Source organism: Chromatiales bacterium (assembly GCA_020445605.1).
Taxonomy (GTDB): Bacteria; Pseudomonadota; Gammaproteobacteria; order JAGRGH01; family JAGRGH01; genus JAGRGH01.
In genome coordinates this window covers 55,776-106,166 of sequence record JAGRGH010000050.1, presented here as the reverse complement: position 1 = coordinate 106,166, position 50,391 = coordinate 55,776, and the positions used below count along the sequence as shown (strand labels likewise).

Annotated in this window: 44 protein-coding genes and 3 tRNA genes (1 of these 47 cut by a window edge); 29 read left to right on the top strand and 18 right to left on the bottom strand. The window is 66.5% G+C overall.

The genetic code is table 11. The features are described 5' to 3' along the window. Positions 1–45: 45 nt before the first annotated feature. Positions 46–309, bottom strand: a complete 264-nt coding sequence (locus KDG50_12440; GenBank protein MCB1866224.1) for a BrnT family toxin — start codon at positions 307–309, stop codon at positions 46–48. Between the two features lie 473 nt (positions 310–782). Here KDG50_12440 and KDG50_12435 point away from each other — a divergent pair, with 473 nt between their 5' ends. The 6 genes from KDG50_12435 (at position 783) to KDG50_12410 (ending at position 5,665) form a co-directional block, all read left to right on the top strand. After that, complete coding sequence (locus KDG50_12435) at positions 783–1,949, top strand: arsenic efflux protein (GenBank protein MCB1866223.1); 1,167 nt, start codon at positions 783–785, stop codon at positions 1,947–1,949. Positions 1,950–2,046: 97 nt separating this feature from the next. Continuing rightward, a complete protein-coding gene (locus KDG50_12430) occupies positions 2,047–2,622 on the top strand; it encodes an arylesterase (protein MCB1866222.1) in 576 nt (191 codons plus the stop codon). A gap of 9 nt (positions 2,623–2,631) precedes the next feature. Next, on the top strand, positions 2,632–3,210 hold the full coding sequence (locus tag KDG50_12425) for a DUF2799 domain-containing protein (protein ID MCB1866221.1): 579 nt from the start codon (positions 2,632–2,634) through the stop codon (positions 3,208–3,210). 59 nt (positions 3,211–3,269) lie between these two features. Next, positions 3,270–3,878, top strand: a complete 609-nt coding sequence (locus KDG50_12420; GenBank protein MCB1866220.1) for a hypothetical protein — start codon at positions 3,270–3,272, stop codon at positions 3,876–3,878. 38 nt (positions 3,879–3,916) lie between these two features. After that, positions 3,917–5,209, top strand: a complete 1,293-nt coding sequence (locus KDG50_12415; protein ID MCB1866219.1) for an ankyrin repeat domain-containing protein — start codon at positions 3,917–3,919, stop codon at positions 5,207–5,209. 18 nt (positions 5,210–5,227) lie between these two features. Beyond that, on the top strand, positions 5,228–5,665 hold the full coding sequence (locus KDG50_12410) for an NUDIX hydrolase (protein MCB1866218.1): 438 nt from the start codon (positions 5,228–5,230) through the stop codon (positions 5,663–5,665). A gap of 18 nt (positions 5,666–5,683) precedes the next feature. Here KDG50_12410 and KDG50_12405 read toward each other — a convergent pair whose 3' ends face one another. After that, entirely contained in the window at positions 5,684–6,772 is a 1,089-nt protein-coding gene (locus KDG50_12405) for a hypothetical protein (GenBank protein ID MCB1866217.1), read from the bottom strand. An 87-nt stretch (positions 6,773–6,859) separates the two neighbouring features. On the opposite strand from KDG50_12405, the gene mrcB reads away from it, so the two are divergent. Together mrcB and KDG50_12395 are read left to right on the top strand one after the other, a co-directional pair. Beyond that, positions 6,860–9,253 (top strand): penicillin-binding protein 1B, encoded by a 2,394-nt coding sequence (gene mrcB, locus KDG50_12400; protein ID MCB1866216.1) that lies wholly within the window; start codon positions 6,860–6,862, stop codon positions 9,251–9,253. Further along, a complete protein-coding gene (locus tag KDG50_12395) occupies positions 9,250–9,732 on the top strand; it encodes a tetratricopeptide repeat protein (GenBank protein MCB1866215.1) in 483 nt (160 codons plus the stop codon). The genes mrcB and KDG50_12395 overlap by 4 nt, the downstream gene beginning before the upstream one ends. 13 nt (positions 9,733–9,745) lie before the next feature. Here KDG50_12395 and KDG50_12390 read toward each other — a convergent pair whose 3' ends face one another. After that, complete coding sequence (locus tag KDG50_12390) at positions 9,746–15,505, bottom strand: amino acid adenylation domain-containing protein (GenBank protein ID MCB1866214.1); 5,760 nt, start codon at positions 15,503–15,505, stop codon at positions 9,746–9,748. A 115-nt stretch (positions 15,506–15,620) separates the two neighbouring features. Here KDG50_12390 and uvrC point away from each other — a divergent pair, with 115 nt between their 5' ends. The 5 genes from uvrC to KDG50_12365 all read left to right on the top strand — a co-directional run bounded on the left by uvrC (position 15,621) and on the right by KDG50_12365 (position 19,106). Next, positions 15,621–17,429, top strand: coding sequence for an excinuclease ABC subunit UvrC (gene uvrC, locus KDG50_12385; GenBank protein ID MCB1866213.1), 1,809 nt, complete (start codon positions 15,621–15,623; stop codon positions 17,427–17,429). A 69-nt stretch (positions 17,430–17,498) separates the two neighbouring features. After that, positions 17,499–18,119 carry a CDP-diacylglycerol--glycerol-3-phosphate 3-phosphatidyltransferase gene (gene pgsA / locus KDG50_12380; GenBank protein ID MCB1866212.1) on the top strand — a complete coding sequence of 207 codons (621 nt, stop codon included), beginning with the start codon at positions 17,499–17,501 and terminating at the stop codon, positions 18,117–18,119. Further along, positions 18,110–18,185 (top strand) — tRNA-Gly (locus KDG50_12375). The genes pgsA and KDG50_12375 overlap by 10 nt, the downstream gene beginning before the upstream one ends. Positions 18,186–18,296: 111 nt before the next feature. After that, positions 18,297–18,370 (top strand) — tRNA-Cys (locus tag KDG50_12370). Positions 18,371–18,413: 43 nt separating this feature from the next. After that, the gene (locus KDG50_12365) at positions 18,414–19,106 is read left to right on the top strand and encodes a sulfotransferase family 2 domain-containing protein (GenBank protein MCB1866211.1); all 693 of its coding nucleotides are present in this window, start codon (positions 18,414–18,416) and stop codon (positions 19,104–19,106) included. Between the two features lie 18 nt (positions 19,107–19,124). On the opposite strand, the gene KDG50_12360 is transcribed toward KDG50_12365, so the two are convergent. From KDG50_12360 to KDG50_12340, 5 genes are all read right to left on the bottom strand, one after another. Continuing rightward, the gene (locus tag KDG50_12360) at positions 19,125–19,295 is read right to left on the bottom strand and encodes a hypothetical protein (GenBank protein MCB1866210.1); all 171 of its coding nucleotides are present in this window, start codon (positions 19,293–19,295) and stop codon (positions 19,125–19,127) included. Positions 19,296–19,380: 85 nt separating this feature from the next. Beyond that, entirely contained in the window at positions 19,381–20,460 is a 1,080-nt protein-coding gene (locus tag KDG50_12355) for a mitochondrial fission ELM1 family protein (GenBank protein ID MCB1866209.1), read from the bottom strand. Then, on the bottom strand, positions 20,457–21,506 hold the full coding sequence (locus KDG50_12350) for a mitochondrial fission ELM1 family protein (GenBank protein MCB1866208.1): 1,050 nt from the start codon (positions 21,504–21,506) through the stop codon (positions 20,457–20,459). Before KDG50_12350 ends, KDG50_12355 begins: the two co-directional genes overlap by 4 nt. Next, a complete protein-coding gene (locus KDG50_12345) occupies positions 21,479–22,153 on the bottom strand; it encodes a 2OG-Fe(II) oxygenase (protein MCB1866207.1) in 675 nt (224 codons plus the stop codon). Before KDG50_12345 ends, KDG50_12350 begins: the two co-directional genes overlap by 28 nt. A gap of 1 nt (position 22,154) precedes the next feature. Beyond that, complete coding sequence (locus tag KDG50_12340; protein ID MCB1866206.1) at positions 22,155–22,784, bottom strand: 2OG-Fe(II) oxygenase; 630 nt, start codon at positions 22,782–22,784, stop codon at positions 22,155–22,157. A 257-nt stretch (positions 22,785–23,041) separates the two neighbouring features. On the opposite strand from KDG50_12340, the gene KDG50_12335 reads away from it, so the two are divergent. Then, complete coding sequence (locus KDG50_12335; protein MCB1866205.1) at positions 23,042–24,334, top strand: O-antigen ligase family protein; 1,293 nt, start codon at positions 23,042–23,044, stop codon at positions 24,332–24,334. A gap of 22 nt (positions 24,335–24,356) precedes the next feature. Here the strand turns inward: KDG50_12335 and KDG50_12330 are convergent, their stop codons facing one another. Beyond that, positions 24,357–25,535, bottom strand: coding sequence for a glycosyltransferase family 4 protein (locus tag KDG50_12330; protein ID MCB1866204.1), 1,179 nt, complete (start codon positions 25,533–25,535; stop codon positions 24,357–24,359). A gap of 32 nt (positions 25,536–25,567) precedes the next feature. On the opposite strand from KDG50_12330, the gene KDG50_12325 reads away from it, so the two are divergent. Then, complete coding sequence (locus KDG50_12325; protein ID MCB1866203.1) at positions 25,568–26,452, top strand: sulfotransferase; 885 nt, start codon at positions 25,568–25,570, stop codon at positions 26,450–26,452. Between the two features lie 310 nt (positions 26,453–26,762). Continuing rightward, positions 26,763–27,044 (top strand): hypothetical protein, encoded by a 282-nt coding sequence (locus KDG50_12320; protein ID MCB1866202.1) that lies wholly within the window; start codon positions 26,763–26,765, stop codon positions 27,042–27,044. Between the two features lie 214 nt (positions 27,045–27,258). On the opposite strand, the gene KDG50_12315 is transcribed toward KDG50_12320, so the two are convergent. After that, positions 27,259–28,893, bottom strand: a complete 1,635-nt coding sequence (locus KDG50_12315) for a SulP family inorganic anion transporter (GenBank protein MCB1866201.1) — start codon at positions 28,891–28,893, stop codon at positions 27,259–27,261. Positions 28,894–29,222: 329 nt separating this feature from the next. On the opposite strand from KDG50_12315, the gene KDG50_12310 reads away from it, so the two are divergent. The 3 genes from KDG50_12310 to KDG50_12300 all read left to right on the top strand — a co-directional run bounded on the left by KDG50_12310 (position 29,223) and on the right by KDG50_12300 (position 30,707). Continuing rightward, positions 29,223–29,309, top strand: a tRNA-Leu gene (locus KDG50_12310). Positions 29,310–29,360: 51 nt separating this feature from the next. Then, on the top strand, positions 29,361–29,891 hold the full coding sequence (locus tag KDG50_12305; protein ID MCB1866200.1) for a sigma-70 family RNA polymerase sigma factor: 531 nt from the start codon (positions 29,361–29,363) through the stop codon (positions 29,889–29,891). Positions 29,892–29,894: 3 nt separating this feature from the next. Next, complete coding sequence (locus KDG50_12300; protein MCB1866199.1) at positions 29,895–30,707, top strand: DUF3379 family protein; 813 nt, start codon at positions 29,895–29,897, stop codon at positions 30,705–30,707. Positions 30,708–30,733: 26 nt separating this feature from the next. Here the strand turns inward: KDG50_12300 and KDG50_12295 are convergent, their stop codons facing one another. Genes KDG50_12295 through KDG50_12285 form a run of 3 tightly spaced genes read right to left on the bottom strand, consistent with a single transcriptional unit; the run spans position 30,734 to position 36,259 of the window. Continuing rightward, positions 30,734–33,382: a response regulator gene (locus KDG50_12295; protein MCB1866198.1), complete on the bottom strand. Its 2,649-nt coding sequence runs from the start codon at positions 33,380–33,382 to the stop codon at positions 30,734–30,736. After that, the gene (locus KDG50_12290; protein MCB1866197.1) at positions 33,379–34,293 is read right to left on the bottom strand and encodes a hypothetical protein; all 915 of its coding nucleotides are present in this window, start codon (positions 34,291–34,293) and stop codon (positions 33,379–33,381) included. The genes KDG50_12295 and KDG50_12290 overlap by 4 nt, the downstream gene beginning before the upstream one ends. Positions 34,294–34,324: 31 nt before the next feature. Next, positions 34,325–36,259 (bottom strand): TonB-dependent receptor, encoded by a 1,935-nt coding sequence (locus KDG50_12285; GenBank protein ID MCB1866196.1) that lies wholly within the window; start codon positions 36,257–36,259, stop codon positions 34,325–34,327. Positions 36,260–36,443: 184 nt separating this feature from the next. Here KDG50_12285 and KDG50_12280 point away from each other — a divergent pair, with 184 nt between their 5' ends. Beyond that, entirely contained in the window at positions 36,444–37,634 is a 1,191-nt protein-coding gene (locus KDG50_12280) for an O-succinylhomoserine sulfhydrylase (protein ID MCB1866195.1), read from the top strand. Positions 37,635–37,638: 4 nt separating this feature from the next. Here KDG50_12280 and KDG50_12275 read toward each other — a convergent pair whose 3' ends face one another. From KDG50_12275 to KDG50_12265, 3 genes are read right to left on the bottom strand one after another with little or no spacing between them, the layout of a single operon-like run. Beyond that, on the bottom strand, positions 37,639–38,721 hold the full coding sequence (locus KDG50_12275) for a glycosyltransferase family 2 protein (protein ID MCB1866194.1): 1,083 nt from the start codon (positions 38,719–38,721) through the stop codon (positions 37,639–37,641). Position 38,722: 1 nt separating this feature from the next. Further along, complete coding sequence (locus tag KDG50_12270; GenBank protein ID MCB1866193.1) at positions 38,723–39,703, bottom strand: hypothetical protein; 981 nt, start codon at positions 39,701–39,703, stop codon at positions 38,723–38,725. After that, the gene (locus KDG50_12265; protein MCB1866192.1) at positions 39,700–40,629 is read right to left on the bottom strand and encodes a hypothetical protein; all 930 of its coding nucleotides are present in this window, start codon (positions 40,627–40,629) and stop codon (positions 39,700–39,702) included. The genes KDG50_12270 and KDG50_12265 overlap by 4 nt, the downstream gene beginning before the upstream one ends. Positions 40,630–40,676: 47 nt before the next feature. Between KDG50_12265 and KDG50_12260 the strand changes: the two genes are divergently transcribed. Genes KDG50_12260 through KDG50_12230 form a run of 7 tightly spaced genes read left to right on the top strand, consistent with a single transcriptional unit; the run spans position 40,677 to position 45,438 of the window. Continuing rightward, entirely contained in the window at positions 40,677–41,897 is a 1,221-nt protein-coding gene (locus KDG50_12260) for a DUF4147 domain-containing protein (GenBank protein ID MCB1866191.1), read from the top strand. After that, positions 41,894–42,697 carry a ferritin-like domain-containing protein gene (locus KDG50_12255; GenBank protein MCB1866190.1) on the top strand — a complete coding sequence of 268 codons (804 nt, stop codon included), beginning with the start codon at positions 41,894–41,896 and terminating at the stop codon, positions 42,695–42,697. Before KDG50_12260 ends, KDG50_12255 begins: the two co-directional genes overlap by 4 nt. Further along, complete coding sequence (locus tag KDG50_12250; protein MCB1866189.1) at positions 42,676–43,368, top strand: hypothetical protein; 693 nt, start codon at positions 42,676–42,678, stop codon at positions 43,366–43,368. Before KDG50_12255 ends, KDG50_12250 begins: the two co-directional genes overlap by 22 nt. 12 nt (positions 43,369–43,380) lie before the next feature. Beyond that, the gene (locus KDG50_12245; GenBank protein MCB1866188.1) at positions 43,381–43,899 is read left to right on the top strand and encodes a protein disulfide oxidoreductase; all 519 of its coding nucleotides are present in this window, start codon (positions 43,381–43,383) and stop codon (positions 43,897–43,899) included. Further along, positions 43,899–44,141, top strand: coding sequence for a hypothetical protein (locus tag KDG50_12240; protein MCB1866187.1), 243 nt, complete (start codon positions 43,899–43,901; stop codon positions 44,139–44,141). The genes KDG50_12245 and KDG50_12240 overlap by 1 nt, the downstream gene beginning before the upstream one ends. Then, the gene (locus KDG50_12235) at positions 44,126–44,761 is read left to right on the top strand and encodes a CoA pyrophosphatase (GenBank protein ID MCB1866186.1); all 636 of its coding nucleotides are present in this window, start codon (positions 44,126–44,128) and stop codon (positions 44,759–44,761) included. Before KDG50_12240 ends, KDG50_12235 begins: the two co-directional genes overlap by 16 nt. Continuing rightward, positions 44,761–45,438, top strand: a complete 678-nt coding sequence (locus KDG50_12230; GenBank protein ID MCB1866185.1) for an energy-coupling factor ABC transporter permease — start codon at positions 44,761–44,763, stop codon at positions 45,436–45,438. Before KDG50_12235 ends, KDG50_12230 begins: the two co-directional genes overlap by 1 nt. A gap of 9 nt (positions 45,439–45,447) precedes the next feature. On the opposite strand, the gene KDG50_12225 is transcribed toward KDG50_12230, so the two are convergent. Both KDG50_12225 and KDG50_12220 read right to left on the bottom strand, forming a co-directional pair. Further along, on the bottom strand, positions 45,448–46,236 hold the full coding sequence (locus tag KDG50_12225) for a sulfotransferase (protein MCB1866184.1): 789 nt from the start codon (positions 46,234–46,236) through the stop codon (positions 45,448–45,450). Positions 46,237–46,270: 34 nt separating this feature from the next. Beyond that, the gene (locus KDG50_12220; protein MCB1866183.1) at positions 46,271–46,576 is read right to left on the bottom strand and encodes a ferritin; all 306 of its coding nucleotides are present in this window, start codon (positions 46,574–46,576) and stop codon (positions 46,271–46,273) included. 181 nt (positions 46,577–46,757) lie between these two features. Between KDG50_12220 and KDG50_12215 the strand changes: the two genes are divergently transcribed. Both KDG50_12215 and KDG50_12210 read left to right on the top strand, forming a co-directional pair. After that, positions 46,758–47,975 (top strand): argininosuccinate synthase, encoded by a 1,218-nt coding sequence (locus KDG50_12215; GenBank protein ID MCB1866182.1) that lies wholly within the window; start codon positions 46,758–46,760, stop codon positions 47,973–47,975. A 250-nt stretch (positions 47,976–48,225) separates the two neighbouring features. Then, positions 48,226–50,391: the 5' portion of an EAL domain-containing protein gene (locus KDG50_12210; GenBank protein ID MCB1866181.1), read on the top strand. 357 nt of this gene lie beyond the right edge of the window; only the first 2,166 of its 2,523 coding nucleotides appear in the window; its start codon is at positions 48,226–48,228; its stop codon lies off the right edge, out of view.

The window sequence follows — 50,391 nt, the reverse complement described above, 5'->3', positions numbered from 1 at the left end:
GCATCGGTGACATCTTCACCTTTCTCGAACTTTGAATCGAAGCTTTTAGCCTTCATAAATCGCCACCTCTTCAACCCGCGAACGGCGTACCGAAATTATTCGGATGTTGCCATCTCGGGGCGTAATTACCGCCGACCAATGCTTTCCTTCGATCTTGCCAATTACCAGGAAACGCTCCTCATCGGACGTTAACGCTGGGATTTCAATGAGATAGGGATCATTCCAAAGCGCCTGGGCCTCCACGAAATCAATGCCGTGTTTGCGCCGATTGCTGTTGCTCTTCCGCTCATCGAATTCGAAGGTGCACATAGGTATATTAATTATACCCTTTTTGCGCAGCGCGCAAGACCTGTTCTGCTTCTAACAGCAGATTATGCAGCTGGCACAATATCGGCAATATTGTGCCGGCACGATATTCGTAATATGCGGCCATCTGCACCAATGGTGTGCATCAACTCCCGCCGAAGGGCAGGGTTGGCGCAACGGCTCGGCTCGGCCGAGACATAGCCGGGTTGAAGATCCCGAGGCTTTAGCCCGGCATTGCACCGGTTAGTCGTCATTACACACGGTCCATCGACCTTCGATGGACGGAAAATACCACGTATCCCATGCGGCCTGGGGTGTTTCGGGCGTTCGCCCGGTTTTTGCTTGCCGGTCAGTCTGAAGGGTTGGTCACGCTTAGTCGCGGCCTATCGCTGGCTTAGAAACAATTCATTTCATAAATAAGAAGCGTTCTCATAGAGTGACGATCAGGGCATGGCCCGGCACTTGGGAGAACGACGATGACGACAGCGGTTCTGGCTGTACGGCGTGCGACGGCAATCGGGCTCGATGCCGGCACGCGGCCGGTCGGCTGGTTGAGCGTTGGGTTTCTGGTCGCGCTTCTCGCGCTTGCGGCGCCCGGGACGGCGCAGATTCTGGTCGGCGCAATCAGCGACGCCTACCTGTCGGTCAGCGTCTTCGTGGCCGCGACCCTGCTGCTGTTCTATGGCGCCGAACGTGCCTTCGGCGTCGATCTCGGCGACGTGATGATGCGACGCAAGGCTCTTCAGGTGCCGGCCGCCGCGTTGCTCGGCGCGCTGCCGGGCTGTGGCGGGTCGATCCTGGTCGTGACGCAGTACGTCTCGGGCCGCATCGGCTTCGGCGCGGTGGTGGCAACCCTGACCGCAACCATGGGCGATGCGGCCTTTCTGCTGCTTGCCCGCGAGCCGATGACGGGGCTCGGCGTGTTCGTACTCGGAATCGTGGTGGGATTGCTGAGCGGCTGGTTTGTCGAACGTTTACCGGCGGTGCATCCGCCACGCCGGGATCGTGGAGGAGCCAGCGGCTGTGAATCCGGGTGTGCGCTCAAGTCGGCACCGGCTTTCTACCGCTTTGGCGCATGGTTGCTGGTGCCTGGGCTGGTGGTGGGCGTGGCCGGTGCCTTTCAGATCGACGTGGATGCAGTTCTTGGCGCGCCCGTGACCGGCATGCTCGGGTTTGTCGGCGGTGCGCTCGCGCTCATGCTTTGGGCGCGCAACGGTTACCGCGAGTCTCCCGGCTGCACCGGAACGGGCGCGACATCGAAGGCGCTCGTCGACCGGACGCTGGATCAGACCGCGTTCGTCACCGCCTGGGTCATCGCCGCGTTCGCGGGCTACGAGCTGATCGTCGCGTGGACGGGGATCGATCTCGGCGCATGGTTCACGGTCTGGGCGCCGCTCGTGCCGTTGATCGCCGTGCTCGTGGGTTTCGTGCCGGGCTGTGGGCCGCAGATCGTGGTGACCTCGCTGTACCTCTCCGGCGTCGTGCCGTTGTCCGCACAGCTCGGCAACGCCATCGCCAACGACGGCGACGCGCTGTTTCCGGCCATCGCGATGGATCCGCGCGCGGCCTGGCGCGCGACGGTGTTGAGTTCGATTCCGGCGCTGATCGTGGCCTACGTGGCGTTTGGAGTGTTCGGGGTATGATCCGCGCGGCATGTGGAATCAGGGCATTTCTGGCCGCACTGCGGCGTTGGGCGGAGGACATCGCGCTGGCGGGCGCCTGAGGTCCGCGGCGCTCGGCGTGGTCCTGTGGCTGACCGGCTGCGGTGGCGATGCGCCGTTTGAGCCACTCGAACCCGGTGCGCGCGTGCTCGCATTCGGTGACAGCCTGACGGCGGGCACCGGCGCGCCGGCCGGCAGAGGCTATCCCGATGCACTGCGGGCCGCGACCGGTCTGGACGTGCGCGCCGCGGGCGTGCCCGGCGAGACCACGGCCGGCGGCGCGAAGCGATTCGCGGACGCACTGGACGAGCATCGGCCAGAACTGGTGATCCTGCTCGAAGGCGGCAACGATTTCCTGCGCGGTGTGCCGGCCAGCCAGACCGAAGCCAACTTGCGCAGGATGCTGAACGAAGCACAGCAGCGTTCGATCGGGGTGTATCTCGTCGCGGTTCCGCGCCCCGGACTGCTGCTTTCCACCGATCCGCTGTACGAGCGTCTGGGCGAGGAATTCGAGGTACCCGTCGATACTTCAACGCTAGTGGAAATCCTTCGCGATGCGCGCCTGAAATCCGACCCCGTGCACCCGAACGCGGCCGGCTACGCCCGCATGGCGGAGTCCATCGCGGATGGACTACGCAGCACCGGTGCGTTATAGACTGCGCCCATGAACATTCGAAACCTGACGGCACTACTCTGCATGGTGCTACTCGCAAACGGCTGCGCGACGCTCGACGAGGGTGAGTGCCGCACCGTGGATTGGTACGACCTCGGCATCCGTGACGGCAGTGCCGGCTGGGCCGCCTCGCGAGTCGAGGAACACGCGAAGGCCTGTGCCGACTTCGGCATCCGTCCGGATCGCGCACGCTACGAGGACGGACGGCGGGTCGGTCTGGTCGACTACTGCCGGTTGGAAAACGCCTTTGACGTGGGGCTGGCCGGCAAGACCTATCACGGTGTCTGCCCGCCGAAGATCGACCGTCAGTTCCGGCGCTATCACGCCGCCGCTTACGGGGTGTACGAGGCGAACAAGAAGATCGACGACATCGATCAGCGCATCTCGCAGCTCGAACAGCGCCTCGACAAAATTCGCCGCAAGGACGATCCGAAACACGAGGACGAGCGCCGCGACATTCGCTCCGATCTTCGCAAGCTCGATCGTGATCGCAACGATGCGCGTGATGACCTGCGCCGTGCCGAACGCGATCTGGACCGCGCGCGCGACGACTTCGCGGCGGGGCGGTGATCCGCGTTGCTGTCCACCGGTCGTGACGGGTCTTTGTTTTACGTCACGATAGCCGGCCGATGAAAAAGAAGCTGGCGGTTGCCGTCGTCCTCGTTTTCTTGCTCAGCCTGATGCCGTCCGGCGCACGCACGTGGAAATGGGCATCGGACGCCTACGGGCTGGTCGTACTCGCCACACTCGAACCTGATCAGGTCAGCCGCAATCCGTACAGCGAACATGGGCTTCTGGTGAGTCCCGACCTGGCGGTCTGGATGCTGAAGTCCTTCGCCTATCCGTATGACCGTTGCTCGAAGTTGTCAGAGACACTTGGGCTGTGTGGGAAGCCGCTGGTGGGCTGGGTGGGGCGCACGCTGGATGCGGGCAGTCCGGAGTCGGCGGAACGCGGTTATGCGCTGCTGGCGCATTTCGTGTCGCGCGGAGAAGACGTGAACGCGCTGACCGATGGGATGGCGCCCGTGCATGAGGCGATCCTGTATCGCAATCCGCGTTACCTGAATGCATTGCTCGCGGCCGGTGCGAACCTGGCCGTCAAAATCGACCGTCCCGAAAAGGACTACGACGGGTTCGACGCGGTAGAGTTTCTGGCCTTGCTGGAGTCGAGGCAGCCGGACGGATTCGGCGAGATTCGCGCGATCGTTGACGAACATCGCTCCTTTTCGAGGCGTTGAGCTTCAGGATCACCCACCGGGAAAGCGGGAGTAAAACCATGCGGAAAATCATGAATGCCATGGCCGTGCTGTTGCTGGCCAAGACGGCAGTCGCTGGCGCCGCGGAGGTGGACGACAGGCTGTATCGGGCGGCGATTTTCAGCAATCGCGGCGAGGTCGAGGCGCTGATCAAGAAGGGTGCGAACGCCAATCACCAGCAGAACCAGCGCAGCATGCTCGGCTGGGCCGCGCAAAGCGGCAATGTCAATGCCGTGCGCGAGCTGCTCGCGGCTGGCGCGAACCCGAATGCCGTGGATGCGATCGGTCACACGCCCGTGATGCGTGCCGTCGAGACGCAGAAAAAAGACGTGGTGAAGCTGCTGCTGGATTCGGGTGCGAGCACGCAGGGGGCCGACGTGTACGGCCGCACGCTGGCCCATCTGGCCGTCGAGACGGATGACCCCGCGATCGTTGCCGCGGTTCTGGATGCGGGCGCGGATTTCAACGCAAAGGACGCCGATGGCCTGTCGCCCCTGTTCAAGACGTTACAGAATTTCGGGGAGCGCAGGAATGAGATCGTCGCGCTGCTCGCGAAGCACGGTGTGGACCTGAATCAGGGCAGCCCGTATTCCACGCCATTGCTGTTCGCGATCGAGAATCAGGACGCCCAGCTGCTGAAGATGCTCCTGGAAGCCGGCGCGGACCCGAATGTTGCGAACGAGTCGGGACGCCGTCCGCTGCACGAAGCCGTGGCCGACCTGGCATTGGCCAGGCAGTTGTTCAAGGCCGGTGCCGATCCGAACATCACCGACCGGTTCGACGAACCCCTGCTGTTTTCGATCATGAACGAGGGGCGGCCGGATCTGGTGGAGGCCTTTCTGGAAGCGGGTGCGGATGCGAACCGGCCGCGCTCCGACGGCCAGACACCGCTCGGTTTCGCCCGTGATACCGGCCAGACGGATCTGGAGGCCCTGCTGAAGCGTCATGGTGCGGTGGACGGCGATGCGTCACCGGCCGCTCCGGCCACGGCGACAATCGCGAAGCTTGCGGCTCAGCCCGCCGGTACAGCGCCGCATGTGCCGAGCCTGCCGCGTTACGCAGGCGCGAACGCGATGTTCGAGCAGGACGCGATCGCGATCTATGTCACGTCCGATCCGGTACCCGCGGTCGGCGAGGAAACGCTGCGCCTGCTGGAGGGGGCCGGCTGGAGCGGAGGGCTTGTCGCGCAGAATCCGGAGCTCCGGCACATGCGCTTCACACGCTCGGGCTGGACGCTGGAAGTGCAGGTTTCGCTGGCCCGCGGACTCGGCAACCAGACTTCCATTCAGTACAGCCTGCTGCCTCAGCGCTAGACCTCGCGCCCGACAACTTTGCCTGCGCCTGTCACACCGCCGCTGACGGTCGACACGATCATTCGCCTGGTCGATCGCCCCGGGTTGCCGGTCGTGCTGATCGAGCGGCGCAATCCGCCGCCCGGCTGGGCGCTGCCCGGTGGGTTCGTCGATGTCGGCGAGCGGGTGGAGCAGGCGGCGATTCGCGAGGCCCGTGAGGAGACCGGGCTCAATGTGACGCTGGTCGTGCTGCTCGGCGTGTACTCGGCGCCGGATCGCGACCCGCGCGGCCACACGGTCAGTGCCGTCTATATCGCCGATGCCACGGGTGCGCCGGTGGCCGCCGACGACGCGCGCGCCGTGCGCGTGCTCGATCCGCTGGCCGTGGATGTGCCGCTCGCCTTCGACCATGCGCTGATCCTGGCCGACTACCGCAAGTGGCTGATCCGCCAGCGGCCGGCGCCGCTGCGGACCTGACCGGGTCGATCCGGTTTCTCAGCGCGCGGCGTTGCGCGCGCGCATGACCTCGGGTGATTCCAGCGCCGGCAGCGGCGAAAGAAACGGTTCCTGGCGCAGCGGCGCGAGCTGCGGGGGCTGGCGCCGGCGCGGCAGCCGTGATTTGGGCAGCCTAGGCGCGATGGTCCGACGCAATGCGATCAGGGCCAGCGCCATGGCGAGGTTGATCACATCGGGCAGGATGGAGATCAGCGCGCTGACCATGACCTCGCGATCCTGGCGGATGGCGCCGAGGCTGTCGGAGGTCAGGCTCAGCCGGTCGGTGCGGCCGGTCTCGAAGATGCGGTCGAGCGCGGCGACTTCGGTGTCGATCGATGCGGCCGCTGCGTCGCGCTCGTCGGGTCGCTGTTCAGAGGCGAGGAAGCGGCTGTATTCGGCCCGCCGCTCGCGATAGCCGGCGTACAGGCGCCCGAGCGTGGCCCAGCGCTGTTCGACGGCGGCCTCGCGGCTCGCGATGCTGGCGTGCGGCGGTTCGAGCAGGTGCGAAAAGCTGCGGGCGACGCGGTCCTTGGCCTCGTAATAGCCCTGACAGATCGGACCGCAGCCGGCGAGACCGGACTTGTCCTGGCCCTTGCGTGCGTCCTCGGCCAGCGCACGGTAGCTTTGCAGGGTGGCGCCGACGTCCGCGGCCATGTGGTCGAGTTCGCCCTGGATCGCCGATTCGGCGCCGTCGATCCGCTGCTCGATCGCGCTGACGTACGCCGCGCCACGTGCGTTCGAGTGCACGGACAGGTAGCCGAAATAGAACGAAATCGCCACCAGCACGATCAGAAACGGCAGCACGTAGCTTTTGTGACCCGCGCGTGCAACCGCGACCGTGAAATAGAGCACCATGATGCCCAGCTGCAGCACGGTCGCGAACATGAAGGTCGCCCAGGTCTCGGGCAGCACGCGGTCGAAGAAATGCAGTTCGGGGAAGATGTGCGAGAGCAACAGTCCGTGATTGGTGATCAACAGGCTGTAGGAGTTCGCGAGCACGATTGCGATGCTGCCGAGCAGGATCAGCATTCGCATGCGCAGCCGCGAAAAACGCGGTGGCGGCGCGAGATGTTCGAGGGTCTGACCCATGGTCGATTGCCCGGCGCGCGGAGATTCGATCATTATATTACAAAATACTGATTAAGTTCCCGACCCGTTCCTGTTCCGATTCCCCGAGTGACCGCGAAAAGACGCCCTGTCCCGCGCAAGACCGCGCCCAAACGCAGCCGAGCCCGCTCGGCACCGAAACGGTCGAAAGTCGCCGGTCGGCCGGCGACTCGCCGGTCTCGAGCCGGGCGCTGGATTCGCAACGGCCTGCTGCTCGGCCTGGCACTGGGTCTGCTGTGGACCGTGATCCTCGATCTACAGGTGCGCCACCGGTTCGAGGGCCAGCGCTGGGCCCTGCCGGCCCGGGTGCACGCCCGACCGCTGGAATTGTTCGTCGGCCAGCGGCTCGGTTCCGAGGCCCTGGTCACGGCCCTGCGCGATGCCGGCTACACGCCGGGCCCACCGCACGCCGGGCCGGGTCGTTTCCGCTCGGACGGCGATCGGGTCGAAGTGCATCTGCGGCCGTTCGAGTACTGGGACGGGCCCGAACCCGCGCTGCACGTGCGGGTCGGGTTCGACGGCGGACGGGTCACGAGCCTGCGCGATGCCGCCGGGGACGAGATCCCGATCGCGCGGGTCGATCCGCCGGTCATCGCGTCGATCATCCCGCTTGCCGGCGAGGACCGCGAACTGGTTGCGCTCGGGGCGGTGCCGCAGCTGCTGATCGACGCGCTGATCGCCTCCGAGGACCGGGATTTTCGCGGTCACTTCGGGCTCGATTTCGGCGCCATCGCCCGCGCGGCCTGGGCCAACCTGCGCGCCGGCCACGTGGTGCAGGGCGGCAGCACGCTGACCCAGCAGCTCGTCAAGAACCTGTATCTCGACGATGGCCGCACGCTCTGGCGCAAGGCCAACGAGGCGGTCATGGCCGTGCTGCTGGAGCTGCACTACAGCAAGGACGAGATCCTCGAGGCGTATCTCAACGAGGTCTATCTGGGGCAGGACGGTCGCCGCGCCATCCACGGTTTTGGCCTGGCGTCGCGGTTCTACTTCGGCCGCGCGCTCGATCAGCTGGGTCCGTCGGAACTGCTGACCCTGACCGCGTTGGTGCGCGGCGCGTCTTATTACAACCCGCGTCGACATCCGGATCGCGCCCGCGCCCGGCGCGATCGTATCGCCGCCCAGCTCGTGGAGCTGGGCCGGCTGGAGCCGGCGGCGCTGGCGGCCATTCGTGCGCGCGGGCTCGGTGTGCAGCCGAGGGCCGGGTCCACGGCCACCGCGCCGGCGTTCGTGGACCTGGTGCGCCAGCAGCTCGCGACACAGTACCGCGAGGCCGATCTGCGCTCGAAGGGCCTGCGAATCTTCACCACCTTTGACCCGCGCGTGCAGGCGGCGGCGCAGACCGCGGCCACCAGTCGGCTGGCCCGGCTGGAACGCTCACCGTCGGTCGCCGATCTCCAGGCGGCGGTGGTCGTCATGCAGCCGGCGACCGGCGAGATCCTCGCGATGGTCGGCGACCGTTCGCCGGACGCGGCCGGCTTCAACCGTGCGCTGGAGGCGCGTCGCCCGATCGGCTCGCTGATCAAGCCCGCGGTGTACCTCACGGCCTTGCGCCGTCCGGACCACTACACGCTTGCGACGCGCATCGAGGACGGCCCGGTGGAACTGGCCATGCCGAATGGCAGCGTCTGGGCGCCCGCGAACGCCGATCACCAGTGGCACGGCCCGGTGCCGCTGATCCAGGCCCTCGCGCAATCCCTGAACGGTGCGACCGCGCGGCTCGGACTCGACGTCGGCGTGGATGCGGTGGTCGACACGCTCATGGAACTCGGGCTCACGCGCCGGCCGCCGGCGTATCCGTCCTTACTGCTCGGCGCGGTCGAGATGTCGCCGCTCGAGGTCGCAACGATCTACCAGACGCTCGCCAACGGCGGCTTTCATGCGCCGCCGCGGACGATCACCGCGGTCGTCGATGCCGATGGAAAGCCGCTGGAGCGTTTTGCCCTGCAGGTCGAGCAGGGGGTTTCGGCGCCGGCCGTGTATCTGATTGACACGGCCCTGCAGGCGGTCGCCCGCGAGGGTACGGCGGGTGCCGTTGCCGCACGCCTGCCCGGCATCGACGCGGCCGGCAAGACCGGCACCACCGACGATCTGCGCGACAGCTGGTTCGCGGGGTTTACCGGCGACCTGGTCGCGGTGGCGTGGGTCGGTCGTGACGACAACGCACCGATTCATCTGGGCGGCGCCAGTGCGGCGCTGCCGCTATGGCTGGATCTCATGACACGACTCGAACCGCAGCCCTTGGCGCTGGCCGAACCGGTCGGGATCGAGTGGCACTGGGTCGATCTAGATGCAGCCGCGGGCACACCCGCGGGTTGCGACGATGCGACCCGGTTGCCGTTCCTCAGCGGCAGCCGGTTTCCCGACCGCCTGAACTGTGGCAATGAAAACGGCGGAACGTTCGAATCCGTGCGCGACTGGTTCGGCGGTCTGTTCGGCGCCGGCGATCGGGGTGATCCATGAGACGAAACAGCCCTTGGCCCTTGCTTGCGCTGGCGATCGTGCTGGCGGGTTGCACCAGCGGTCCGGGCCCGGTGGATGGGCCCGCTCCGGGCGACGATGGACCGGGCGAGCCCGCGGCCGTTGCGCCGGTACGGCCGGTCGAGACCAAGCCAGCCCGCACGCCGGCGGCACAGGCTCTCTACGTTAGGGCGCGCTCGGAACGCGCGGCCGGCCGACTGGAATCCGCCGCTTCGGTGCTCGAACGCGCGCTCGGCATCGCCCCGAATGACGCCGGTCTGTGGCTGGAGCTTGCCTCGCTGCGCCTCGAACAGGGTTACGCCGAGCGCGCCGAGCAGTTTGCCGCGAAGGCGAACGCGCTGGCGGGGTCGGATCGCGCCAGTCTTGCGCAGGGCTGGAGGCTGATCGCCGCCGCGCGCGAGGCGCGGGGTGACGGGCGTGGCGCGGAAGCGGCGCGCCGTCGGGCTCGCGAGTTCGAGTAGCTGGAGCAGGGCGTCAGTCGACGCCCGGATCGTTCCCGGACGCGCGGGCGCAGAGCGCTTTCAGAACGGCCGCGAATTCGTGGTTGTAGCGTCGCGCCGCGGTGTCATGGTCACCGGGCAGCGACCAGGTCTCGACCTCGTGGCCAGTGGTCTGCTCCCACAGAGTCCTGGTCGCATCGGCATCGAATGAATCCGAAAGGATGATCGACACCGGCGTGCCGAGCGGCAGGTTCCGGTAACAGCGTGCGATGCGGATGTGATCGAACCAGTCCACCGCGCGCAGTCCGACATGCTGGACCGGCTTGCCTGCTGGCGCCGGGGCCGGTGCCGATGAGCGGGATGGTGACGCTTTGACCAACGACGTGCTTGCACGGCGGAGGTAATAGCGCGCGATGCGGCCGAGGCGATTGAGCCGCAGGCGAAGCAGATCGAGTCTGGCGCGCAGGCAGCGGTGCCACGGCTGCGGCCGATAGTCGACCAGCACGAGGCGCGCGACCGGCCGCCCGGCGATTTCGCGCTGATGGGCGATCTCGTAGGCGAGCGCTCCACCGATACAAAATCCGACCAGGACAATTTCGGCGGATTGTTCAAATCCGTCGAGATGTTGGTTGACCTCGCGCGCCACTTCAGCGAGGTCTGTCCGGTAGCGGTCGCCATCCGAGCCGGGAACCCGTACGCCGTAGAACGGCTGATCCGGTCCCAGTGCGTCGACCAGTGGGCGGTGCACGCGTTCAAGTTCGATCTGTCCGCCACTGCCACCTGGCACGAACACAATCGGCGCGGGACCGCTGACGGCCTGCATGGGTACGATCGGCGACCAGGGCGAGCCGGTCGGAGCGGCGGCAATCTGAACGGCCAGTGCGCGCGGGGTCGGGCGTCGCAGGAAATCTGCGAGCGGCAGGTCACGATCGAAGCGCTGGCGCACGGTCGCGAGGAGCCGCATGGCTAGGAGCGAATGGCCACCAAGCTCGAAGAAGTCATCGTCAGCGCCTGTGTTGTCGATCCCAAGCAGGGCGTTCCAGATCGACAGCACGGTTTCCAGCCAGGGTTCGTCAGGCGCGGACGTGACACCGTGGCCGGACGATACCGGTGCCGGCAGTTGCGCTGGATCGAGCTTGCCGTTCGGTGTCAGGGGCACGGCAAGCAGCGGTGCCCAGAGCGTCGGCACCATGTGTCGCGGGAGCCTCGACTGGAGATACTCCGCAAGCTGGTCGCCCGTCACGGTCTTTCCGTTCGCCGGCACGAACCAGCAGCCAAGCGCCGTGTCGGTGGCGCGGCGCACGATGGCGCGATCCACGTCGGGATGGCGTTCCAGGGTGGCTTCGATCTCTCCGGGTTCAATCCGGAAACCGCGGATCTTGAGCTGCTCGTCAAGACGGCCGACGAAATCCAGCGTGCCGTCGTTTTGCAGCCGCGCGAGATCGCCCGTTCGATAGAGTCGCTGGCCGGGCGCGACGGGATCATCGACAAACGCGCTGGCCGTACGAGCCGGATCATCGAGATAGCCTCGCGCCAGACCGTCGCCGCCGATGCAGAGTTCGCCGACCGCCCCGGGCGGGACCTCGCGCAGGTCGGAATCGAGCAGTCGAATCCGCGTGTTGTTCAGCGGTCGGCCGATCGGAATCGATCGCGCGCCATCCGGCACATCACCGACGACATGGCAGCATGCGAAGGTGGTCGACTCGGTCGGGCCATAGCCGTTGACCAGCCGAAGCGCCGGAAGCGCGGCACGCGCACGTCGGACGTGCCGCACGGACAGGGCCTCTCCGCCGGTCAGGAGTTGGCGCAGGGGGCGCAGCAGCTGTGGGTCTGTATCGACGACCAGGTTGAACAGCGACGAGGTCAGCCACAGGGTCGTAACGCCGTGGCGCAGGATTGCGGCGCCGACCTCCTTGAGTTCCGGAACAGCGGGCTTGTGGATCACGCATGCGGCACCGTGCAGCAGCGCGCCCCAGAGTTCAAAAGTGGTTGCGTCGAAATCCAGCGGTGCGAGCAGCATGAACCGTTCATCGGGACCGAAGTGCACATAGTCCTGCGCGCTGACAAGTCGCGAGATCGCGCGCTGCGGCACGCAAACGCCCTTGGGTTTGCCGGTCGAGCCCGAGGTGAACATGACGTAGGCAATCGATTGCGGGGATGCGGCAGCCGCCTGTGCGGGGGGCAGCGCGGCAAGTTCGTCCGTGCCGAGTTGCGCCAACGCTACGACACGCAGGTCGGCGATCGTGAGGGGCATTTCGCTCAGCACCAGCCGGATGCCGGCCGCTGCACATAAATCTCCGAGCCGCGGTTCCGGGTTGCGTGGATCGAGCGGCACCCACGCGGCACCGCACTTGAGCACCGCGATAATGGCGATCACGGTTTCGATCGAGCGACCGGCGCAGATGCCGACGTAATCTCCAGGCTTAACCTCGAGCGCAACCAGCTTGTGCGCAAGCGCATTGGATCGCGCATCGACCGTCGCGTAATCCAGCGTGATCTCGTTGTCGATCAGACATGCTGCGCGAGGGGTCCGTGCTGCCTGCGCCGCGAACCGCGCGGCCAGTGGCGTGTCGTCGTACGCGCGGGTGGTTTCGACCAGCGCGCTGTTGCGTCGTTGATCCTGTCCGGTCAGCAGCGCCAGATCGGCGAGTTTCGCCTCCGGTGTTGCGATGGCCGCATCGAGCAGGCGCAGGTAACGGTCGAACAGTGCCTGTATGGTTTCGCGGTCGTACAGTGCCGTGTTGAATTCCCACAGCATCGTGATGTCGCGACGATCGCGATAGTGCTGTTCGGCGCGCGGTATGCAGATGATGTTCAGATCGAACTTTGCCGAGGTGTTTCCAGTGAGTTCTTCAAGATCGATTTGCAGTTTTTCGACCTGCATGTCCGGCAGCGCCGAATCATGGAAACTGAACATCGTCTGGAACAGCGGATTGCGGGCGGCGTCCCGGTTCGGATCCACCTCCGCAACTACGCGATCAAACGGAATCGACTGGTGGTCGTAGGCTTCCAGCGCGCAGTCACTAACCGCCTCGAGCAGTTGGAAAAACTGCATGTCTTCATCGAGTTCGAAACGGAGCGCGACATTGTTGACCAGCATGCCCAGCACGGACTCATCGCTGCGATGCCGACGGTTCGCGAGTCCCGAACCGATCACCAGGTCGCGCCGGTTGGTGTGGCGGGCGAGCAGAACCACAAACGCGGAGAGCATGGTCATGAACAGCGTGGTTCCGTGCGCAGATGATGTTCTCCGCAGGGAATCGGCAAGCGTGTCGGGGATGCGGATCCGCAACATGTCGCCCTCAAACGTCTGCACGGACGTTCTTGGACGATCCAGAGGAAAGCTGACATCGCCGGGCGCCCCCGCGAGTCGTAACCGCCAGTACTCGAGCTCGCGCTTTGCCGCCGGTGTTTCGAGCCATTCGCGTTCGCCCAGCGCGTAGTCGGCAAACTGGGTGGGAGGCAGGTCGAAACCGGAAGCGGGCCCGCCCGTGTATTCGCGATAGAAACCGATCAGTTCGTGCAGAAAACGCGCGAACGACCAGCCGTCGTGAATGAGATGATGTTCGATGTGCAGCAGCACATGGCGCTCGGGCGCCAGACGGTATAGATGCCAGCGGATGACGGGCAGGCGGGCGAGGTCAATCGGGCGACCGATTTCGTTGTGGATCACCGCGTTCAGTTCGGACTCTGAAACGGCGGTTGGCTCGAGTTGGATCGGTTCGGCCGGGTGGATGATCTGACTTGGTTCTCCGTCGATGGTCTCGAACGTGGTGCGAAATATTTCGTGACGTTGAATGATGCGATTCAGCGCGGCGTGCAGGGCGGGGATGTCCAGCGGACCGGCGAGGTCGATCCGGGCCGGAAAGCGGTACGCGCGGTTGTCCGGATCGAGATGCTGCACATACCAGGCGCGCTGTTGCGCGAAGGACATTGGAATCCGAGCGGGACGAGGCGTGCTTGCGCGGACCCGTGTCGGGCCGGCGCCAGCCCGCGCGCGTTCGACCATGGATTGCAGTCCGGCTAGCGTCGGATCCCCAAAGAAGCGCGCAATCGAAAGCTCGACGCAAAGCTGTTGTTCCACACGCGCAATCAGTTGCATCACCAACAGCGAATTGCCGCCCTGACTAAAGAATGTGACATCGCTTTGTGGCGCGCTGCCCAGCACCTCCCGCCAGATGGCCGCGAGTTCGTCGTGATGTTCCCCCGCCCGCGTCGCGGGCAATGATTCCGCGTTCCCTTCGGGAAGCGGCAGCGCGGCTCGATCCAGCTTGGCATTCGGATTCAGCGGAAACGAGTCGAGCCGGACGAAATGTGCCGGGACCATGTATTCAGGCAGGCGCGTGCGCAGGTGTTCGCGAAGCTCGTTTTCGTCCGCGCTCGTGGCTGAGCCGGACCCGGTCCAGTAAGCCACCAGCCGCCGGTCTCCGGGCCGGTCCTCCCGCATCATCACAACGGCTCGATCTACCTGCGGGTGTTCTTCCAGACGGACCTCGATTTCGCCAAGCTCGATCCGGTAGCCGCGCAATTTGATCTGGTGATCGAGTCTGCCGAGAAACACGAGCTCGCCATTGTCCAGACGACGCATCCGATCACCCGTGCGGTAGGCCCGCCGGCCGTCGGGCAGCGTCGGGAAACGTTCGGCTGTCAGGTCGGGACGATTCCAGTATCCGCGTGCGAGCCCCGGACCCACGATCCAGGCCTCGGCTTCGGCTTGCCCGGAAAGGACTGCGCCGTGTTCGTCAGCGAGCAGAAACTCGAGATCGGGCAGGGGATGGCCAATGACACTTTCCGGATTGGAGCAATCCGCCAGGCGGATCCGCCGATAGGTTGCATAAACGGTGGCTTCGGTCGGGCCGTACATGTTGATGAGCTCGGGCCGGTTTTCCCCGTGGCGTTCGAGCCATGGCCGCAGCCGCGGGACGTCCAGCGCTTCACCCGCAAAGATCAGATAGCGCAGCGCGAAGTTGCGCGGCTCTCGCGCGTCCAGTTCGGCGACCGGGTAGAACGCTGATGGCGTCTGGCTCGCAACGGAGACTCGTTCGTGTTCGAAAAGTCTGGCAAGTGCGCGGGGGTCTCGACTGGTGGCGAAGTCGACGACCACAAGTCGTGCCGCGTGTATCAAAGCCGCCCAGATTTCCCAGACCGATACGTCAAACGAGAAAGAGTGAAACAGCGAGAAAACGTCCTCGGCTCCAAACTGGAAGTAGGGCGTCGCGCTCGCAAACAGCCGGGCCAGATTGGCATGGGTGATCTCGACAGCCTTGGGACGGCCGGTAGATCCCGACGTATAGATCAGATAGGCAGTTGACTGGGGAGCCGGGGCTTGTGGGAGTTCGTCCGACAGCACCGTGGGCGTTGATCCTTCGAGCGGCAAGCTGACGACGTCTGAAACGGCCGCATGCGCGGCCGTGGTCTGGTCGACGATCACCGTGCGCAGCTGTGCGTCGCTGATCATGAAGCCAATGCGTTGCGCCGGATACTCCGGATCGATCGGGACATAGGCTGCGCCAGCGCGCCAGATGGCGACGATCGACACAATGACCGCGGCCGAGCGCGGCAGGAGAATGCCGACCCGGTCACCCGACATGACACCGGCTGAAACCAGCCGCATCGCCAGTTCGCCCGATTGCGCCCACAGGTCCCGGTAGCTCAGCTGCCGCACCGTGTCGGTGATGGCAATCCGGTCTCCGTGCTTCGAGATCACACGCTCAAGTGCCTCGAGCACGGTGGCGGCAGCGCTGTGTGATGGTTCAGCGCGTTCCACGTCGGACGGCGTGGTCTGGGTCGGCATGCAGGTTCGGATGGAACGGAGAAGGGGCCGGATTATCGCAGACTCGGACACGGGGGATTTGACCCGGCTCCCGGCCGGGTCTCGTAGCCACAGGCGCGCGGGCTATCATCAGCCGATGTCGAATGTGCAAGCAGCCGCCTTTGACCCAGACCGGTTCCTGCGCGGTCTCACGCAGCGTCCCGGGGTTTACCGCATGTACGACGCGTCCGACCAGCTGCTCTATGTCGGCAAGGCGCGCAATCTGCGCAAGCGCGTGTCGAGCTACTTCCGGCGTGCCGCGAACGCCCGCATCCTGAGCATGGTTGCGCAGATCGCCCGCATCGAGGTCACGGTCACCAACACTGGCGCCGAGGCGCTGCTGCTCGAAAACCAGCTGATCAAGCAGTACAAGCCGCGCTACAACGTCCAGCTTCGCGACGACAAGAGCTATCCGTACATTCATCTGAGCGGGCATCCGTTCCCGCGCCTGGCACTGCATCGCGGCGCGCGCGGCGCGGGCCGCTATTTCGGCCCCTATGCGAGTGCCAGCGCGGTGCGGATGACGCTGCGCCTGATGCAGAAGCTGATCCCGGTGCGCCAGTGCGAGGACGGTTTCTTCCGTACCCGCTCGCGGCCCTGTCTTCAGCACCAGATCGGGCGGTGCACGGCGCCGTGCGTCGGCCGGATCGACGAGACCGGCTACGCGCGCGATGTGCGGCATGCCGAGCTGTTTCTGCGTGGGCGCTCGAACGCCCTGATCGAGGAACTCGGCGGCGAGATGGAGCGCGCGTCCACGCGCCTGGATTTCGAGCACGCCGCGCGGGTGCGTGACCGCATCGCGGCGCTGCGCCAGGTCATGGCGCGACAGTACGTCAGTCGCGGCAACGGCGACGTGGACGTCGTCGCCTGCCGGGCGCGCAACGGCATCGCCTGCGTTTCGCTGTTTCTGGTGCGCAACGGCCTGAACCTGGGGCAACGGAGCTTTTTTCCGCACCTGCCGCCGGACGCCGACGCCGCCGAGGTTCTGGCGGCGTTTCTGGCACAGCACTACGTCGAGCATGATCCGCCGCCGCTGATCCTGACCGATCCGAAGCCCGAAGAGGCACTGCTGCTCGAATCCGCGTTCACTGAACGAGTCGGGCGGCGGGTGCGCATCGAACGCCCGCAGCGCGGGGAACGGCGCCGCTGGATGGAACTTGCCGAACAGAATGCCGAGACGGCGCTCGACGCGCGACTGGGGGATCGCGAGACCGTCGGCGCCCGGATTGCGGACCTCGCGCTGGCGCTCGGGTTGTCGGAGCGGCCCGGGACGCTCGAATGTTTCGACGTCAGCCACACGGGCGGGGAGGGCACGGTGGCTTCGTGCGTGGTCTTCGACCGCGACGGGCCGGCGCCGGCGCGCTATCGGCGCTTCAACATCCGCGACATCACGCCCGGCGACGATTACGCTGCGCTCGGTCAGGCCCTGCGCCGGCGCTACCGACCAGGGCCGGAGCGCTTCGTGCCGGACCTGATCATCGTCGATGGCGGGAAGGGGCAGCTGCGGGTCGCGCGCGAGGCGCTCGCCGAGGTCGATATCGACACGGAGCGGTTGTTGGGCGTGGTCAAGGGCGAGGGCCGGCGCGCGGCCTTGGACCGGATCGTGGACGCGGAAGGCGAGGACCTGGATATCGAACCGGACGCGCCCGGGCGGCGCCTGTTGCAGCACCTGCGCGACGAGGCGCATCGCTTCGCGATCGCCGGGCACCGGGCACGTCGCCAGCGCACCCGCACGCAATCGCCGCTGGAGGCGATCGAGGGCCTCGGACCGAAACGTCGCCAGGCGCTGCTGCGAACCCTCGGCGGATTGCGCGAGGTCCGCGAGGCGAGCATCGAGCAGCTCGCGCAGGTGCCGGGCATCAATCGAGCCCTGGCGGAACGAATTTACGAAACATTTCATACATGAAACCCGGTGCGTCGCGCGGTCGGTCGGCGCAGCGGTATGATCAGGCTTTGAGCGATGCCGGCTGCATCGATGTCCCTGAATGCCCCGATTCTCCTGACGCTCGCGCGCATCGCATCCATCGTGGTGCTGGTGGCCGTGTTCTATGCGCCACTGCGCTGGGCGCACGGGTTCGCCGCGCTGGTGTTCGTGCTCGCTGCGATCACCGACTGGCTGGACGGTTATCTGGCGCGGCGCTGGAACCAGACGTCTTCGTTTGGTGCGTTTCTCGATCCGGTGGCCGACAAGCTCATTGTCGCGGTTGCCCTGGTGCTGATCGTCCAGGCCCATCCGAGTCCGTGGATCGCGGTGCCGGCCGCGGTGATCATCGGGCGCGAGATCACGGTGTCGGCGCTGCGCGAGTGGATGGCGGAGCTCGGCTCCCGTGCGCGGGTCGCGGTCTCGCCGATCGGCAAGATCAAGACCGTCCTGCAGATGATCGCAATCACGGCCCTGCTGTATCAGGCGCCCCTGTTCGGGCTGCCGACCATGCAGATCGGCATCGTCACCCTCTACGTCGCCGTGGCGCTGACGCTGTGGTCCATGGTGAGCTATCTGCGCGCCGCCTGGCCGACGGTTCAGGCTGAATCCCGGCGCGAGCGTCTTGACAGCGACCCGGCGTTCAAGAAGAATTCCGCTTCCGCGCGGGAATAGCTCAGTTGGTAGAGCACAACCTTGCCAAGGTTGGGGTCGCGAGTTCGAGTCTCGTTTCCCGCTCCAGTTTCCCCTTCGTGATCGCCGCTGGCCCCGTCGGGTCGCGCGCGACGCTTGATCAGCGGCGGCGCCGGGCGGCTCAGGGCCGCGCCCACCCGCTGCGTTCTACGCGCCCGCGGCTGGGTGGCAGAGTGGTTATGCAGCGGCCTGCAAAGCCGTGTACGTCGGTTCGATTCCGGCCCCAGCCTCCATTCGATCGGGAATTCGTCCCCGCGTCCGTGCCGATGTGAACGCGTGATCGTCTCGCACGAACACCGCTTCATCTACATCAAGACGTTCAAGACGGCCTCCACGAGCGTCGAGGCCGCGCTGGCGCCCGTGTGCGGCGAGCGCGACATCATCACGCCCGCCTCGCGCGAGCGCATGGCCGAGCGGCCCGGGCAGCGCGCGCAGAACTGGCGCCTCGAACATCCGCTGGTGCCACGTCGGTCGGTATGGCGGCGGATTCTCGGTCGACCCGAGCGTCGCTATCACCCGAGCGTCGGATATTACGAACACATGCCGGCCTGGCGGGTTCGGGCCTATCTCGGCGAGCGGATCTGGAACGAATACTTCAAGTTCAGTTTCGAGCGCAATCCGTGGGATCGGCAGGTCTCCTGGTATCACTACAAGACGAAGAGTGCTCGCACCAGGCCGGGTTTTGACGCCTTCCTGGCCGATCGCAAGCGCGCCTGGGTCGACAACTTCGCGCTCTACAGCATCGACGGCGAAATCGCGCTGGATTTCATCGGACGATACGAATCACTGGCTGCGGATTTTTCGCGGGTGCTGTCGACGCTGGCGCTCGAGGGTCAGGTCGAACTGCCGCGCACCAATGTGTCGACCCGTAACAGCGACGACTACCGTGGCTACTACACCGATCAGACGCGTGTGCAGATCGGCAACTGGTACGCGCGCGAGATCGAGTTGTTCGGTTACACGTTTTAGCCGGCGGCTAGGGCCTGTTCACACTACGCCTATCGCAGCGACGGCGGCCGTTTTTTTGGCCAACAAGGCGCTGTGAGCGCGGTGTACTTGACGTACATATGCGAGCAGCAACAAAGTTGGGCGGAAAAACGGCCCCGTCCCTTCGGGTTGCGCCCCAAAATGCGTCATGCGGCGTTGCTCGTCGTTCATTTAGACTCACTAAACTTTTCTCCTCGCGCCTTGCCTGACACATTTTGGGGCAGCAACGCTGCGTCAGGCGTAGTGTGAACAGGCCCTAGTATCGCGTTGCTGAATGACCGGTTCGCTGACCGGGTGGTCCGCCGGCCACGAACAGGCCAAGTGGGGCAAGCCGTTGTGCGAGCTGTTCGGCGAGTTGCTGCAATGGGCTCAGCGCGAGCGGACTGATCGTCGCAAACGCGTCGGCGAGCGCTTCCGGTGTAGCCCGCAACAGCGGGACATTGCGGAACCAGCCCTGTTCGGTGAGATATTCGCGATATTCGGCTTCATCCGCCTTGTAGCTTGCGGTGTCGGGCGTCACCGTGATGACTGGCAGCCGTACACCGATTGCCTCGGACAGCATGCTGGATGAATCCGCGGTACAGATCGCCGCGTCGACGGCGGCGTAGAGTTCCGCCAGTGTGCCGGACCCCGCGAATCGATAGTCGATCAGCCGTTCGATGCAATCCTCTTCACGAGCCATGGTCGCGAGTGCGTCCGCGACCGAGTCCGGGGTGCGTCGGGACGTGCTGATCCACCAGCGGCAGCCCCAGGTGCGGTGCAGTTCCCGAACCAGTTTCAGCAGTCGCTGCCAGTCGAACCCGGCATAACGAAACCGGCCCGAGTCTCCGCCGATCAGCAGCCCCAGCCGCTGCGGCAGGTTCTCCCGTCCAAATCTATCGACCACGAGCGGACGCCCGAGTCGGTCGGCGTCCAGCGGCCCGATCTTGGGTGCCAGCAGATGATTCTGGAGTGGAGCGAAGCGCCGATAGGGCGTGACGATCAGGCTGAAGTCCGCGGGGCTGAAATGCCGGACCGTGCCGCAGAACACATTCGGCGCCCCAAGCAGCCGATGCAGGGCGACATTCGCCCCGGTCGTGTTTCCACCAGCCGAAACGATCAGGTCGACCGGTCGGGCGGGCCGTTCGCCGAGGTGGTAGGCGATTCGCAGGCTGGCGGCCGGTGCGCGCGGGGCGATCCAGCCGAGCGCGCGCGCCGGCACACTGGAACGGCGGCGTACCTCGATGCGTTGCAGATGTACCGGCGCGATCTTTCCCAATGCCGCCACGACACCCTCGGCAATATGAAAATGCCCGGGGTGATCGTCGGCCAGCAACAGGACACGCAGCGGTTTCATCCGTGTGTCGCGACCGCGCGGGCCGCCCGGTGTTCGAGCACCAGCCGGGCGGTGCGCGCGGTGTCATCCAGAGCGGGGTAGTGCCAGGTCTCGAGCGATCCGGTGTAGGGCCGGGTGATTCCGCGCTCGCGCAGCGCTGCGTGAAAACGGCCGAACCGGCCACCGCCGCCGGGCAGATCGAACACGTGCAGCGGCTTGCCGGTCGATGCGGCCTCGGAGACCATAGATACCGAGTCGCTGGTCACGATGATGTGATCGGCCAGCGCCAGCATGGCCCGATAGGGGTTCTCACCGCGTCCGGTCCAGACCCGGGCCGGCAGGTCGGCGAGCTGATTTTCGATCAGCTGCGCATTGGCGCGGCCGGTGCGTCGCGAGGTGGTCACCACGAACCCGGCATGGTGTTCGGCCGCTGTCGCGTGCAGCAGTGCAGTGAGCGACCGGACTTCGCCCGGCCCAAGCTGGTAACTGGTATTCGACCCGCCCACGAGCACGGCGACCAGCGGCCGCGGCAGATCGGCGAACTCGGCCTGAAAGCGTGTCGCAGCCGCCGCGAGGCGTTCCGGCGTCAGATCGTGCAACGCGCCGGTCACCGGGTACACGTTCGGCCCGCGCAGCGCGTCGTGCTGCATCGGGATCACGAGGTCGAACAGACGTACGGGAACGCGCGGGTCCTGCACATGCACCAGCATCGTGCGACCCCGACTCGCCTTTCGAACCGCGAGGGCGACCGGCACCGCCCGTCGTCCGCAGGTGATCAGCACCTCGGGCCATGGTGGTTCGATGGGGTCGGAGTGTGCGGCGAGCGAGTGCAGAACCCCGGGCGTGAGGTGGCCTGGAAACCAGGACCACGGCGGACGCGGCCGCACGACGCGGTGCTCGAATGCCAGGCCCGTGGCCTGTGCCAGCCCGCGTGCCTGGGTGTCGAGTCCGGCCTTGCCGGGGGTCATCCACCAGCCGACCGTGGGGCCGCTGTGGGGCGATGCAGCGCCAGCCGCCACGGCGATTACTTCGCGGGCGATCAGCTCAACTCGTTGACGGCCCGCCATTCGGGCCCGACATAGTTGACGATCAGCGACTTGCGCACACCGCGGATGGGACGTTTCTCGAAGCCGTGCCAGGTGTCGGTGCCCGGGATGAAGATCGCGCCGAGGTTGCGCCCGTAGGGCACGTCGGACACGTGGCGGTGTTCCGGCGAACCGTCGTAGAGGCTCGTGCCGGCATCGGCGAGCAGCGGGTCGTCGGAGAGGTAAACCATCATCGTGAATCGCTTCACGGAGATGTCGGTGTGCGGCCCGAGCCAGAAGCCGTCGATGTCCTGGCAGTACTCGATCCGCGCCCGGGTGTTCGCGAGGTTTGCGCCGGTCGCCTGTTCGATCGACTGCATCACCTGTGGGTCGGCAAACGCCTGGGCGATGCGCGCGCAGACCGGATGGCGTGCCTGGTGATCCGGCGAAAAGTACCAGCGCAGCTGGTTGTTGCATTCGCGCGTTCCGTCGAACACGGCACCCGCCGGGGCTGCCTGGGGCAGCGAGAGGATATCGTCGATGTCGGACTCGGTCAGAACGGCGTCCAGCAACCAGTGCTCGAACGGTTCGACGTTGTGCGCGGCGCTGTCCAGCGAACGGATAAAAGCCCTCGCGGTCGCCGAAGGGGCCGCTGCGGACACCTGAAATGCAGCGCCAAGGGCCGGCATCTCAGTAGGCCTCCGCGCGACCCGGCATCAACCGTTTCGCGAACGCCGAGATGCGATGCACGATGAAGTGCCGCTTGCGTGCGACACCGGAGTCGACCCAGTTGAACATCACGCAGCGACGCTCGCCACAGAACGGCTTGTGGCCGTGCCAGGAGTTCGGACGCACCCGAAATGCAACCAGCGTGCCGCCGGCCGGGGAGACTTCGGTGAGGTAGTCGTCCATGTCGCCGGGTCCGCGCAGCAGACGCAGGCGCCCGCCGTCATCGTTCCAGCGGTCATTCAGGTACAGCAGCCCGGTGATGAGCTTGTATTTCGCGTCGGTGTGAATCCGCCCGTCCTTTTTCTGGGCCTGGCCGCGCACGGAAATCATCAGCGACTTGTCGCTCAGGTCCACGCCGAATTTCTGTTCGATCACGGCGCGGAAGCGCGGCGAGCTGATTTCATCGATCAGCGCGGCGAACTGCGGACCGTATTCGAGCGCACCCGGGTCGTATACGCCCGGCTTGCTGATCGCCGGAAAGTCGGAGCGCGCGGCGTCGAGCCCGTCTGCGCTCAGCGCGTCGGGCAGCGTGAAATACTCGAACGGTTCCTGCGTGACGCCGGCACTGGAAATGGATTCGTAGTTGAACACCGTGTGCGCCCTGATAATCGATGTCTGTCAGTGGGGTGAGTGCGGAGCCCTGCACACGATAGTCTGCGATCGTTTCTGAACCGTTGCTGAACCGTGTACCACCGATGAATACTCCGGTACATGGACGGCGGAGTCGGGCCACTAGCCGGTCACGCATTCGTACCGGCTAAAACGCCTATATCATACCGGAATGACCGATTCCTTGCGGCCGTTTCCGCCCGATCCGCCGGCGCCAGACCTGCAACCGACGGAACCACGTGCGTACTGAGCCGCTTCGCGTTCGGGTCGCCCGGGGTATGGACGCGTTTGCCGCCCGGCCCTGGGCCCCGGCCGTGCTGATCGCCGGGTGCGTCGCGATGCTACCCCTGCGCCTTGGCGTGGAGACGCTCGTCGCGATGCTCACGCTGATCGGGCTCGCGCTGATCTGGAGCCGCGGTCCTGCCTGGTGGGCGCGCGACCCGGCCGCCAGACGCTTCGGTCTGTGGTTTCTCGCCCTGTGGCTGCCGATGTGTACGGCGCTGCCCGATGCTGTCGACCCCACGAATGCGTGGCGGGTGACCCTGGGATTCGCGCGGCTGTACTGGGCCGGCCTGGCCGTGATCTTTTTCTTCGCGCAGGTGCATACACGCGAGCGGTTTCAGCGGCTGGTCGCCGTGGTCGTCGGGTTCTGGATCGTCGACGCCCTGATTCAGGCCGCATTCGGCCGCGATCTGTTCGGGCTCGAATACCCCGAGTTCCGCCTGAACGGCATATTCGGCGACAACCTCAAGCTCGGCATCGTGCTGGCGGCGTGGTCGCCGATCGCGTTGCTGGTCGCGCATGCACGTGGTTGGGGCGCGCTGCGCCTGACCGCGCTGGTCGCGGTGACCGTCGTGGTGTTCCTGTCGAATGGTCGGACGGCCTGGCTGCTGTTCGGCGTGGTGGTACTCGGCTACCTCGTCTGGCAGTGGCGGTCCGGCGGCCGGCGACCGTGGCGCCAGGGGTTGATGGCCGTGGTGTTTCTCGCGGCGCTGGTCACTGCCGGCTACCACTTCTCCGAGCGGATCGCATGGCGAATCGACCAGACGGTCGCTTTGCTCGGCGGCGATTCCGGTTCGGTCAGCCATGCCCTCAGCAATCGCCCGGTGATCTGGTCGGTCGCCTCGCGCATCGTGGCCGCGCACCCGATCAACGGCGTCGGGCCGCGGGGTTTCCGTACCGCATATCTCGACCATGCCGAACCTGACGACAGGTTCGTGGAGCTCTACAAGGGCACGCAGGGCGCGCATCACCCGCACATGCAGTGGCTGGAGGTGCTGACCGAGACCGGCCTGATCGGGCTCGCTGGTCTTCTGTTGGCATTGTTCTGGCTTCTGCGGGCATGGCTGAAGGCGTCCGCGGCGCGACGCGCGCAGTCGTTGCCATATGCGCTCGCGGTGCTGGCGGCCTTCTTTCCCCTGAACAGCACGCTGGCGCTGTATTCGGCGTTCTGGTCGCAGAACGTGCTGTTGATCGTGGCGCTGTATTTCGCCGTGATTGCGCGTGAGGATGCGAACGCTGTGAGGTCTTGAAGCGACGAGCGCGCTGACAGGCTCAGCCAGTCTCTGTGACCCTGGCAAGCTCTGAATAGAGCTCCAGCGTCGCCGTAAGCATGCGTTCCAGCGTGTACGGGTGTTCGGCGGGGACGACGGACGGGGCGTTGGCCCAGCGCGTCAGAAGCCAGATCATGCCCGACAGGTCGCCGGGCTTCACGGCGCCTTGCGGGAACACTTCACGCAACTGCTCGCCGACGCCGCCATGGTCATAACCCGCGACCGGCCGTCCAAGGCTCAGCGCCTCGATCGTCGTCCGTCCGAACGCCTCCGGTTCGTTGGAAAGTGAAACCACGGCATTCGAGATCGCAAGCACCTCGCGCAGATCGCTGCGGTGGCCGAGCAGGCTGATGTGTTCGTCGAGTCTGCGCGCATGGATCCGCGCGCGCAGTGCCTCGGCGTAGGCGCGTCGGCGCGGCTCGATGCCGCCGACGACGAGACCATGGGCGTCCACGCCGTCGCCACGCAGCGCCTCGATCAGGTCGATGAACGTCTCCTGCCCCTTCCAGCGCGTGATCCGCGCCGGCAGGGTTACGACGAAACGCCCCGCAAGCTGCGGAAACCGGGCCTTCCATTGTGCTTGCCAGCGTGAGTCCGGCCGGTAGCCGTACGGGAATTCGGCACGACTGACCCCGCGCGGAATGACGCGGATGCGCGCCGGGTCGATGCGCGGATAGTTCGCCAGGATGTAGTCGCGGATGGTTTCCGAGACCGCGATGACGCGCTCCCCGCGGGTCATCACCGTGCTGTAGCGGTTGACGGTGTAGGGCCCGTGCACGGTCGTGACGAGTCGGGGCCGGCCTTGAGCGGGAAGTCCGCGCCAGGCGAGGTATGCGATCCAGGCCGGCAGGCGCGAACGCAGGTGCAGGATGTCCGGCCGTTCGGCACGCAGCCAGTCCCGCAGGCGGGCGATCCAGCGCAGCGTCGACAGGCGCTTTTCGCCGACCGGCCAGTCGAGGTGTTCGCTGCCGGCCTTGACCAGCGATTCTGCGAGTCTTCCGCCGGCCGCGATGACCGTGGAACGGTGACCCGCCCTGACCAGGGCCCCGGCCACCTCCAGCGTGCCGCGCTCGACGCCACCCGCGTCCAGCGCCGGGAGCACCTGCACGACGTGCAGCGGCCGTTTCGCGGCGCCGTTCGGATCGGGGTAGGATTGCGCCGGGTCTTGATCTGGGGGCATTGGCAGGGTTTGCGCTCTGTCCGCGCGTGCCGGTGGCACACAATACGGTATCTCAAAACTCGATCGACGACTTCTTCGTCTGCATCGGCGCCCAGAAGGCCGGCACGACCTGGCTGGCCAGCGTGCTGGCGCGGCATCCCGAGGTGTTCTTCACGCCGGTCAAGGAGATCCACTATTTCGATAGCGTGCACCTCGGTTCACGTCATCTGTCGGAGGCGTTGCGCGCGGTTCGGCTGCGCAAGTTTTACCGGCGACTAGCGGCAAATCCGGGGCGTCTTCGGGAACTGGCTGCGCAGCGGCGCTGGTACCGCGATTATCGGCGCGGACCGATCGACGACGCATGGTATGTGCGCCTCTTTGATCGGGCGCATCGCGGTTCGGCCTGGCTCGCCGGTGAGGCGACGCCGGAGTATGCGGCGCTTGGCCAGGCCGGACTGACGCATCTCAGCGGGCTTGCGCCGCGTGCAAGGCTTCTGTTCATCATGCGCGAGCCCGTCGCACGTGCCTGGTCCGCCGTTCAGCACCACTGCCGCCGCCGCCGCGTGCGCGCCGAAGCCCTGACGGTCGAGGCGGTTGATGCCATCGTCAACGACGCGGAGTTCGTGCAGCTCGGCGATTACGCGGCCACGCTGTCTGCGTTGGCCGCCGTGTTTGGGCCCGCGCAGGTCTGGCTGGGGTTCCACGAGGATCTGCATGAGGATCGCCAGGCCGCGATAGAGGGCATTTGCGGGTTCCTTTCGATCCCTGCGGCGCCGCTCTTGAACCTGCCTTTGGGCCGGCGGGTCAATCGCTCGCGCAACGTGGAACCGCCGGCCGCGGTGCGCGCGCACCTGCGGGAGATCTGCCGACCGACGGTGGATGCCGTGGCGGCACGGCTGGGGCGGGTTCCGGACGTCTGGTTGCGCGAGTTCGACTGAGCGTCGCACTACACTAGGGAAGCTCTGATCAATCCGTCCCGGATTGCCAGAGCAGCGAAAACTAAAAAGTGTGATTTTTCGTTTTCTTCCATTTTCAACGGCTAGCAGCCGTGGAAAATGGCGGCACGTCCATGTGCCGTGGGAAACTCTGACAATTCAGAGTTTCCCTAGGTCATCCGGCGCTGTGCGGCCGGCGTCCATACGGCTGTTCCACGCCCGGTGTGCCAGCTATGCTTTGGCAGCTGGCGTTTACCCACCCTCCGAAGCTCTGATTGAGACGGGGCATTCGGCTTTTTTCTGGAGAGAGTCCATGCGCTCGAGAATCCTGCGTCTTGCCGGTGCTGTCTGTATCGGCATCGGTTTCGGCTGTGCTAGCCTGCGCGCCATGGCTGAATCCGACTCCCCGTTCAATGCGCTGTTCGAGGCCAGCCTGGCCAGCAAGAAGGGCGTCATCGTGTATGTGAACGGCCAGTCCATTCCGGGGCGTGTAACGCGCATGCCGGACGGCCACACCGTCGAACTGGCGAACCGCGAGTACGATCGCATCGTCGTTCGGCTGGACCGGATCGACGCCGTCGCCGGCAATCCCTGATCCAACCCACCGCCCGGCCGGGCGGTGCCTGTCGCGATTCCGAGTTCTGGTGCACGCACCGGCCATCGGTAACGTGATGCCGATGCGCGATACTGCTTCCTGCCTCGACGAATGCCGATCGGGCATTCGTGCACAGACCCTCACGAACGACGGATTACGTGCCGGGATGCCGGCGGTCGCGCGCATCGCTCCGGCGGGTTTTCCCGAAGAACCATCAGGTCACCGGCGTGAGCCTGCGCAGGGCGTGTTCCAGCGTCCTGAAACAGCGCTCGGTGCCAAGCCGCTGCATCACGCCGAGCTTCTCGAGGTCCGCCATCGTGCGACTGTGCGCGCAGACCACGCGCACATCGGCGCCGCGTTGCAGGGCCTTTTCGATCAGGTCCTCGACAATCAATGCCGTTGAAACGCCGATGATCGACGCGCCCGTGAAGTCGATGACCAGCTGCTTTACATTCGGAAAGCGGCGCAGGCGCATGCTCAGGCTGCGCCCGACGCCGTAACTGAGCGAGCCGCTGACGCGCATCAAGAGTGCATCGCCCTCGTGGCCGGCCAGAAACTCACGCTCGGCCGCGGTCAGGCGGTCGGCATTGATGCGGCCGTCGCTGAGCACCACCGAATCCAGTTCGAAGCTCGAGAGCTTTTCGATCGTCACGATGTTCTTGATGAACACGCCGACGAACACCGCGGTGATCAGATCGACGAACACGGTCAGCACCAGCACCAGAAGCATCAGCGCGATCGAGAACGCGGGCAGGCGGTGCAGACGACGCAGGAAGGGCCAGTCGATGATGTCCACGCCGACCTTGATCAGAATGCCGGCGAGCACGACCAGCGGAATGCCCTCGAACCAGCGACCAAGCCCGAGCGCGATTGCCAGCAGCAGCACGGCATGCGTCGCGCCGGAGAGCGGTCCGCGGCCCCCGGAACGGATGTTGATCACCGTGCGCATGGTCGCGCCGGCGCCGGGTAGTGCCCCGAGCAGGCCAGCGGCGGCATTGCCCAGACCCTGGCCGATGAGTTCCTGGTCGGAGTCGTGCTGCGTGGCCGTGATGTTGTCAGCGACCAATGAGGTCAGCAGCGAGTCGATCGCGCCGAGCACGGCGAGCATGATCGAGTTGGTCACGATTTCGCGAAGCAGCGCGGGTTCAAACGCCGGCAGATTGAGGCCGGGCAGCCCGGACGGGATTGCACCGATGCGCGCGATGGTCTGCTGTGGATCCGCGAACGTGGCGATTACGGTACCAACGATCAACGCCAGCAGCGGCGCCGGCAGGCGCCGGTTGACGCGGCCGCGCCAGATGAAAACCAGCGCGATCGTCAGTACGCCGAGTGCCGCGGCACCCCAGTGAATGTTCGCGAGCTGTTCCGGAAGCGCACGTACGGCCGCGACCACGCCGGAGGCGCCTGGCAGGCCCATCAGCGGCCCGAGTTGCAGCAGAATGATGATGACGCCGATGCCGGACATGAACCCGGAGATCACCGGGTAGGGCACCAGGATGATGTATCGGCCAAGCTTCATCGCGCCCATCGCGATCTGCAGCAGGCCGGCGATGAACACCGTCGTGAACGCAATCGCAAGGCCGGAGTCCGGGTGTTCGGCCATGGCTTGTGTGATGACCGTCGCCATTACGACCGTCATCGGGCCGGTGGGGCCGGAGACCTGGCTGGGCGTGCCGCCGAACACGGCGGCAAAAAACCCGACCAGGATCGCGCCGTACAGGCCGGCGACCGGACCCGCGCCGGACGAGATGCCGAAGGCGAGCGCAAGCGGCAGTGCAACAATGGCCGCGGTGACGCCGCCGAACAGGTCGCCACGGACGTTTTCCGTGAAGGTAGCGAGACGATACATTTGCGCAGCACCTTGCGGGAATGCGCCAAGCCGGCGCGACGCCAAGTATAGATAGCAGTCGCTGGTTCCGGGGGTTCGCATAGCGTTTGCGGCATGGGTTGAACGACGGGGACAATGCCCGGGGGCCGCCGGCCGGGGCGCGATGCTGTCGCGCGAGTCCCGACAGGTTGTTGAAAATGGCCGACACATGGCCGTGTCGGCGTCGCGAGCGAACAGCGCGGTTTTCGCTCGCTCATGAAAATCAGACACTTGCGTACTCGATTTTCGGGCGAGACGATCCTGTCTCGCTATCACAGGCCGGTGAGAAGAGAATTTCAACGGCCTGCCAGGCCCGGGTGGCGAAACAGGTAGACGCAGCGGACTTAAAATCCGCTGGCCGCAAGGCCGTGCCGGTTCGAATCCGGCCCCGGGCACCACCGCACCCGAAGCGGGGCGGGGAATCTGTTCATCTGCAATCTTTCGCGGTTATGACGGGTCTATTAGGACAGCAACGAGCGAAGCGTCGCCGGTTCGAGGCGATCACCAGGGCCTGGTCGACGGATCTGTTCCGTTTTGCCTTCTGGCTGTGCCGGGATCGTGAACTCGCCGAGGACCTCACGCAGGAGACCTTTCTGCGGGCCTGGCGGGCACTCGACACCCTCGACGACGACAAGGCCGCCAAGGCGTGGTTGATCACCATCCTGCGGCGCGAGTACGCGAGGCAGTTCGAGCGGCTGCGCCCGGTGTTGACCGAAATCGACGAGCAGGTGCTACCGGCCGCCAACAGCGACTACGACACCAGCACCGAGGCGTTCGTGCTGCGGCGGGCATTGGCCCGGCTCGACGAGGACTATCGGCTACCGCTGCTGTTGCAGGTGATCGGCGGCTTTACCTGCGCGGAGATCGCGACGCAGCTTGGACTCAGCGAATCGGCTGCGGTGACGCGCGTGTTTCGCGCCAAGCGCAAGCTGCGCGAGGCGCTGGGCGAACGCTGGGAAGAAGACGAGACCAGAGACTGACGAGTGACCGGGGCACCCGACGAAATCGAACTGCGATTGCTGGCGGAGGCATCGCTTGCCGATGCCGATGTCGACCGCATGCTGGCCGAGGTGCCACGGCTCGTGGCGCTACGCGAGCGCGCGCGCGCGTTCGACGCCCGTGTGCGCGCGGCAATCGAGATCACGCCGTCCGCGCACCTCGTCGAGCGGGTGCTCGCGGCCGTGCCGGACGAGGACTTCGATCGGGCCCTGAACGGCGCGGTCGCGGTCGCCGCGCCCGCGGGGCTGGAACGGCGCATCCTCGACGCAGTCCGGCTGGGACCCGGTGAGCGACGGACGGCCTGGTGGCGCCCGGTGTTCGCGTTGGCCGCCCTCGCGCTGCTGGCGTTCGGCAGCTTCGGCGTCTGGCGCCAGTACGAGGCCACGCGTGCGCTGACCGACATCGTGATCGCGCATATCCAGCACGAGCCGCAGGCGCTGGTTGCGCGCAGCAGCGTGTCGATCGACGATTTGGCCGCGAGCCTTCGCCGCGTCGGGATCGATCTAGCCGATGCGGACGCCCGTGAGGCCCTCACGCAGGCCGACATCCGCTACCTGAAGCCCTGTCCAATCCGCAATCATCCGGGCATGCACCTGGTGGCCTATGCGGCCGGACGGCCGGTGACCATCCTCGTGATGCCGTTCGAGTCGCTGGGCAATGAAAAGCTCATCGACGATCCGGGCTTCAAGGGGCTGATCCGGCCGTCGCCGCACGGCAGCTTCGCGGTGGTTGGCGAGTCGCGTGAGGACGTGCACATGATCATGGGCAAGGTCGACCGCGGCTTCGTCTGGATGTAGCCGGACCGGAAGGGCCGTTCTCGCGGTCAGTCTCCAGAATCCGCCCTGGATCGGTCCGCGTTGAGCAGGCGTTCGGCCTCGGCAAGAAAACGTGCCTGTCCAGCCTCGTCATCCTCGCCGCGCAGCAGGCTCGCATGCCAGGCACGCCCCGCGGTGATCAACGGTGTGACACCGCAATAGACGGCGGCCCCGAGCAGGCGGTGAACCAGCGCGGCCCGTTCTCCGTGTGTGCCCCGAGGGGTTTCCGCCAGACCCTCGCATGCTTCGCGCAGTTGCCCGATGAACCGCGCATACATCTGATCCGCCAGCGTGGCATCGCCGCCGAACAGACTGATCTGCGCCTGCCGATCGCGCGGGAGTCCAATGGACCCGACCGGCAGCATGGCCTGACGCACCGCGTTGAGCAAGGTCGCCTCATCGATTGGTTTGGCCAGCACACGCCCGATTCCGGCCTCCCGCGCGCTGCGTTCGGTTGCGCTGTTGGTATCCGCCGTCACGGCGATCAGCGGGGTTGCGGCGTTCGGCAGTTCGATCTGCTCACGCAGCCGCTGGGCGGCCGCGATGCCGTCGAGGCGCGGCATGTGCAGATCGAGCACGATCACGTCATAGCGACGGCGGCCGGCCGCGGCCAGGGCGTGAACGCCATCGGCGGCGGAATCCACGCGCATGCCGGCACGCTCGAGGATCAGCGTGAGCCAGTCGCGGTTGATGGCGTTGTCGTCGACGACCAGCGCACTGCGACCTTCGAGCGGCCCGGTTCGGCGTTCGTGGCGACCGGCGGCGACCAGTCGTTCGACCTCCAGGTGCAGCAGCGCGCGCGGCAGCGGTCGCCCCACGCAGCGCGTTGCGCCGCATTCCTCCCACGCCGCGTGATCGCTGAGGCGCGAACTCGATAGCAGGGCCAGTGTCGGAACTTCGGCGGCGCGCATCTGTTCGAGGCGGTGTCGCCACGGTGCATCGGGTGTGTCGGTGCCGCGCAGGCCGATCACGATCAGTGCCGGACGCGCGGTCGTCGCCCGATCGCACAGGGTTTCGGGCCGGTCGCAGGTATCGACCTCGTAGCCCTGCGCCCTGAGCAGATGCCGGGTGATGTGCAGCGATCGCGGATGGGTGTCACAGACGAGAACTCTTGCGCCGGGCGATTCCGGCACGCTGTCGGTCCCCTGATCCGGGCGTGTCTTCAGCGGACAGGTGAAGCGGAACGCGCTGCCGTGTCCGCTGTGACTGTCGAACGAAATCTGGCCGCCCATACGCCGTACCAGTCGATCGGCGATCGCCAGCCCGAGGCCGAGACCTTCGCTGGCACGGTTCAGCGCCGTGTCGCCCTGCCCGAACAGCGCGAACAGTTCGGTCTGCTGGCGGGCCGGAATACCCGGGCCGGTGTCCGAGACCTCGATCTCCACGACCGCATGGGCGGCATCGCGACCGTCGAGGCTGACCTGCAGCGCGACCTCGCCGGCCGTCGTGAACTTGATTGCGTTGTCGAGCAGGATCAACGCGACGCGGCGGATTCGCGCGGCATCGCCAAGCACCGCGCGCGGTACGTCATCGAACACCCGCAGCAACAGCTCTAGCTGTTTCGCATGCGCCTTGGGCGCGTTGACCGAAATGCAGTATTCGAGCTCGTCGATCAGATCGAACGGTGCGAGTTCGAGCCGCAGTTCGCCGGACTCCAGTGCCGCGACATCGAGCATGTCGTCGAGAATCTGCCCCAGGTCCGCGCTCGCATGCTCGATGAACTGCAACTGCCGGCGCTGGGCATCGTCGAGCGCGCCGTCGGCGAGACGTTCGGAAAACCCGTGGATGGTATGCAGTGGCGTACGCAGTTCGTGGCTGATGTTCGCGAGAAAGCGGCTCTTGACGGCATAGGCCTCCTGCGCGCGCCGGCGCGCGAGGTCGAGTTCCACGTTTTTGATCTCGACGGCCTCGAGCGTTTCGGCGAGTTCCGCGGTCGCCCGCGCGATGTCGTGTTCGAGCTGTTCGCGGGCGCGGCGGATTTCCCGATCCATCAACTGCATCGCGTTGCCGAGCGTGGCGAATTCCTCGTCACGCAGGCTGGGCAGTTGTGGCATCGGCGCGCCCTGTTCGATGGTGCGTGCGGCCTCGGTCAGGGCCTGCACCGGGCCGCTGATTCGCCCCGCCATGAACCGGGCCATGGCGACGGCGGCCAGAATGCCGAGTGCCGAGAGCAGGGCGCCCAGTCGCAGAACCTCGCCATTGCGCGCCAGCAGCGTCTGGCGCGATACGACGAGCTGAATCTGACCGAGCAGGGCGCCGCCGCCGTGCGCCGCCGTCTCGAAGTCGTCAACGGCGACGGGTTCAGAGCGGATCGGCGCGCGGAACACCTGGCTCGGTGCGTCGCCGGCGCTGCGCTGGTAGTCGGCCAGCGCGTGTCCCGTCGCGTCCTCGATGACGAGGCCCGTGATCTCGGGATCGCCGGCAATCGAGTCGACGACCTGCGCCAGCGCCGGCTGGTTCCCCGAGAAGACCGGATAGACGCTTGCCGCGGCGATCTGTCGTGCCAGCGCGCTCGCGCGTTGTTCGAACGCGAGCTCCAGATCGTTGATGCGGCTGACACTGAAGTAGCCGCCCAGCGCGACGACCAGCAGCGTCGCCGGCACCACCCCGAGCACCAGCGCACGGGTACGCAGTGAGCGCAGTTGCGGCCAGGTCACGGGTTCGGCTCCAGATTGCGAAGCGCTTCGGTAATCACCGATAGGTCCGGCAGCGTCAAATGCAGGGCCGCCGCGACGCGCGCGTTGATTTCGATGGCGAACTCCCGCGGATCGATCTGTCGCGGCAGGTTTGTATTTTCGAGCAGGGCCTTCAGATCCGCGATGATCTGGGACTCGATCTGGGCGGGTTCCGAAAACACGGCGGCGAGGGCGCCGGCGCGCACGAAGGCACGCGAAAAGGCCACCACCGGTATCCCGCGCCGGTACGCCGACAGCAACACGCTGTGTGCGGTATCGCTGTTGTGTAGTGTCTCGTCGGGCATGGCGAGATAGGCATCGGCGTCGCCAAGCACCGTATCGAGCGCCGGGCCAAGCTCACTGGCGTCGTTGGCCTGCGCTGCGACCACGGCAAGGCGCGTGCCTGCGGCGGCACGCAGGCGTCGCAGTCCGTCGCTGCTGGACGGCCCCAGGACCACGGCGATCCGGCGGGCTTGCGGCAGCAGGGTCTCGATCAGGCCGAGCTGGCGCGACAGCGGCTGGTCGATCGTGAACACGTGGCGCGTCTGGCCGAGCGTGGTGTTGGTGGCCAGTTCGAACCGGCTGACGAATGCGGCGTAGTCCGGCGCGCGCCCGGTCATGCGCACGACGTGATCGGTGGCCTGCGTGCCCAGCGCGGCCGTAATGGTCGTGGCCGGCAGCGCCGATGCCGGGATCGTCGCAAGTTCGATACTGAGCCCGTCGGCACGCAGCCGGGTGCCGATGGATTCGGCGATCCGCGTCTGGAATGACGAGCCCTGCGAATACACCAGCACGATGTCGGGCTGCGCGAACGCCCCCGGCGCGACCAGCGTAGTCAGCAGGGCGAGTATTGCGAGCGTGGCGCGCGTTCGGCCTCGTGATCGGGAGTGCATCGGGGACATCCTGTCGAAGTGGCGTCTGGCGTCAGTGCCGGGGTCGCCAGCCGATCGTGGCCCAGAACTGGCTGCCCGGATCGTTCTGGCGGCGGAAATCGCGGTTGTCGGCGAGCTGCAGCTCACCGCTCAAGCGTAGTTCAAGCTCGCCGTCCAGCGCCGGCATTTCATGACCGAGTGAGAGGTTCAGCTTTTTCACGCCCGGCAGGGGATTGCCCGAACCCTGAAATTCCACCGGCCCGTGAAGCTCGAATGCCGCGCTGGCGGTGGTGGTCGCGTTCAGTCGCTCGATCCATTGCAGTACCGCGGAGCGGGTCGGCACGCTGTCGTGCGGATCGTCGACCGGCGAGGTGTCGACCACGTACAGCGACGAGACGCCGCCGCGAATCCGCCGCCGTGGCATGTCCCAGTCGAATTCGGCCTCCAGTCCGCGAATCTTCAGATGGCCGATGTTGTGGAACTCGTCGAAATCGTCGGTTTCCCCGAACACCGGGTTGAACACCTCCGCGTTCATCGGCGCGATGATGTCGCGCACCGAGGTCTGGTAGACGCGCGCGTCGACGGTGAGACCGATCTCCGGAATGCGCTTGATCCAGCCCAGTTCCAGCATGACGATGTGTTCGGGGTCCAGATCGCCGCTGGTCGTCTGGATGATGTCGCGGCCCGGGCCGATCGCCAGCCCGAAGTCGATCGTTTCCTCGATGATGTGCGGCGTGCGCACTGCGCGTGACACGCCGAGCCGCACGCTCTGGGTTTCGTCCGGCAGCCAGTTCAGCGCCAGCCGCGGTGACACCTTGCCGCCGGCGATGGTGTCGTACTCGAACATGCCGCCAAGGTGCAGCAGCCACTGTTCGGCAAGGCGCCATTCGAGATTGCCGAACACGCGATAGATCCAGATGCGCCCGTCGCTGTCGCGATTGCGCAGACCCGGCGCCTCGACGGTCTCGTACTCCACGCTGGCGCCGGTGACATAGCGCAGTGCGGGGCTGGCCTGCGCGGTGTGCTGCAGCTCGGTCACGTAGCGCTGCGAGTGGATGCGGAAGTCCAGCTCGGTCGGAAACCCGAACAGGCTGCCGAATGCCTGATCGTCGTAGTCGTCGCGTGTCCACGCAAAGCGCAGGGCCGTCTCCGCGCCGTCCGTCCCGGTGTGCAGCCAGCGCAGGTGCTGGAACGCAACGCTGGCGGGGATGTCGCGCACGGTGTCGACCGGCGAGTCCGGGTCGCCATCGCGAAATTCGCCGTCGCCGAAGCCGAAGGAATATTCCAGCGCGTCTTCGGAGGTCGCCTGCCAGTCGACCCGCCCGCCGACCGTCGCGGCGTGCCAGCGATCGGGCAGTTTCGGGAATCCGTCGTCTGCGGCAGCCGTGATGCTGAGCCGGTAATCGACATCGTCGTGGCTGCCGGCGTAGCGCAGATACCCGCGCCGGATGCCGTCGTTGCCGAGGCTCATGCGCGCAGCCAGACCGTGGTCCTCGCCGGCATGGCGCGTGATGATGTTGATGACGGCCAGGAATGCGTTCGAACCGTGGGTCACGGTGTTCGGCCCGCGGATGATCTCGATGCGTTCGATGTCCTCCAGCGCCAGCGGCAGGCGCGCCCACGGGACGCCGCCGAGCGATGGGGTGTAGGCCGAACGACCGTCGATCAGCACCTGCACGCGGCGCGGAAACTCATCGGAGAGCCCGAGGTAGGTCACGACCGGGCGGTGGCCGTTGTAGTGGCCGACCAGCATGCCCGGGATCAGGCGGAACAGATCGGCGACATCGAGAACGCCGCTGGCCCTGATCATCTCGCGGTCAATCGTGCTGATCGGCAGCGGGGCCTCGAAGCGCGACTGCGACAGGCGGCTGGCCGACAGCACGACCGGCACGTCGTCGAACCAGTGCTCGGCGCCGGCCTGCGCACGCGCGCTGCCGAGGGCCAGCGCGGACAACAGCAGACGGGACAGGTAACGGCGGCAGTCCATGCTGGGCGATGTGGTTGGCGGGGCGTTACGTCTGGGGTCGAATTCGATGGCCGGCAAGGCTATCACAGTCAACGGAAACGGCCCGTACCGTTGACCCGGCCCGGGTGCGGCCGTAGCCTGACGCGCCCGGGGCAGTCCCGGCCGGTCGCCGTCGGCGGCGCGGGCGAATTCGACGATCGAGAGCATGGCCAATCACAACGACGACTGGGCGGATGCGACCCGTGCGCTGCGCGCCGGCGTGCGGCGCAGCGCCGAAGGTGAGCACAGCGAGGCGATCTATCCGACCTCGAGCTTCGTGTTCGACTCGGCCGCGCAGGCCGCCGCGCGCTTTTCCGGCGCGGAACCCGGCAACGTCTACTCGCGCTTCACCAACCCGACCGTGCAGGCCTTCGAGCGCCGGCTAGCCGCGCTCGAGGGTGGCGAAAGCTGCGTGGCCACGGCGTCCGGCATGGCGGCCACGCTGGCGCTCTGTCTGGCGCTGTTGCGCGCGGGCGATCACCTGCTCGCCGCGCGCGAACTGTTCGGCAGCAGCGTGTCGCTGTTCACGAACTATCTGCCGCGTTTCGGGATCGAGACGAGTTTCGTCGCGCTGGACGATCCGGCCGCATGGCAGGCGGCGCTGCGTCCGACTACCCGCGGCCTGTTTGTCGAGACCCCCGCGAATCCCCTGTTGCAGATCGCCGATCTGGGTGCGCTCTCGGACATTGCACATGCGCACGGCGCCTGGCTCGCGGTCGACAACACGCTGGCGACCTCGACCCTGCAACGGCCGCTGGAACTCGGCGCGGACCTCGTGGTGGTGTCCGCGACCAAATACGTGGACGGGCAGGGCCGTTGTCTCGGCGGCGCCGTCGTCGGCGATGCCGAGCGGGTCGGGCGCGAGGTGTTCGGTGTGGTCCGCACCGGCGGCCCGAGTCTGAGCCCGTTCAACGCCTGGGTGTTTCTGAAGGGGCTGGAAACGCTGGATCTGCGCATGCGTGCGCAGAGTGCCGCCGCGCTGGAACTCGCGCGCTGGCTGGAGCATCAGCCCGCCGTCGAGCGCGTCTGGTACCCGGCGCTCGAATCCCACCCGCAGCATGCGCTGGCGATGCGTCAGCAACGCGCGGGCGGCAGCGTCGTTTCGTTCACGGTACGCGGCGGACGTGCCGAGGCCTGGCGCGTGATCGATTCCACGCAGCTGGTTTCCATCACGGCGAATCTGGGCGATGTGCGCACGACCATCACGCACCCGGCGACGACCACGCACGGACGGCTGAGCGATGCGGAGCGTCGTGCGGCGGGGATCGGCGAGAATCTCATCCGCGTTGCCGTCGGCCTAGAGGATCAGACCGATCTTCAGGCGGACCTTGCACGCGGGTTTCGGGCGCTGACTTGAGAGGCTACGGATCGATCATCGGCCCCGGATTGGCGCGGGAAACGCCGCGCAGGCCCGCGACCGCGGGAAACACGGGATCGGCTCTGGATTCGCAGCCCGCCTTCAGGCGCAGCCGGTCGTAGTTGCCGCGCATCCCGAGGTACACATCAAGCCGCCCGATGAGTCCCCAGACCCGCAGGATTCCCGGGTCGCCGGGCTGCGCATAACGCATGGCCGGCAGGAGCTTTCTCCACGCCTGAAGCAGGCCGCGGGCGGTGTAATAGGCGCCGCGGCGCCAGTCGCGCGCCGCCGTGCCGTGACTGATGACGCTCGCGAAGGTTTCGAGGCAGGCATTCTGGGCGCCGAAACCGCGCCGCAGCCGGCACAGATAGCTCCAGCAAAGGCGCTCGGCCGGCATGAAATGCTGAAGGCGAAGGGTCGGCTCGTAGTACAGTCGCCAACCGCGCCGGGTGAGATGGATGCACAGTTCGCTGTCTTCACCGGACAGTAGTCGATCCCCGCGCCGTCCCTGCACCAGGGGTGCAGTTCCCTCGGCGCGCAGTGCTGCCCAGGCGGCGCGCCGCACACTCAGGCCGGCGCCCCAGAGAAAGCCGCGCGAATCCGTTACGTCACCTGGCGCTCCCTGCGGACCAATGGCGTAGCACCCCTGGAAGGTCTCGAACCAGGCCGGAAGCGGGGTCTCGTGTGCCACCGAGTTCAGACCGCCGACCGCGCCGACTTCGGGATGCCGGTCAAGGGTCTGCGCGACGCGCTCGACCCAGTCGGGCTCCGGCCAGTTGTCATCGTCAACAAAACTCACATACGGATAACGCGCCGCGCCGAAGCCGGCTTCGCGCGCCGGACCGACTCCGAGTTCGCGTTCCTCGACACAGCGCAACGGCGCAGGCGCGTCCGAAGACCAGCACTGACGGGCGACTTCCCGGGTGTTGTCCGTACTGGCGTTGTCGACGACGAGCACCTCCCAGGGCCGAGCATCGGCAAGCTGTTGCACAGCGAGTGCCGCGAGGGTTTGTGGCAGGCGTTGGGCGCTGTTGTGACAGCATACGACGACGGTTACGCCGGACTGCTCTGCGGCCTGCGGATCCATCTCAGTTTTGCGGCGCCGGGTCGGTGTGGCCGTCGGCGTAGTAGTAGTCGTAGCGATACAGCAGGTCGCGGGTGAACTGCCAGGCTTCGTTATAGCTGAGACCGCTGTTCTCGGGGAAGATGATGCGCACATACAGCGCATCGCCGTGTTTCTTCTTCAGCGCATCGAGTTTGGATTCGAGTTCCGCACGCGTGGCCGGCAGCAGGGTCTCGTTGTCCGCCGTGCGGTAGCGAATGGTGCCCTTTTCGCCGTCGCGCTGATACTGAACCTCGACGACGAATTTGCCGGCGGCCGAACGTGCCGGACGCACCAGACGATCGTAGCGCGCCTTCAGATCGGCAAACTCGTCACTGCGGGTGCTGAGCGTGGCCTGCACGGATCGCAGTTCCGCCTCACGCAGACGCAGGGCTTCGCTGCGCTCGACGAGTTCCGCGCTGCGGGCATCCAGCTGCGCGCGCGTGTCGTCGGCGAGTCGCTGCGCGCGTGTGGCGCGTTCGCTCTGTTCGGTCAGCTGCTGCTGAATGTTCAGGTGTTCGGTGCGCAGTGCGGCGAGGTTCTGCTCGAAGGTCGTGGCACGCGCCGAGACTTCGTCACGTTGCCGCGTCAGGGTTTCAGCTCGCGCGCGCTCGGCGCTCAGTGCCGCGCTCTCACGCGCCAGCGTTTCCTCGGTCCGCGCGCTACGCTGGCGCAGCACGTCGAGTTCGCCGCGCAGCATGGCGAGTTCGTTTTCGGTCTCGAGCAGGCGCAGTGCGAGCCCTTCCTTTTCCTGATTGACGCTCTGCGCAAGGGTTGAGGCAGCCCGTTCCGCCTCGATGGTCGAACGCAGCTGTGCGACAAGATCGAGGTTGCGCAGCAGCACGACCACCATCGCCAGCATGAAGACCATGACGATGACGGTCAGGATGTCCGTGAACGAGGGCCAGAAGCCTTCTTCGTTGGCCGCATCGCGGCCGATGGAAAGGTCTGGAAACGTGCCGATCATTCGCCGGAGGGCAGGCGGAAACCGTCGCGCAGCAACTGCTTGATGCGTCCCATGTCCGCGGTCACGCCCTTGAGTCGGGCGTGGAAGTCCAGCGTCGTTGCGGCGAGGCGTGTTTCGATCTGGCTGATCTGTTTCTGTGAACTCAGCATCTGCTCGACCAGCCCCTGCAGAGAGCGGATCAGGCCGCTGAATTCATACAGCACGGTTTCGGTCTGCACCTTGAAACGCGGTAGAAGATGCTGGGTGGTCAGCTGTTCCAGCGCCGTGACGAAGCGGCTTTGCGCGTCCGTGGTCTTGATGAAAAACCAGGAAAAAAACAGGTAACTCAGGATCGCCGAGACGGTTGTCGCGAGCGCGGTGGACATGCCGTGGATCATCAGCCCCATGCCGCCGACGTTGACGCTGGTCTCGAGCAGATCGGAGGCGCCGAGCAGGGCGATCGACAGCGATACGATCGTGCCGAACACGCCGGTCAGAATCAGCACGTTGTGCACGTAGCGCGGAAAACTGACTGCGCGGTTCTCGCGGGCCGCAAGTGTCGCGGCGATCGCGCCCTGTTCGATCGCGGCATTGCGCTCGTGCAGGGAGCGCAGCATCGCATAGCGACGGCCGGCGACCGATTCGGGTTCGACACCCCGCAGCGGATCCTCGACATGCCCGAACAGGTTGTCGCGCAGACGGGCGAGCGCGCCTTCCTCGCGATTGAGCCGCATCAGAATCACCGCCAGCCGCACGAGTCCGGCAGCGAGCAGCAGGAAGATCGCACCGTTGATGACCAGTCCGACGTCCGTGAGCTGGTTCTGGATGTACAGCGAGGCAATGGTCGGCCACTGCCAGATGACGATCCCCACGGCCAGCACCACGCCGAGCAGCATCGCGATCAGCACATTGCGCGCGTAACCGGGGCGGTATTCGGCGGGTTCCATTGCGGGAAAGGCAGAGATGAAACGGCCGCGAGCTTACCATAGGGCCGATGATTCATCGCCATGCCGATCGTGACCTGCTGCTTGGCGCCGCGCAGGCGGCGCTTGCGCGCGTGGATGGCCGTGCCGTCACGGCCGCCGCGCTGCGGGCGGCGTCGCCGCAGGCGCCGCTGGTGCTCGTCGCGATCGGCAAGGCGGCCTCCAGCATGACGGCCGGTGCGCTGGACGCACTCGGCGTCGAGGCATTCGCCGGTGGTGTCGTCGTTGATCGCGATCCGCGCCCCGATCCGCGGGCGCGGTCGTTCGATTGGTGCGCGGGCGGGCATCCGCTGCCGACGGCCGCGAGCCTGGATGCCGGACGCGCCGTTCGCGCGCGCATCGAGCAGGCGCCGCCAGAGGCCGGAATCCTGTTCCTGATCTCGGGCGGTGCATCCAGCCTGGCCGAACTGCCGCGCGCAGGCGTCGGGCTCGAGCTGCTCGTGCGCACGAATACCTGGCTGATCGGCGCGGGGCTTGCCATCGACGCGATGAATCGGGTGCGCGCCGGCCTTTCCGAGCTGAAGGGCGGGGGGCTGGCGCGTCTCGCAGCCCGGCACCGCGCACTCGGCCTGATCCTCTCGGATGTGCCTGGCGACGACCCGGCCGTGGTCGGATCCGGTCCACTGTCGGCACCGCGCGCGGTCGATCCACCGGCGTTGCCGGACTGGCTCGCACCGTACTGGAATGCCGGCGCCGCGAACGAGTCTTTTCCAACGGTCGAGCAACGGGTCATCGCGTGCAATCTGGATGCCTGTCAGGCGGCGGCGGCGTTCCTGCGGTCGGCCGGCTTTGCGGTGGAGATCGATGCCGACACGTGGTCCGGCGACGCCGCGCAGGCCGGGCGTCGGCTCGCGCGCCGGGCGCTGGCACTGGGCGCCGGTCAGGCCTTCGTCTGTGGTGGCGAGACCACGGTCCGGTTGCCGCCGCGGCCCGGACGCGGCGGCCGCAACCAGCATCTCTCGCTGGCTGGCGCAATCGAACTGGCCGGGCACCCGGATGGTTTGCTCCTGGCACTGGCGACGGATGGCAGCGACGGCAACAGTGCCGATGCCGGGGCGCTGGTGGACGGGACCACCCTGGATCGCGCCGGGTGTGATCCGGTCTGCGCGCGTGGCGCGCTCGAACGTGCCGATAGCGGCACCGTACTGGCCGCTGCGGGCGATCTGCTCACGACCGGCCCGAGCGGCACGAACGTCATGGATGTCTACATCGCGCTTCGGGGGCGATCATGACGGGCTGCGTCCACACCGCCGCCCTTGCGGTGATCGAGGCCGGTGAGATCGACGCGAAGCTCGCGGCGACCGCGCGTCTGCTCGACGGCTGGGCGACGGGCGGCCTGGCGGCGGATGCACACGCGGAGCCCCCGCGCGTGATCGAGCGCCCGGGGTTCCCGGCCGCCCTGCGACTCGTGCCGCCCGCGGAGTTGCCAAGGCGTCGTCCCGGCTCGGTCGAGGGGCGCGCCGCCATGCTGCATGCCGTTGCTCATATCGAGTTCAACGCCATCCACCTCGCGGCCGATGCCGTGTATCGTTTCCGCGGCTTGCCGCCAGAGTTTTACGCGGACTGGATCGCGGTGGCCGGCGACGAGGCGCGGCATTTCGGGCTGCTGCGCGAGCGGCTGGCCGAATACGGTCTGGTCTACGGTGATCTGCCTGCGCATGGTGGGCTCTGGGATGCCGCCGTACGCACCGCGGACGATCTGCTCGCGCGGCTCGCGCTGGTTCCGCGCGGCCTCGAGGCCCGCGGGCTGGATGTGACTCCGCCGATGATCGAACGCTTCGAGCAGGCCGGCGATACCGCGTCCGCGGCCGCGCTGCGCGTGATTGCCGCCGATGAAATCGGCCACGTGGCCGCAGGCAGTCGCTGGTTTCGAGCGATCTGTGCGCAGCGCAAACTGGAACCCGTGCCGACCTTTCGTGATCTGATGCAGACCCTGTTCGCCGGCGGCCTGCGCGGTCCGTTCGACCTGGCCCGGCGGCGTGCCGCGGGCTTTACCGACGAGGAAATCGAGTGGCTGGAACAACTGGCCTGAGGGCTCTCCTGATGGGCGTGCTCGCGATGTTCGCGACACCAGCACCGGCCGGCGGTGTGCTGGTGCTGGATTTTGTTGCGACTGACCCTGGTCAGCCAGTGGTTTCATCGCGCTGGACGATCCAGCCGCCGTGGCTGCGCATCGACGATGGCGGCGATGGTTACGTGCTGTTTGACGATCGCAGCCGGACGATCTACAGCGTCGTGCACGACGACCGCAGCATCCTTCAACTCAGGCCGCCCGGCGGCGAGCAGCCGGTGGTGCCGTTTGCGCTGGACGCGAAGCGTGCCGTGGATGCCGGCGCGCCACCCGTCGCGGGCCGCGTTCCGGTGCGCATGCAGTATTTCGCCGAAGGCAACGACTGCGGCGGTGCGGTCGTCGCGCAGGGGTTCTCTGGCGAGGCGGTCGCGGTGGCCCTGCATTATCGGCAGGCGCTCGCCGAACAGCAGTCCAGTATGGCGATTGCGCTGCCCGAAGCGGAGTCGCCCTGCACCCAGGCCTGGAGCCAGTTTGCGCCGCACTGGCCCTGGGCCGACGGTGTGCCGGTGATCGAATGGCATGCCGATGGCGCGCAGCGGGAGCTCGCGCGTTTCGATACGGACGCGACCGTGGACGCGCGCCTGTTCGAGCTGCCGGCCGGCTATACGCGGCTGGACCTGAGCGGACTGTGAGCGCGTTGCGCGATGGCTGAAGCACGTCGCCGTCGCTGGCTGGTGTTCGGCGCGCAGTTCCTTGGCCTGCTCGTTGCGATCGCGATCGCGCAGTTCGTGATCGGCTGGGTGCGGGCCGGCGATCCGGCGCCCGCGCTGGGTGGACGCATGCTTGACGGGTCGAGCGTTGCGCTGTCCGGCGAAGCGCCGCCGGGACGGGTCGTGCTGGTGCATTTCTGGGCCAGCTGGTGCCCCATCTGCAGGCTGGAGCTGGATTCGATCGATGCGCTGGCGCGCGACTACGAGGTGATCAGCGTGGCCATGCAGTCCGGCGACGCGGCCGAGGTTGGCGCCTATCTGCGCGAGCAGGGCGCCGCGTTTCCGGTGCTGCTTGATGAAAGCGGCGCGCTCGGTGAACGCTGGGGCGTGCGCGGGGTGCCGATGTCGTTCGTGATCGACGCCGACGGGCGCATGCGGTTCGTCGAGCGTGGCTATGTCACGGGCGCCGGACTGCGCCTGCGCATGTGGCTTGCCGAACAGGTCTCCGGGTGATGCCGAAGATCATCGTCGACCCCCAGTCGCGATCGCTTGAAGTGCGATATGCCGTGATCCATGCCCCGCGGCGCAAGCGCGCGCGGTTTCCGGCCGGGGTTGTCGAGGTCTGTGCCACTGAGGCCGAGGCACGCGCCGGTGCCGATCCCGAACACAACCGGCATGCGGCCGAGGTCTATGGTCCTTCAGTGTCGTCGGAAGGCCTGCGGCTCTACTACCTGACCCGGTGGCTGGATCCTTAACCGAACTGGCCGGTCTCGGGCCCGCGGAAATCGCGCGGCGGCTGGGCGCGTATCGCCCGGAACGCTGGCGCGAGCCGTATCCGGACGGGTTCTTCGATCGCCCGCCGACGCCCGCGGCCGTGCTCGTTCCGCTGATTCTCGGCGCCGCGGGGCCGGAGGTCCTGTTCATCCGGCGGGCGTGTCACCCCGCGGATCGGCACAGTGGTCAGGTGGCGTTTCCGGGTGGCCGGATCGACGCCGGCGATGCTGATGCCTGCGCCGCGGCGCTGCGCGAAGCGCATGAGGAAGTCGGCCTCAGCCCGGACGATGTCACCGTGCTGGGCGCGCTGCCGGAGTATCGCTCGGTCAGCAATTTCGTCGTTCGTCCCTGGGTGGGTGCCGTGGCACCTCCGTTCGTACCGCGGCCCGATGCGCGTGAAGTCGAGCGCGTGTTCACGATCCCGCTCGCGTGGCTGCTTGATACGCGCAACTTCGAGGTGCGCGAGCACGATCTGCACGACTGGGGCTGCCGGCTCCCGGTCGTGCATTTTCACGACCACGACGGCGAGCACCTCTGGGGCGTGAGTGCGCGCATCGTGCTGAGCCTGCGCGCGGCGCTGCTGGGCGGGGATGCAGGCTGATGGACCTGCCCGGCGAGTGGCTCGGGTCGAGCTGGATTGCAGCGGGGTGGGCGCTGACCGTCATCGCGCTCGTCGCCGCCGCGTGGCGGGCGCCCTGGTTTCATCTGCGCAATCCGGCCGACGTCAGCGCGTGGCTGGCTGGCCTTTGCATCACCCTGGCGATCTGGCAGATCCGCGCCGAGCTGCCGGAGGGCGGGCACCTGCATCTGATCGGCGCGGCCGTGCTGACCTACATGTTCGGCTGGGCCTTCGCGCTGATCGGGCTGGCGGCAGTCGTTGCCGCCCATGTCCTCGCGCACGGGCAACCATGGACGACCATTGCCCCGGCCTATGTGGCGGTCGCCCTGATGCCGGTCGTCGCGGCGCGGCTCTGGGCCATGGCGATCGAACGCTGGCTGCCAAAGAACATCTTTGTCTATCTGATTGCCGGCGGGTTTGCGGCCGGGGCGTTCAGCGTGATCGTCTCGGCATTCGTGGTCGTATTTTGTATTGATCTTGCCGGCGCGTTGACGCGACACATGCTCTACGAACTGTATCGTCCTTACCTGCTGCTGGCCGCGTTTCCCGAAGCGTTTACAGGCGGTTTCCTGCTCGCGATTTTCGTCGTGTACCGGCCGCAGTGGGTCATGAGCTTCGACGACCGTCGCTACCTTCGGCCGCCGCGCGGGTCGGCGTGAGGCAAGGGGCTACTTGGCCGGCGCCGCTGCCGCCTGTTCGTAATAGCCAAGGGCGCGCATGGTTTCCGTGGCAATGGCGTCGAACTGCGCCTGTTCTTCGGCGGACCAGTCGGCCGGCGAAAAGCGCAGCTTGTCCGTGGCCGTTTCGTGCTGGGATCCGGGCGCTGCATTGATGGGCGGGCGGTCGCGCACGTAGGCCGCGCAGGCCGGATTCTGGGGCGCACCGACAAACTCCAGAATGCGCCAGAAGCTGTCTTCCGGGCGCGAGATCAGTGCCTCGAAATGCACGCGCAGCACGCGATCGCCCAGTGAGTCGGCGAGTTGGAAGCCGTTGCGGGTGGCACGGTTCCACATGTGCGCAGCCCGTTCCATGTCCCAGCCCCACATGCGCCGCATGGAGCTGACCACCTTGCGCCCGTCGCGCACCAGAAACAGAAATCGCGCATCCGGAAACATCTGCGCGAGTGGGGCGCCGATGTGAACGTAGAGCGGTGTCTGGTCGACCCAGCGTCGTCCGCCCGAGCGTGAGCGGAACAGCGCATCCAGCCCGCTGCCGACTGCCTGGGCGAATTCGGCTTGGTCGACGCCCTGTGCGGTGAGCCAGCTGTGGTCATTGAACCGCGTGCCCTCGGTGTAGCCCTGTTCCACGGCCTGCGCGATGGGTCGCAGGAATTCGGTCTCCTCGCTGCCCCAGAAGTCCGGGTGTTCGAGCAGGGACCAGTGCAACAGGGAGGTCCCCGAACGCGGGGCGCCGACGATGAACACCGGGCCGTTCACGGCCTGGGCCGTTGCGTTCATGGCTTGTGCGGCGCTGGCGGGGACGCTGCTGGGTTCAGTCGCGTTCGCCGTGTTCGTGATCCATGATCGATCCCTCCGAGAACAGCACCTCCCCGAGTTCCTTCGACATGACGGGATCGTGCCGGCGGATCCATTCCAGCACCATGGCCGCGTGCTCCTTTTCCTCGTCGCGGTTGTGGGCGAGGATTGCCGCGAGTTCCGGATCCTTGCAGGCGTTGACGCGCTGGTTGTACCAGTCGACCGCCTCGAGTTCCTCCATGAGCGACTGGATGGCCCGGTGCATGTCGCGGGTTTCATCGGAAAGTTCGTTGACTGGCTCGTGATAACCCTCGGCGGACATGCTGCGGTTCCTCCCCGGTGCGGATCGCTGAAGAAGCCCAAATTACACCACAAAGCGCCCGGCGCATCGGTGTCGCTCGCGCTGACCCGCCACTGGTACGGCCCGGGTCCCCCGCCCGCCGACGCCCCGCGCAACGCGCCCGCGTATAATCGCGCGCTTTGCGGCAACCCCCTCCAACACCATGTCCAAGGTCGAAAAGGTCGTTCTGGCGTACTCCGGCGGTCTGGATACCTCCGTGATCCTGAAGTGGCTGCAGGAGACCTACGGCTGCGAGGTCGTGACCTTCACGGCCGACATCGGACAGGGTGAGGAACTCGAACCCGCGCGCGCGAAGGCCAAGGCCATGGGCGTGCGCGAGATTTACATCGACGACCTGCGCGAGCGCTTTGTCGCGGAATACGTGTTTCCGATGTTTCGCGCGAACGCGATCTATGAGGGCGAGTATCTGCTCGGCACCTCGATCGCGCGCCCGCTGATTGCGCGGCGGCTGGTCGAGATCGCCGAGGAAACCGGCGCGGATGCCATCTCGCACGGCGCGACCGGCAAGGGCAACGACCAGGTCCGCTTCGAACTGGGCGCCTACGCGCTCAAACCCGACGTGCGGATCATTGCGCCATGGCGTGAGTGGACGCTGAACTCGCGTGAGAAGCTGCTGGCCTACGCCGAGCAGCACGGCATTCCCGTCGAGATGAAACGCGGGCGCGGCTCGCCGTATTCGATGGACGCGAACCTGCTGCACATCTCCTATGAGGGCGGTCCGTTGGAAGACCCCTGGGTCGAGGCCGAGGACGACATGTGGCGCTGGAGCGTGGCACCGGAAGCGGCGCCGGATGCCGCGCAGTACATCGAACTCGAATACGAGCGCGGCGACCCGGTGGCGCTGGACGGCAAGCGCATGAGCGGCGCGTCGCTGCTCGCCGAGCTCAACCGGATCGCCGGCGCACACGGCATCGGCCGGGCGGACATCGTCGAAAACCGCTATGTGGGCATGAAGTCACGCGGCTGCTACGAAACGCCCGGTGGCACCGTGCTGCTCAAGGCGCATCGTGCGATCGAGTCGCTGACGCTGGACCGCGAAGCGGCCCATCTCAAGGACGAACTCATGCCGCGCTACGCGAGCCTGATCTACAACGGCTACTGGTGGAGTCCCGAGCGGGAAATGCTCCAGGGCCTGATCGATGCATCGCAGGCGAACGTGAACGGCAGCGTGCGTCTGAAGCTCTACAAGGGCGGCGTGAGCGTGGCCGGGCGCAAGTCGGAGAGCGACAGCCTGTTCAACGCCGCGATCGCGACGTTTGAGGAAGACGCCGGTGCGTACGACCAGAAGGACGCCGGCGGCTTCATCAAGCTCAACGCATTGCGCATGCGCATTGCCGCGTCGCGACGCAGGGGACGCTGAGTCGCTGTCGATTTGATCACGGCCGGATGGTGGTGAAGCCGCTGTCCTACAGCCCGGCGGCGCCGGCAGGGCCCAGATCCAGCGCATGGACACCCTGTCCGACACAGGCGCCGGCTTCCTCGGTCGCCAAACGGCGCTGCTATACTCGATTCGGTCGTGCGTGCGGGGGCGCGCACCGAAATTCACGAAGCCGGCGGAACACTACGAGCACCTAGACTCTGGGCCGGCCCTCTTGAACCACGGGCGCCTGATGCAGGGCACCACTACGTCAACGGCGCCGCGGGTCGTTCGTGCGAACGACGTACTTCCGTCGCCGACTGCTGATGCGCTGCTCGCGCGCCGCGTCCGGCTGCTCTACGCCCAGGCGCTCAATACCACCGGTGGTGGGGCGTTCGCGGCCGTCATCATCACCATCCTGATCTGGCCCCATCTGCCCAAGGCCGCGCTGACGGCGTGGTGGCTGGTCGGCGCAGTGCTGTACGCAGTGCGCTACGGTGTCGTGCGGCGTTTTCGTAGCAAGATGCGTGCAGTGGACGAGCTGCCGAAATGGCTCACGCGCTACGCCGCGATGATGCTCGGTAACGGCATCCTCTGGGGCAGCATGGGCACCCTGGCCGCGGTCTTTGCGCCGCAGCTCGAAGCGATTTCCGTCACGCTGATCATCGTCGGGATGGCGACGGTTTCCATTGCCGTGGTCGCGCCCCACACCCTCAGCTATGGCCTGCTCGCCGGACCGATGCTGGCGCCCGCCGCGGCTGCGTTCGCCGTGCGCGGCGGTGTCGCCGAGATCGCGCTCGGTGCCGTGCTGCTGGTCGGGCTGGGCGCTCTGCTGCTGATCAGCCGGCGCTGGGGCAAGCTCATGGTCGAATCCATCGAGGCCGGCATGATCAATCGCCAGCTCGCGCGCTCGCTGATGCGCGAGCGCTCGCGCACGAAAGAAGCCACGCTCACGCTGGAAACCGTGGCGGGGGAACGCGCCCGCATCGAACTCGCACTTTCGGAAGAGCGCGAGCGCGCGCACGTGACTCTCGAGGCCATTGCCGACGCCGTGGTCTCGACTGATCGAGACGGCATCGTGGACTACCTGAACCCCCGCGCCGAGGAGCTCACGGGCTGGACCCTGGCCGAGGCCGCCGGGCGGCCGGTGCGTGAGATTGTCGTGATTGGTTCCGAGCGAACCAACCAGCCAATTGATCTGGATACCTGGTTGCGTGACCCCGCGGCGGTACAGCCGCCGGACGACCTGGTCGTGGTCCGCCGCGACGGGGTGTTGCGTCTGTCGGTCGCGGTTTCGGTCGCGCCGATCGAAGGCGGCGGTGACAGCGAAGAAGCGGATATGGATGCGGCGCCCGGGGGCATGGTGCTGGTGCTGCATGACCAGACCGAGATCCGGAATCTCAATCGCAAGATGCGTTTTCAGGCCTCGCATGACGGGCTCACCCACCTGATGAGTCGCCGCGAGTTCGAACGGCGCCTGCAATCCGCCGTGGTCAGCCGCAAGGCAGACGCCCGGCATGCATTGATGTTCATGGACCTCGACAAGTTCAAGGTGCTGAACGACACCTGCGGCCATGCCGCGGGCGATCATCTGTTGACCGAGATCGCCCGCCGCATCCAAACCGCGGTCGGTGACGCCGGAATTGCCGGGCGTATCGGCGGTGACGAGTTTGCCGTGCTCATGCGTGACACGGATGAACACGCCGCCGCGTCGCTGGCGCATGCGCTCGTCGGGGCCGTGACGGAGTATCGGCTCGCCTGGGGCGGCGATGTCTACGCAATCGGTGCGAGTGTCGGCATGGTCATGATCGATTCCGGAGAACTCAGCGCAGCGCAGCTGCTGAGCAATGCCGATGCGGCCTGTTATCTGGCGAAGGACCAGGGCGGCGGTGTGGTGTATCGGTACTCCGCGGCCGACCCGCGACTCGCCGAGCAGCAGCTGCTCGGGCGCTGGCTCACGCGCCTGCAGGCGGCGCTGGCCGAGGATCGCCTGCTGCTGTATGTGCAACCGATCATGCCCGTGCGTGGCACGAGTGAAGACGAGCGCATGGGCGAGATCCTGCTGCGCATGCGTGGCGACGACGACGAGATCATCCCGCCGGGTGCGTTCATCGCCGCGGCTGAACGCTACCGCATGATGCCGGAGATCGACCGCTTTGTCGTAACCCGTGTCATCGAACGGCTGCAACGGGATCGCGGAGCCGCGCCCTACACGACCCTGAACGTCAACCTGTCGGGTCAGTCGCTATCAAACTATGAGTTCCATCGCTTCCTGGAGGCGGCGCTCGATGCCGCGTCCGACTGCGCTCGCTGGCTCTGCTTCGAAGTGACCGAAAGCGCCGTCATGTCGAACGTGGATGAAGCACTTGCGTTCATGCGGCGGATCGGTGAGCGCGGCTGTCGCTTCGCGCTGGATGAT

What these genes read in the sequence shown, in the direction of transcription:
- KDG50_12345 (MCB1866207.1), bottom strand. Translation starts at nt 22,153, where the DNA reads ATGCCGGCCCTTGGCGCTGCATTTCAGGTGTCCGCAGCGGCCCCTTCG.
- KDG50_12290 (MCB1866197.1), bottom strand. Translation starts at nt 34,293, where the DNA reads ATGCACTCCCGATCACGAGGCCGAACGCGCGCCACGCTCGCAATACTC.
- KDG50_12435 (MCB1866223.1), top strand. Translation starts at nt 783, where the DNA reads ATGACGACAGCGGTTCTGGCTGTACGGCGTGCGACGGCAATCGGGCTC.
- KDG50_12320 (MCB1866202.1), top strand. Translation starts at nt 26,763, where the DNA reads ATGCGCTCGAGAATCCTGCGTCTTGCCGGTGCTGTCTGTATCGGCATC.
- KDG50_12440 (MCB1866224.1), bottom strand. Translation starts at nt 309, where the DNA reads ATGTGCACCTTCGAATTCGATGAGCGGAAGAGCAACAGCAATCGGCGC.
- KDG50_12360 (MCB1866210.1), bottom strand. Translation starts at nt 19,295, where the DNA reads ATGAACGACGAGCAACGCCGCATGACGCATTTTGGGGCGCAACCCGAA.
- uvrC (MCB1866213.1), top strand. Translation starts at nt 15,621, where the DNA reads ATGTCGAATGTGCAAGCAGCCGCCTTTGACCCAGACCGGTTCCTGCGC.
- KDG50_12240 (MCB1866187.1), top strand. Translation starts at nt 43,899, where the DNA reads ATGCCGAAGATCATCGTCGACCCCCAGTCGCGATCGCTTGAAGTGCGA.
- KDG50_12230 (MCB1866185.1), top strand. Translation starts at nt 44,761, where the DNA reads ATGGACCTGCCCGGCGAGTGGCTCGGGTCGAGCTGGATTGCAGCGGGG.
- pgsA (MCB1866212.1), top strand. Translation starts at nt 17,499, where the DNA reads ATGTCCCTGAATGCCCCGATTCTCCTGACGCTCGCGCGCATCGCATCC.
- KDG50_12350 (MCB1866208.1), bottom strand. Translation starts at nt 21,506, where the DNA reads ATGGCGGGCCGTCAACGAGTTGAGCTGATCGCCCGCGAAGTAATCGCC.
- KDG50_12220 (MCB1866183.1), bottom strand. Translation starts at nt 46,576, where the DNA reads ATGTCCGCCGAGGGTTATCACGAGCCAGTCAACGAACTTTCCGATGAA.
- KDG50_12225 (MCB1866184.1), bottom strand. Translation starts at nt 46,236, where the DNA reads ATGAACGCAACGGCCCAGGCCGTGAACGGCCCGGTGTTCATCGTCGGC.
- KDG50_12355 (MCB1866209.1), bottom strand. Translation starts at nt 20,460, where the DNA reads ATGAAACCGCTGCGTGTCCTGTTGCTGGCCGACGATCACCCCGGGCAT.
- KDG50_12280 (MCB1866195.1), top strand. Translation starts at nt 36,444, where the DNA reads ATGGCCAATCACAACGACGACTGGGCGGATGCGACCCGTGCGCTGCGC.
- KDG50_12275 (MCB1866194.1), bottom strand. Translation starts at nt 38,721, where the DNA reads ATGGATCCGCAGGCCGCAGAGCAGTCCGGCGTAACCGTCGTCGTATGC.
- KDG50_12285 (MCB1866196.1), bottom strand. Translation starts at nt 36,259, where the DNA reads ATGGACTGCCGCCGTTACCTGTCCCGTCTGCTGTTGTCCGCGCTGGCC.
- KDG50_12215 (MCB1866182.1), top strand. Translation starts at nt 46,758, where the DNA reads ATGTCCAAGGTCGAAAAGGTCGTTCTGGCGTACTCCGGCGGTCTGGAT.
- KDG50_12390 (MCB1866214.1), bottom strand. Translation starts at nt 15,505, where the DNA reads ATGCCGACCCAGACCACGCCGTCCGACGTGGAACGCGCTGAACCATCA.
- KDG50_12405 (MCB1866217.1), bottom strand. Translation starts at nt 6,772, where the DNA reads ATGGGTCAGACCCTCGAACATCTCGCGCCGCCACCGCGTTTTTCGCGG.
- KDG50_12260 (MCB1866191.1), top strand. Translation starts at nt 40,677, where the DNA reads ATGATTCATCGCCATGCCGATCGTGACCTGCTGCTTGGCGCCGCGCAG.
- KDG50_12245 (MCB1866188.1), top strand. Translation starts at nt 43,381, where the DNA reads ATGGCTGAAGCACGTCGCCGTCGCTGGCTGGTGTTCGGCGCGCAGTTC.
- KDG50_12305 (MCB1866200.1), top strand. Translation starts at nt 29,361, where the DNA reads ATGACGGGTCTATTAGGACAGCAACGAGCGAAGCGTCGCCGGTTCGAG.
- KDG50_12265 (MCB1866192.1), bottom strand. Translation starts at nt 40,629, where the DNA reads ATGGAACCCGCCGAATACCGCCCCGGTTACGCGCGCAATGTGCTGATC.
- KDG50_12420 (MCB1866220.1), top strand. Translation starts at nt 3,270, where the DNA reads ATGAAAAAGAAGCTGGCGGTTGCCGTCGTCCTCGTTTTCTTGCTCAGC.
- KDG50_12270 (MCB1866193.1), bottom strand. Translation starts at nt 39,703, where the DNA reads ATGATCGGCACGTTTCCAGACCTTTCCATCGGCCGCGATGCGGCCAAC.
- KDG50_12395 (MCB1866215.1), top strand. Translation starts at nt 9,250, where the DNA reads ATGAGACGAAACAGCCCTTGGCCCTTGCTTGCGCTGGCGATCGTGCTG.
- KDG50_12415 (MCB1866219.1), top strand. Translation starts at nt 3,917, where the DNA reads ATGCGGAAAATCATGAATGCCATGGCCGTGCTGTTGCTGGCCAAGACG.
- KDG50_12330 (MCB1866204.1), bottom strand. Translation starts at nt 25,535, where the DNA reads ATGCCCCCAGATCAAGACCCGGCGCAATCCTACCCCGATCCGAACGGC.
- KDG50_12255 (MCB1866190.1), top strand. Translation starts at nt 41,894, where the DNA reads ATGACGGGCTGCGTCCACACCGCCGCCCTTGCGGTGATCGAGGCCGGT.
- KDG50_12315 (MCB1866201.1), bottom strand. Translation starts at nt 28,893, where the DNA reads ATGTATCGTCTCGCTACCTTCACGGAAAACGTCCGTGGCGACCTGTTC.
- KDG50_12425 (MCB1866221.1), top strand. Translation starts at nt 2,632, where the DNA reads ATGAACATTCGAAACCTGACGGCACTACTCTGCATGGTGCTACTCGCA.